The organism is Streptomyces sp. NPDC058371 (genome assembly GCF_042723265.1).
Classification (GTDB): Bacteria; Actinomycetota; Actinomycetes; order Streptomycetales; family Streptomycetaceae; genus Streptomyces.
Map to the genome: position 1 here is coordinate 242,313 of NZ_JBHXJC010000013.1, position 45,621 is coordinate 287,933.

General features: G+C 71.6%; 44 protein-coding genes, 1 tRNA gene and 1 pseudogene. 22 read left to right on the top strand and 24 right to left on the bottom strand.

What is annotated here, in order from left to right:
• Window positions 1-127 precede the first annotated feature (127 nt).
• Both chpH and ACFWM2_RS31230 read right to left on the bottom strand, forming a co-directional pair.
• Window positions 128-361 carry a chaplin ChpH gene (gene chpH / locus ACFWM2_RS31225; protein ID WP_383286898.1) on the bottom strand — a complete coding sequence of 78 codons (234 nt, stop codon included), beginning with the start codon at window positions 359-361 and terminating at the stop codon, window positions 128-130.
• A gap of 180 nt (window positions 362-541) precedes the next feature.
• On the bottom strand, window positions 542-1,867 hold the full coding sequence (locus ACFWM2_RS31230; RefSeq protein ID WP_383286900.1) for a M20/M25/M40 family metallo-hydrolase: 1,326 nt from the start codon (window positions 1,865-1,867) through the stop codon (window positions 542-544).
• Between the two features lie 187 nt (window positions 1,868-2,054).
• Here ACFWM2_RS31230 and ACFWM2_RS31235 point away from each other — a divergent pair.
• Both ACFWM2_RS31235 and ACFWM2_RS31240 read left to right on the top strand, forming a co-directional pair.
• Window positions 2,055-2,139, top strand: a tRNA-Leu gene (locus ACFWM2_RS31235).
• Between the two features lie 94 nt (window positions 2,140-2,233).
• Window positions 2,234-2,650 (top strand): YchJ family protein, encoded by a 417-nt coding sequence (locus tag ACFWM2_RS31240; RefSeq protein WP_383286902.1) that lies wholly within the window; start codon window positions 2,234-2,236, stop codon window positions 2,648-2,650.
• A gap of 49 nt (window positions 2,651-2,699) precedes the next feature.
• On the opposite strand, the gene ACFWM2_RS31245 is transcribed toward ACFWM2_RS31240, so the two are convergent.
• Window positions 2,700-3,401, bottom strand: a complete 702-nt coding sequence (locus ACFWM2_RS31245) for a FadR/GntR family transcriptional regulator (protein ID WP_383286904.1) — start codon at window positions 3,399-3,401, stop codon at window positions 2,700-2,702.
• A gap of 130 nt (window positions 3,402-3,531) precedes the next feature.
• Here ACFWM2_RS31245 and ACFWM2_RS31250 point away from each other — a divergent pair, with 130 nt between their 5' ends.
• From ACFWM2_RS31250 to ACFWM2_RS31265, 4 genes are all read left to right on the top strand, one after another.
• Entirely contained in the window at window positions 3,532-4,059 is a 528-nt protein-coding gene (locus ACFWM2_RS31250) for a gluconokinase (protein ID WP_383286906.1), read from the top strand.
• A 133-nt stretch (window positions 4,060-4,192) separates the two neighbouring features.
• Window positions 4,193-5,590 (top strand): gluconate:H+ symporter, encoded by a 1,398-nt coding sequence (locus tag ACFWM2_RS31255; RefSeq protein ID WP_383286908.1) that lies wholly within the window; start codon window positions 4,193-4,195, stop codon window positions 5,588-5,590.
• Between the two features lie 97 nt (window positions 5,591-5,687).
• Window positions 5,688-6,449: an SDR family oxidoreductase gene (locus ACFWM2_RS31260; protein ID WP_383286910.1), complete on the top strand. Its 762-nt coding sequence runs from the start codon at window positions 5,688-5,690 to the stop codon at window positions 6,447-6,449.
• Window positions 6,450-6,477: 28 nt separating this feature from the next.
• Window positions 6,478-7,515: an L-idonate 5-dehydrogenase gene (locus ACFWM2_RS31265; RefSeq protein ID WP_383286912.1), complete on the top strand. Its 1,038-nt coding sequence runs from the start codon at window positions 6,478-6,480 to the stop codon at window positions 7,513-7,515.
• A gap of 25 nt (window positions 7,516-7,540) precedes the next feature.
• Here the strand turns inward: ACFWM2_RS31265 and ACFWM2_RS31270 are convergent.
• The 5 genes and pseudogenes from ACFWM2_RS31270 to ACFWM2_RS31290 all read right to left on the bottom strand — a co-directional run.
• Window positions 7,541-8,161 (bottom strand): annotated as a pseudogene (locus ACFWM2_RS31270) (cytochrome b/b6 domain-containing protein); the annotation flags it as partial.
• Complete coding sequence (locus ACFWM2_RS31275) at window positions 8,145-8,912, bottom strand: molybdopterin-dependent oxidoreductase (protein ID WP_383286914.1); 768 nt, start codon at window positions 8,910-8,912, stop codon at window positions 8,145-8,147. The gene ACFWM2_RS31275 and the pseudogene ACFWM2_RS31270, both read right to left, overlap by 17 nt.
• Window positions 8,913-9,005: 93 nt before the next feature.
• Window positions 9,006-10,556 (bottom strand): APC family permease, encoded by a 1,551-nt coding sequence (locus ACFWM2_RS31280; RefSeq protein WP_383286999.1) that lies wholly within the window; start codon window positions 10,554-10,556, stop codon window positions 9,006-9,008.
• A gap of 34 nt (window positions 10,557-10,590) precedes the next feature.
• Entirely contained in the window at window positions 10,591-11,541 is a 951-nt protein-coding gene (locus ACFWM2_RS31285) for a hypothetical protein (RefSeq protein WP_383286916.1), read from the bottom strand.
• A gap of 276 nt (window positions 11,542-11,817) precedes the next feature.
• The gene (locus ACFWM2_RS31290) at window positions 11,818-13,473 is read right to left on the bottom strand and encodes an FAD-binding dehydrogenase (protein WP_383286918.1); all 1,656 of its coding nucleotides are present in this window, start codon (window positions 13,471-13,473) and stop codon (window positions 11,818-11,820) included.
• Window positions 13,474-13,732: 259 nt separating this feature from the next.
• On the opposite strand from ACFWM2_RS31290, the gene ACFWM2_RS31295 reads away from it, so the two are divergent.
• The 4 genes from ACFWM2_RS31295 (at window position 13,733) to ACFWM2_RS31310 (ending at window position 16,008) form a co-directional block, all read left to right on the top strand.
• A complete protein-coding gene (locus tag ACFWM2_RS31295) occupies window positions 13,733-14,626 on the top strand; it encodes a DMT family transporter (RefSeq protein ID WP_383286920.1) in 894 nt (297 codons plus the stop codon).
• A 96-nt stretch (window positions 14,627-14,722) separates the two neighbouring features.
• On the top strand, window positions 14,723-15,238 hold the full coding sequence (locus ACFWM2_RS31300; protein ID WP_383286922.1) for an NUDIX hydrolase: 516 nt from the start codon (window positions 14,723-14,725) through the stop codon (window positions 15,236-15,238).
• A gap of 57 nt (window positions 15,239-15,295) precedes the next feature.
• The gene (locus ACFWM2_RS31305; RefSeq protein ID WP_383286924.1) at window positions 15,296-15,688 is read left to right on the top strand and encodes a YidH family protein; all 393 of its coding nucleotides are present in this window, start codon (window positions 15,296-15,298) and stop codon (window positions 15,686-15,688) included.
• The gene (locus ACFWM2_RS31310) at window positions 15,685-16,008 is read left to right on the top strand and encodes a DUF202 domain-containing protein (protein WP_383286926.1); all 324 of its coding nucleotides are present in this window, start codon (window positions 15,685-15,687) and stop codon (window positions 16,006-16,008) included. The genes ACFWM2_RS31305 and ACFWM2_RS31310 overlap by 4 nt, the downstream gene beginning before the upstream one ends.
• 23 nt (window positions 16,009-16,031) lie before the next feature.
• Here ACFWM2_RS31310 and ACFWM2_RS31315 read toward each other — a convergent pair whose 3' ends face one another.
• Entirely contained in the window at window positions 16,032-16,979 is a 948-nt protein-coding gene (locus tag ACFWM2_RS31315; RefSeq protein WP_383286928.1) for an NADP-dependent oxidoreductase, read from the bottom strand.
• 121 nt (window positions 16,980-17,100) lie between these two features.
• On the opposite strand from ACFWM2_RS31315, the gene ACFWM2_RS31320 reads away from it, so the two are divergent.
• The 4 genes from ACFWM2_RS31320 (at window position 17,101) to ACFWM2_RS31335 (ending at window position 20,773) form a co-directional block, all read left to right on the top strand.
• Entirely contained in the window at window positions 17,101-17,397 is a 297-nt protein-coding gene (locus ACFWM2_RS31320; protein ID WP_383286930.1) for a hypothetical protein, read from the top strand.
• A gap of 91 nt (window positions 17,398-17,488) precedes the next feature.
• Window positions 17,489-18,400 carry an MBL fold metallo-hydrolase gene (locus ACFWM2_RS31325; protein ID WP_383286932.1) on the top strand — a complete coding sequence of 304 codons (912 nt, stop codon included), beginning with the start codon at window positions 17,489-17,491 and terminating at the stop codon, window positions 18,398-18,400.
• A gap of 129 nt (window positions 18,401-18,529) precedes the next feature.
• The gene (locus ACFWM2_RS31330; protein ID WP_383286934.1) at window positions 18,530-19,552 is read left to right on the top strand and encodes a phosphotransferase family protein; all 1,023 of its coding nucleotides are present in this window, start codon (window positions 18,530-18,532) and stop codon (window positions 19,550-19,552) included.
• Between the two features lie 6 nt (window positions 19,553-19,558).
• Complete coding sequence (locus ACFWM2_RS31335; protein ID WP_383286936.1) at window positions 19,559-20,773, top strand: acyl-CoA dehydrogenase family protein; 1,215 nt, start codon at window positions 19,559-19,561, stop codon at window positions 20,771-20,773.
• 123 nt (window positions 20,774-20,896) lie between these two features.
• Here the strand turns inward: ACFWM2_RS31335 and ACFWM2_RS31340 are convergent, their stop codons facing one another.
• The 3 genes from ACFWM2_RS31340 to ACFWM2_RS31350 form a co-directional block, all read right to left on the bottom strand.
• Entirely contained in the window at window positions 20,897-21,490 is a 594-nt protein-coding gene (locus ACFWM2_RS31340) for a TetR/AcrR family transcriptional regulator (protein WP_383286938.1), read from the bottom strand.
• Window positions 21,491-21,569: 79 nt separating this feature from the next.
• The gene (locus ACFWM2_RS31345) at window positions 21,570-23,234 is read right to left on the bottom strand and encodes a class I adenylate-forming enzyme family protein (RefSeq protein WP_383286940.1); all 1,665 of its coding nucleotides are present in this window, start codon (window positions 23,232-23,234) and stop codon (window positions 21,570-21,572) included.
• Window positions 23,231-23,995 carry an SDR family oxidoreductase gene (locus ACFWM2_RS31350; RefSeq protein WP_383286942.1) on the bottom strand — a complete coding sequence of 255 codons (765 nt, stop codon included), beginning with the start codon at window positions 23,993-23,995 and terminating at the stop codon, window positions 23,231-23,233. Before ACFWM2_RS31350 ends, ACFWM2_RS31345 begins: the two co-directional genes overlap by 4 nt.
• Window positions 23,996-24,243: 248 nt before the next feature.
• On the opposite strand from ACFWM2_RS31350, the gene ACFWM2_RS31355 reads away from it, so the two are divergent.
• Entirely contained in the window at window positions 24,244-25,482 is a 1,239-nt protein-coding gene (locus ACFWM2_RS31355; protein WP_383286944.1) for an exo-beta-N-acetylmuramidase NamZ domain-containing protein, read from the top strand.
• Between the two features lie 80 nt (window positions 25,483-25,562).
• On the top strand, window positions 25,563-26,933 hold the full coding sequence (locus tag ACFWM2_RS31360) for a serine-threonine protein kinase (RefSeq protein ID WP_383286946.1): 1,371 nt from the start codon (window positions 25,563-25,565) through the stop codon (window positions 26,931-26,933).
• 136 nt (window positions 26,934-27,069) lie between these two features.
• Here the strand turns inward: ACFWM2_RS31360 and ACFWM2_RS31365 are convergent, their stop codons facing one another.
• Complete coding sequence (locus ACFWM2_RS31365) at window positions 27,070-29,859, bottom strand: penicillin acylase family protein (RefSeq protein WP_383286948.1); 2,790 nt, start codon at window positions 29,857-29,859, stop codon at window positions 27,070-27,072.
• A 318-nt stretch (window positions 29,860-30,177) separates the two neighbouring features.
• On the opposite strand from ACFWM2_RS31365, the gene ACFWM2_RS31370 reads away from it, so the two are divergent.
• Complete coding sequence (locus ACFWM2_RS31370) at window positions 30,178-30,780, top strand: hypothetical protein (RefSeq protein WP_383286950.1); 603 nt, start codon at window positions 30,178-30,180, stop codon at window positions 30,778-30,780.
• Window positions 30,781-30,825: 45 nt separating this feature from the next.
• Here the strand turns inward: ACFWM2_RS31370 and ACFWM2_RS31375 are convergent, their stop codons facing one another.
• The gene (locus tag ACFWM2_RS31375; RefSeq protein ID WP_383286952.1) at window positions 30,826-31,344 is read right to left on the bottom strand and encodes a hypothetical protein; all 519 of its coding nucleotides are present in this window, start codon (window positions 31,342-31,344) and stop codon (window positions 30,826-30,828) included.
• Window positions 31,345-31,421: 77 nt separating this feature from the next.
• Between ACFWM2_RS31375 and ACFWM2_RS31380 the strand changes: the two genes are divergently transcribed.
• Window positions 31,422-32,147, top strand: a complete 726-nt coding sequence (locus ACFWM2_RS31380; protein WP_383286954.1) for a 3-keto-5-aminohexanoate cleavage protein — start codon at window positions 31,422-31,424, stop codon at window positions 32,145-32,147.
• Between the two features lie 117 nt (window positions 32,148-32,264).
• On the opposite strand, the gene soxR is transcribed toward ACFWM2_RS31380, so the two are convergent.
• Entirely contained in the window at window positions 32,265-32,777 is a 513-nt protein-coding gene (soxR, locus tag ACFWM2_RS31385; protein WP_383286956.1) for a redox-sensitive transcriptional activator SoxR, read from the bottom strand.
• A gap of 123 nt (window positions 32,778-32,900) precedes the next feature.
• On the opposite strand from soxR, the gene ACFWM2_RS31390 reads away from it, so the two are divergent.
• On the top strand, window positions 32,901-33,362 hold the full coding sequence (locus ACFWM2_RS31390) for a MaoC family dehydratase (protein ID WP_383286958.1): 462 nt from the start codon (window positions 32,901-32,903) through the stop codon (window positions 33,360-33,362).
• A gap of 51 nt (window positions 33,363-33,413) precedes the next feature.
• Here ACFWM2_RS31390 and ACFWM2_RS31395 read toward each other — a convergent pair whose 3' ends face one another.
• The 3 genes from ACFWM2_RS31395 to ACFWM2_RS31405 form a co-directional block, all read right to left on the bottom strand.
• Window positions 33,414-34,037: a TetR/AcrR family transcriptional regulator gene (locus tag ACFWM2_RS31395; protein WP_383286960.1), complete on the bottom strand. Its 624-nt coding sequence runs from the start codon at window positions 34,035-34,037 to the stop codon at window positions 33,414-33,416.
• A gap of 91 nt (window positions 34,038-34,128) precedes the next feature.
• Window positions 34,129-34,416, bottom strand: coding sequence for a YiaA/YiaB family inner membrane protein (locus ACFWM2_RS31400; RefSeq protein ID WP_383286962.1), 288 nt, complete (start codon window positions 34,414-34,416; stop codon window positions 34,129-34,131).
• A 72-nt stretch (window positions 34,417-34,488) separates the two neighbouring features.
• Complete coding sequence (locus tag ACFWM2_RS31405) at window positions 34,489-35,640, bottom strand: acyl-CoA dehydrogenase family protein (protein ID WP_383286964.1); 1,152 nt, start codon at window positions 35,638-35,640, stop codon at window positions 34,489-34,491.
• 114 nt (window positions 35,641-35,754) lie between these two features.
• Here ACFWM2_RS31405 and ACFWM2_RS31410 point away from each other — a divergent pair, with 114 nt between their 5' ends.
• The 3 genes from ACFWM2_RS31410 (at window position 35,755) to ACFWM2_RS31420 (ending at window position 38,696) form a co-directional block, all read left to right on the top strand.
• Entirely contained in the window at window positions 35,755-36,396 is a 642-nt protein-coding gene (locus ACFWM2_RS31410) for a TetR/AcrR family transcriptional regulator (RefSeq protein WP_383286966.1), read from the top strand.
• A 99-nt stretch (window positions 36,397-36,495) separates the two neighbouring features.
• On the top strand, window positions 36,496-37,218 hold the full coding sequence (locus tag ACFWM2_RS31415; protein ID WP_383286968.1) for an ArsR/SmtB family transcription factor: 723 nt from the start codon (window positions 36,496-36,498) through the stop codon (window positions 37,216-37,218).
• 473 nt (window positions 37,219-37,691) lie between these two features.
• On the top strand, window positions 37,692-38,696 hold the full coding sequence (locus tag ACFWM2_RS31420; protein ID WP_383286970.1) for a DMT family transporter: 1,005 nt from the start codon (window positions 37,692-37,694) through the stop codon (window positions 38,694-38,696).
• A gap of 9 nt (window positions 38,697-38,705) precedes the next feature.
• Here the strand turns inward: ACFWM2_RS31420 and ACFWM2_RS31425 are convergent, their stop codons facing one another.
• From ACFWM2_RS31425 to ACFWM2_RS31450, 6 genes are all read right to left on the bottom strand, one after another.
• Complete coding sequence (locus ACFWM2_RS31425) at window positions 38,706-40,055, bottom strand: MFS transporter (RefSeq protein ID WP_383286972.1); 1,350 nt, start codon at window positions 40,053-40,055, stop codon at window positions 38,706-38,708.
• A gap of 298 nt (window positions 40,056-40,353) precedes the next feature.
• Entirely contained in the window at window positions 40,354-41,439 is a 1,086-nt protein-coding gene (locus ACFWM2_RS31430; protein ID WP_383286974.1) for a Zn-dependent alcohol dehydrogenase, read from the bottom strand.
• An 11-nt stretch (window positions 41,440-41,450) separates the two neighbouring features.
• Window positions 41,451-42,839 carry an aldehyde dehydrogenase family protein gene (locus ACFWM2_RS31435; RefSeq protein ID WP_383286976.1) on the bottom strand — a complete coding sequence of 463 codons (1,389 nt, stop codon included), beginning with the start codon at window positions 42,837-42,839 and terminating at the stop codon, window positions 41,451-41,453.
• A 125-nt stretch (window positions 42,840-42,964) separates the two neighbouring features.
• A complete protein-coding gene (locus tag ACFWM2_RS31440) occupies window positions 42,965-43,417 on the bottom strand; it encodes a DUF3574 domain-containing protein (RefSeq protein WP_383286978.1) in 453 nt (150 codons plus the stop codon).
• A gap of 20 nt (window positions 43,418-43,437) precedes the next feature.
• The gene (locus ACFWM2_RS31445; protein WP_383286980.1) at window positions 43,438-44,781 is read right to left on the bottom strand and encodes an ABC transporter ATP-binding protein; all 1,344 of its coding nucleotides are present in this window, start codon (window positions 44,779-44,781) and stop codon (window positions 43,438-43,440) included.
• 145 nt (window positions 44,782-44,926) lie between these two features.
• A complete protein-coding gene (locus tag ACFWM2_RS31450; protein ID WP_383286982.1) occupies window positions 44,927-45,370 on the bottom strand; it encodes a class F sortase in 444 nt (147 codons plus the stop codon).
• Between the last annotated feature and the right edge of the window lie 251 nt (window positions 45,371-45,621).

A 45,621-nucleotide genomic window follows, 5' to 3' on the forward strand; every position in this document is an offset into this window, starting at 1 on the left:
TTGGGCCCTTCCGAAACGCACCCGCACGGCAGGTGTGGGGACGCAGAAACCCCGGTCGCCCCCGGAGCGCATGGCACGCGCTCCGGGGCCGACGGGGACTCAGAGCCTCATGAAGTGAGGCACAACGTCACTTGTTGATGCAGGTGTTGCCGAAGGCGGGGTTCAGCAGCCCGATCACGGAGACCGTGTTGCCGCAGACGTTCACCGGGACGTGAACAGGCACCTGAACGACGTTGCCGGACAGGACGCCCGGGGAGTGCACGGCGGCACCCTGGGCGCCCGAGTCGGCGATTGCCAGGCCCGCACCCGCGAGAACCAGGCCACCAGTGGCAGCCGCAGCGGCGACGACCTTCTTGATCATTATTCCTCCTTGTTGGCAAAGCGATCCAAGCCTCGGACCGCACCACCTGTAACGAGGAAGGAGTAATGGAGCTACGAGCTTATGGTCGCATTCACTCTTCTCAGTCGACTCCGCACGCGCTGGCGATTATTGGAGTGTCGTTTTACCGGTTCAATTCAGGACGCACTTGCGGCCGTGCCGTCAGGACGCCTCGATGAATCGGTCGAGCACCCGGACGCCGAACTTCAGGGCATCCACCGGCACCCGCTCGTCGACCCCGTGGAACATGCCCGCGAAGTCCAGCTCCGGCGGCAGCTTCAGCGGCGCGAAGCCGAAGCAGCGGATGCCGAGGTCGGCGAATGACTTGGCGTCGGTGCCGGCCGAGAGCATGTACGGCACGGCACGGGCGATCGGGTCCTCGGCGGACAGCGCGGTCTGCATGGCGTCGACCAGCGCCCCGTCGAAGGTGGTCTCCAGCGCCTTGTCGGCGTGCACGTCCTCGCGCTTCACCCGCGGGCCGAGGATCCGGTCCAGATCGGCGAGGAACTCCTCCTCGTAGCCCGGCAGATAGCGGGCGTCGACATGCGCGGTGGCCTGCCCCGGAATCACGTTGACCTTGTAACCGGCGCCCAGCTGCGTCGGGTTGGCGGTGTTCTGCAGGGAGGCGCCGATCAGCTTGGCGATGCCGCCGAGCTTGGCGAGCGTCTCGTCCATGTCCTCCGGGTCGAGCTCGGTGCCGAGGGCGTCGCCGAGTTCGTCCAGGAAGTGCCGCAGCGTCTTGGTCACCCGGACCGGGAACTTGTGCCGGCCGAGGCGTCCGACGGCCTCCGACAGCTCGGTGATGGCGTTGTCGCGGTGGATCATCGAACCGTGCCCGGCGGTGCCGTCCACCGTCAGCTTCATCCAGTGCATGCCCTTCTGGGCGGTCTCGATGAGATACAGCCGCAGCTTCTCGTTGACCGTGAAGGAGAACCCCCCGACCTCGCCGATGGCCTCCGTGACGCCCTCGAAGAGGTCCGGGTGCTTGTCGACCAGGTGTCGCGCACCCCACGTACCGCCCGCCTCCTCGTCCGCGAGGAAGGCCAGGACGATGTCGCGCGGGGGCTTGCGCCCGGTGCGCAGCCGGTCACGGACGACCGCGAGGGTCATCGCGTCCATGTCCTTCATGTCGACCGCGCCCCGGCCCCACACGCAGCCGTCCGCGATCTCGCCGGAGAACGGGTGGTGGGTCCAGTCCTGCGCGTTGGCCGGTACGACATCGGTGTGGCCGTGGATGAGCAGCGCGGGCCGGGAGCGGTCCTCGCCCTCGATGCGCGCGACCGTGGAGGCGCGGCCCTGGTGCGACTCGAAGATCTGCGGCTCCAGGCCCACCTCGGCGAGCTTCTCGGCGACGTACTCGGCGGCCTTGCGCTCGCCCGGCCCCGAGTGGTCTCCGTAGTTGCTGGTGTCGATCCGGATCAGCTCGCGACAGAGGTCGACGACCTCGTCCTCGCCAGAGACGCCCCTGGCCGTGTTCGACTCGCTCACGCTGCTTCCTCCCACTGTCACTGCTGGTGGTCCCCTTCATCCTCTCTCCGACACCCCGCACACCCCAAGGCCGGTCCCGGCCCGTCACACGCCGTTCACGCGGGCACGGGGGGTGATCAGGCGCCCTCCCGAGCCTGGTAATGTTTTCTCTGTCGCCGCGAGGGAAACCCCGCGCGACAGACACCTTGTCCGGGTGGCGGAATGGCAGACGCGCTAGCTTGAGGTGCTAGTGCCCTTTATCGGGCGTGGGGGTTCAAGTCCCCCCTCGGACACAGATCGAATGGCCCCTCGCTCGCGAGGGGCCATTCGTCGTTCCGGGCCCGGCCGCGCGCGGGGCGTCCGAGCCGCTCGCGCACAATGGTGGTCATGTCCCGACGCACCTCACGCCCCCCGCGGCCGACCGCCGGCGGCCCGCCCGCCGGCTGCCCCTGCGGTTCGGCGGAGACCTACGCCGCGTGCTGCGGCCGCTTCCACCGCGGTGAGGCCCCGGCGCCCACTGCCGAGGCTCTGATGCGCTCCCGCTACAGCGCCTTCGTGCAGCGGGACGAGGCCTATCTGCTGCGGACGTGGCATCCGCGGACGCGGCCGCCCCGGGTGGAGTTCGAGGCGGGGACGCGGTGGACGGGACTGGAGATCGTCGCGACGGGCGAGGGCTCCGCCTTTCACTCCACGGGGACCGTGACCTTCCGGGCCTCGTACCGCGGCGGCTCGCTGCACGAACGGAGCCGGTTCGAGCGGGTCGACGGGGCGTGGGTGTACGTCGACGGGGAATTCCTCGACTAGCGGGTCCGTGTACGCGGTCTCGACCGACGGATCCGCCGTACGCGGCCGGTCACGGGGCCAGTACGTCCAGCTCCTGGAGCGCGCCGACCGTGATCTCGCGGGTGAGTTCCTCGGCGCGGACCGCGTCACCCGCGCGGACCGCCTCGGCGACCCGGACGTGGAGCGTGACGGCGGCGGGGTCGGGGTCCTCGAACATGACCTCGTGGTGGGTGCGGCCCGCCAGGACCTCGGCGACGACGTCACCGAGCCGGGCGAACATCTCGTTGCCCGAGGCGTTGAGGATCACCCGGTGGAAGGCCACGTCGTGGACGAGATAGCCCTCCAGCTGATGGCCGCGTGACGTGGAGACCATGCCGAGGGCGCACTCCGTGAGCGCGGCGCACTGCTCGGCCGTGGCGTGCCGGGCGGCCAGGCCCGCGGCGATCGGCTCGACGGCCGAGCGCAGCACGGTGAGCGAGCGCAGCTGGTGGGGGCGGTCGGCGCCGGCCAGTCGCCACCGGATGACCTGCGGGTCGTAGACGTTCCACTCGGCCTTGGGGCGGACGGTCACGCCGACGCGGCGACGGGACTCGACGAGGTGCATCGACTCGAGCACCCGGACCGCCTCGCGCATCACGGAGCGTGACACCTCGAAGCGCTGCGCGAGCTCGTCCGTGCGCAGCACACTCCCCGGCGGGTACGCGCCCGCGGTGATCGCCGGACCGAGGGTTTCCAGTACCTGTCCGTGCAGCCCCCGGCCCCGTGTGGTCATGGAGTCAGCGTACGAGGCTTCGAACGAGAAGAAAAAGTCAGACTTATATGTCACAGCCTCTTGAATTCGTCGTACCTAATGGGTTTCAGTGTCGTCGACATCAGATGTCGACGAAGACAGCGAGAGCACGATGCAGCACAGGCGCACCCCTCATGTGGTCGTGGTCATGGGCGTGGCGGGTACCGGCAAGACCACCGTCGGTCCCCTGCTCGCGGCCCGGCTCGGCGTTCCGTACGCCGAGGGCGACGACTTTCACCCGCAGGCCAACATCGCCAAGATGACGGCCGGGACGCCGCTGACCGACGAGGACCGCCTGCCGTGGCTGGACGCGATCGGCGCCTGGGCGCACGACCGGGCCGGACTCGGCGGTGTGGTCAGCAGCTCGGCGCTGAAGCGCAGCTACCGCGACCGGCTGCGGGCTGCCGCGCCCGGGGCCGTCTTCCTCCACCTCACCGGCGATCGCCGGCTCATCGAGGACCGGATGTCGCACCGGCAGGGGCACTTCATGCCGACCGCGCTGCTGGACTCCCAGTTCGCCACTCTCCAGCCTCTTGAGGCGGACGAGGCGGGGGTCGGCGTGGACGTCTCCGGCAGCCCGGCCGAGATCACCGAACGGGCCGTGGCAGCTCTCGACGACCTGCCCGAGCCCGTGCGGTAGCAGCGTGCCCTCGCAGTAGCCGGCACGGGGCGCCGGGCAGCAGACCCGCCCGCCCGCTCGGCCGGCACCTCCCCCGGGCCTCCGCAGTGGCTCCGGGGCATCCCCGAACATCCCGTACACGCAAGGGAAAACCGTGACCAGACTCAGCGTCGAGATGCTGGCAGCGGACACCGTCGAGCCGATCACCTCGGCGGGCCATGCTCAGCTGGGCATCGCCGTCCTGGCGGGCATCGCCGTCATCGTCCTGCTCATCACCAAGTTCAAGCTGCACGCCTTCCTGGCCCTGACCATCGGCTCGCTCGCCCTCGGCGCGTTCGCCGGGGCGCCGTTGGACAAGACCATCGCCAGCTTCACCAGCGGGCTCGGCTCCACTGTCGCGGGCGTCGGCGTCCTGATCGCCCTCGGTGCGATCCTCGGCAAGCTGCTCGCCGACTCCGGCGGTGCCGACCAGATCGTCGACACGATCCTCGCGAAGGCCGGCGGGCGCGCCATGCCGTGGGCGATGGTGCTGATCGCCTCCGTGATCGGACTGCCCCTGTTCTTCGAGGTCGGCATCGTCCTGCTGATCCCCGTGGTGCTGATGGTCGCCAAGCGCGGCAACTACTCGCTGATGCGCATCGGCATCCCGGCGCTGGCCGGTCTGTCCGTGATGCACGGCCTGATCCCGCCGCACCCCGGGCCGCTGGTCGCGATCGACGCGGTCGGGGCCAACCTCGGCATCACGCTCGCGCTCGGTGTACTGGTCGCCATCCCGACGGTGATCATCGCGGGTCCGGTCTTCTCGAAGTACGCGGCCCGCTGGGTGGACGTGCCGGCCCCCGACCGGATGATCCCGGCCCGCGCCTCCGAGGAGCTGGAGAAGCGTCCGGGCTTCGGCGCCACCCTCGCCACGATGCTCCTGCCGGTCGTGCTGATGCTGGCCAAGGCGCTGGTGGACATCGTCGTGGACGATCCGAAGCACATGGTGCAGCGGGTCTTCGACATCATCGGTTCGCCGCTGGTCGCGCTGCTCGCGGCGGTGATCGTCGGGATGTTCACGCTGGGCCGGGCGGCGGGCTTCACCAGGGAGCGGCTGTCGACGACCGTCGAGAAGTCGCTGGCCCCGATCGCCGGCATCCTGCTCATCGTGGGCGCGGGCGGCGGCTTCAAGCAGACGCTGATCGACTCCGGTGTGGGCCAGATGATCCTGGACATCTCCAAGGACTGGTCGATCCCGGCGCTGCTGCTGGCCTGGCTGATCGCGGTGGCGATCCGGCTCGCGACGGGCTCGGCGACCGTCGCCACCATCTCCGCGGCCGGTCTCGTCGCACCGCTCGCGGCCGACATGTCGACCACGCACACCGCCCTCCTGGTGCTGGCGATCGGCGCGGGTTCGCTCTTCTTCAGCCATGTCAACGACGCCGGATTCTGGCTGGTCAAGGAGTACTTCGGGCTGAGCGTCGGACAGACCCTGAAGACCTGGTCGGTCATGGAGACGATCATCTCGGTGGTGGCCGGCGGGCTGGTCCTGCTGCTGTCCCTCGTGATCTAGGGCCGGTCCGGCGGATCATGCGGTAGGTCGCGCCCTGTTTCCGGGCATCGTGAGGACGGAGTCGCAAGATCCACCGGACAGACCCCAGGAGTACGACGTGCCGGCTCATCCGCTCTTCGACATCAGTGGCCGCACCGCCCTGGTCACCGGCTCCAGCCGCGGTATCGGGCTCGCGCTCGCCCGTGGGCTCGTGGAGGCGGGCTGCACGGTCGTGCTGAACGGGCGCGACGGCGAACGTCTCGCCCGGGCCGCCGCGGAGCTGCCCGGTGACGTCCGCACCGCGGTGTTCGACGTCACCGACGGCCCCTCGGTGGCCGCCGGGGTGGCCGGGGTCGAGGAGCGGGTGGGCCCGCTCGACATCCTCGTCAACAACGCCGGCATGCAACTGCGCGCCCCGCTCCTGGAGTTCGCGGACTCCGACTGGCACCGGATCCTCGACACCAATCTGACGAGCGCGTTCCTGGTGGGCCGCGAGGCCGCACGGGGGATGACCGCGCGCGGCCACGGAAAGATCATCAACATCTGCTCGCTCCAGAGCGAGGTCGTGCGACCCGGCATCGCTCCGTACGCCGCCACCAAGGGCGCGCTGAAAATGCTCACCAAGGGCATGTGCGCGGACTGGGGCCCGTACGGAGTGCAGGTCAACGGGCTCGGGCCGGGGTACATCGAGACCGAGCTGACCCGGCCCCTGGTCGAGGACGAGGAGTTCAGCAGCTGGGTGCGGGGGCGCACCCCGGCCGGGCGCTGGGGCCGCACGGAGGACCTGGTCGGCGGGGTTCTCTTCCTCGCCTCGCCCGCCGCGGACTTCGTCAGCGGGCAGATTCTGTACGTCGACGGCGGCATGACGAGCGTGCTGTAGGACGACCGTTCGCGAGGAGGCAGGGACGATGCTCGGTTGTGTGATCCACGGACAGGGTGATCTGCGGGTCGACGAACTGCCTCCGCCGCCGGTCGGGCCCGGGCAGGCGCTGGTCGCCGTGCGCTACGGCGGTGTGTGCGGCTCGGATCTGCACTACTGGCGGCACGGCGGGGTCGGCGACTTCCGGTTGCGCGAGCCGCTGGTGCTCGGGCACGAGGTCGTGGGCACGGTGCTGTCGTACGGCGGAGCTTCAGGCCCAGGGCCCGGCGGTCCCCCGCCGGGTGCCGCGGTCGCCGTGCACCCCGCGACTCCGTGCGGGGTCTGCCCCGAGTGCGTCGACGGGCGCCGCAATGTCTGCCGGGACACGCGGTATCTGGGCAGCGCGGCCCGTCTGCCGCACGTCCAGGGCGGGTTCGCCGCCGACATCGCCGTACCCGCCGAGCAGTTGCGGGCGTTGCCCCCGGGGCTCGGACCGCGGCGGGCGGCGCTCGCCGAACCGCTGTCCGTCGCGCTGCACGCGGTGCGGCGGGCCGGATCCGTCGCCGGCCGGCACGTTCTGGTGACCGGTGCCGGGCCGATCGGTTGCCTCGTGGTCGCCGCCGCGAAGGCCGCGGGGGCCGCTCGGGTGACGGTCACGGATCTGTTGCCGCGGGCGCTTGAGTACGCGGCCGCGGCGGGCGCCGATGTGCTCGTACGCGCCGACGACCCCGCCGATGCCGGGTGGCCGCCGGAGGTGGACACCGCCGTCGAGGCGTCCGGTGTCGCAGCGGGACTCGACACCTGTCTGCGCCTCGTGCGGCGCGGCGGGGTCGTCGTCCAGCTCGGCATGCTGCCGCCGGGGCGGAGTCCCTTCGCGGGCAACCTCGTGGTCAGCCGGGAGATCGAGCTTCGTGGGGCGTTCCGCTTCGACACGGAGTTCGACGACGCGCTCGCGCTGCTCGCGGCGGAGCCCCGCTTCGACGCGCTGATCAGCGCGGTGGTGCCTCTTCGGGAGGCGGAGTCGGCGTTCGCGCTGGCGGCGGACCGGAGTCGCTCGTGCAAGGTGCTGCTGGACCTCGAGGCCTAGCCTCCGCCTCGGACGGGTCGGGGTGCGGCCGCCAGAGCGAGTGCTCGCGCTCCGCCCAGTCGCGGCTCACGGATCCGGTGCGCAGACCGCGGCGGGACTCCGGATCGGCGAGGGCCATGCCGATGTGTCCGGCCAGGACGACACCGACGGTCAGCGCGAGCCAGTCGTGGACGAAGGTGGCCGAGGTGCGCCACATCAGGGGTGTGAGGTGGGTGAACCACATCAGGAGGCCGGTGCCGAGCATGACCAGGGTGGCGCCGGCGATCCAGGCCGCGTAGGTCTTCTGGCCCGCGTTGAACTTGCCCGCGGGGCGGGAGGAGGGGCGGGCGTCCCGGCGCAGCGCCGCCCGCAGCCACGTACGGTCGTGCGGGCCCCAGCGGTTGAGGCGGCCGAGGTCGGCGCGGAAGGCGCGGGAGACCAGGCCCGCCAGGACCGGTACCGGCAGCAGTAGGCCCGACCACTCGTGCACCCGCACCACGAGCTCACGGCGGCCGACGAGCTCCGCGAAGGTCGGGAGGTAGAGGCAGGCCGCGGTCGCCACACAGACGCCCATCAGCGCGGCCGTGCTGCGGTGCACCCAGCGCTCGGCGGGGGTGAAGCGCCGGACGCGCGCGGCGAGGGCCGGGGCGTCAACTCGTAGGTGCATCGTCGCGTCCGTTCGAGCGGCCGACCCACGCGTCGACGTCGTAGCCCCGGTCCTCCCAGTATCCGGGACGGACGTCCCCGGTGACGGTGATGCCGGAGAGCCACTTGGCGGACTTGTAGAAGTACATGGGGGCGACGTACAGGCGGACCGGGCCGCCGTGGTTGTGGCCGAGGTTCTTGTCCTGCATGCGCAGGGCCACCAGGACGTCCCGGCGGCGGGCCTGGTCGAGCGTGAGGCTCTCGGTGTAGGCCCCGTCGAAGCAGGTGAAGCGGATCGCGCCGGCCGACGGGCGTACTCCCGCGAGATCCAGGAGTCGGGAGAGCCGGACGCCTTCGAAGGGGGTGCCGGGCACCCGCCAGCCCGTCACGCACTGGACGTCGTGCACCAGCCGGGTCTGCGGCAGGGCGCGCAGGTCGGCGAGGGTGAAACTCTTCGGGTGGTCGACCAGACCGTCGATCGTGAGGCGGTAGTCCGTCGCGTTCTTGTGCGGGACGGACGAGGTCACCGAGTAGTAGCGGAAGCCGCCCCCGTTGGGGAGCAGGCCGGTCAGGCCGGTGGGGTCCTTGTCGGCGGCGCCGCCGAGGAAGCCCTCCATGCCGCGCTGGAGCACGGGTGCGGTGACCACGCCGAGCGCGCCGAGACCGAGCGTGCCGAGCAGGACCCGCCGTCCGATGGGGGTTCCCCGCTCTTCCGGTGGCGTTTCCCGGTCTTCCGGTGGAGCTTCCCGGTCTTCGGGTCGTTCAGAGTTCACCTACTGATTCGAACACCCGTGACCCCCATCCGGCCAGGGCTCACGGGTGCCCGTCAGAATTCCGTAACCACTCGTCCGCGGCGACGCGCTTCCTCAGGAGGCCGTCTCCGCCGCCTTCTCCAGCTGGAAGGCCTCGTTGCCCAGCCCGATCCGGGCGTGCGCCTCGGGCTTGCGCGAGCGCAGGACCAGGCCCTGGACCAGGCCGAGGACCAGGGCGGCCCCGATGACGCCGGGCAGCCCCCAGCTCAGTGCGGAGTCCGGCCCCGCGCCGACGAGGAGGTCGAAGTCCTTGACGGTGTAGCCGGCGATCACGAGGAGCGAGACGCCCGCGATCACGGAGGTGACGAGCCGCCAGGCCTGGGCCCGGGCGGCGCCGCGCCGGACGAAGAAGACGATCACGGAGAGCGAGGCGGCCGCCATCAGCAGAATGACGCCGAGCGCGCCGACGTTGCCGCCCCAGGTGAACAGGTGCAGCACGGGTGCGGTCGGGTCACCGGTCGGCTTGTCGTCGGCCACCGCGAAGGCGCCCACGACGAGCACCGACACGATCGTCTGGAGCAGGGAGCCCGTGCCCGGGGCCCCGCTCGTCCCGGTGGTACGGCCGAAGGCAGCCGGCAGCAGGCCCTCACGGCCCATGGCGAAGGCGTAGCGCGCGACGACGTTGTGGAAGCTGAGCATCGCCGCGAACATGCCGGTCACGAACAGGACGTGCAGGACGTCCGTGAAGGTACCGCCGAGCCGGGCTTCGGTGAGGTTGAACAGCAGGCCCGCGCTCTGCTTCTGCGAGGCACCGACGATCCCCGAGGGTCCCGCCGCAACGGTGAGGGCCCAGCAGCTGAGCGCGAGGAAGACGGCGACGCCGGCGACCGCGTAGAACATCACGCGCGGTACCAGGATGTGCGGCCTGCTGGTCTCCTCGGCGTACACGGGAGCCTGCTCGAAGCCGAGGAAGGCCGCGATGCAGAAGCAGAGCGCGGTGCCGACGCCCGCGCCGGTCAGCGTGTCCGGGTTGAAGGCGTGCAGCGACAGGCCCTCCTTGGCGGGGTCCGCGACGGCCGCGATGTCGAAGATGATGACGAGCGCCACCTCGACGACCAGCAGCACGCCGAGCACCCGCGCGTTGACGTCGATCTTCAGCCAGGCGAGCGCACCGACGATCAGCGCGGCCAGCAACGCGGGTATCCACCAGGCGATCTCGAGGTCGAGGTAGGTGGCGCAGAGCCCCGAGACCTCGAAGCCGAAGATGCCGTAGATGCCGACCTGGAGTGCGCTGTAGGCGACCAGCGCGACCAGTGCGGCGCCCGCCCCCGCGGTGCCGCCGAGGCCGCGGGAGATGTACGCGTAGAACGCGCCCGCGTTGTGGACGTGGCGGCTCATCTCGGCGTATCCGACCGAGAAGAGGGCCAGCACCACACCGAGGATGACGAAGAGCAGCGGCTGCCCGACGATCCCCATCACCCCGAATGTGGTGGGCATGACACCCGCAACGACCATGAGGGGCGCGGTCGCGGCCAGCACGGACAGCAGGAGGCCCGCCGTGCCGAGCCGGCCGGCACGCAGCGCGCGGTCCTGCCCCTTGAAGGTGCTGATGCCCGATTCCGCGGTGGGCCTGCTGCGGCTCGTGCTCGAACTGCCCGTCGTCATGGCGGGGTTGTCCTCTCCGGTGATGGTGGTCGGTTCAGGCCGTGCCCAGCGCGCTCTCGCGTGCGGCACGGAAGGCTTTGTACGGGTCCCGGTCCGGATACGACCACGGCGCCGGAGTGGCATGCGGGCCGATGCGGTGGAAGAGGGCTGCCGCCTCGGCGCCCCGGCCCTCGCAGAACTTGGCGTGGGCGAGGAAGTTCAGGTCGACCTGGCGGCGCGGGTGGTCGTCGTGCTCCCACTCCAGCCACCAGTCGAAGGCGGTCTTCATCACCTGGCGAGCGCGGCGCCCCACCCAGTGCCCGGAGGCGACCGGGTCGGCGGGCTCCACGCCGGCGGCGGCCAGCACGCGGTAGCGCTCGGCGTGCGCGACCACCGGGAGGATCGCCAACGGCGAGTCGGCGGGCGCCTGTTCCGCGGCCCAGTTGGCGAAGTCGTAGACCTCGTGCAGCGGGTCCCGGCCCACGTCGGCCCGGCGCTCGGCGAGCCGGGCCACCATCAGATGGTGGGCGTGATGGTGGTCGGGGTAGCGGTGGCGGACCTCGTCGAAGAGCTGGACGACGTCCTCCTCGCTGCCGATCGAGCGCTCCAGCATCAGCAGAGCGAGCCACGGGGTGGGGTCGGCCGGAGCGAGCGCGGCCGCGTGCCGGCCGGCCTCGCGGGCCCGGTCGGGACGCTCCTTGCCGTCCAGCGCGCGCTGGACGGTGGCACAGGCCAGCAGCACGGAGGCGCAGGTCGAATCGGGTTCGGCGAGCAGCCAGTCGCGGGACCAGGCCAGCGCGGTGGACTCCCGGGCGAGCACGGTGACGCGGTGCCCGCGACGGTCCCAGTCCTCGCCCGTCTCGGCGAGCAGCGAGCGGACCGCCGTCCACCGGCCCTGTGCCAATGCGCTGCGGGCGGCGACGAGTTCGGCGTCGTCGAGCGCTGCGTCGAAGGCCTGTGCCGCGCGCTTGCGGCCACGGCCCAGGGGTGGCGGGGGTGGGGCCACGCGGGTGGTCCTTATGTGGATTGGTCCGTAAGAAGCGGCCCGTCAGAGCCTGATCACGCACAGCAAACCCGCAGCCAATGCTTGGCGTCAAGGGCCGCTTGAAATGCGACACGTGTCAACCGCCGGTGGACGCCCCGGGGTTGACCCCTGGGCTCCGCTTGGCTCCGCCGCGTCCCTGCCGCGGACCCGGCGAACGGACGCCTCGCAAGCTGTGGTCCGCGCTCGGCCTGCGCACCCGGCCCACGCAGGCGGCCGGCGGTCTTCGCGCCGGCGGACTCAGCCCACGGCCTTCGCCGCCGCCCGCCCCGCCGTACGTCCCGAGAACAGGCAGCCGCCGAGGAACGTGCCTTCGAGGGAGCGGTAGCCGTGGACACCACCGCCGCCGAAACCGGCTGCCTCCCCCGCCGCGTACACACCCGCCAGCGGGTCGCCGCCCTCCGTCAGCACCCGCGAGGAGAGGTCGGTCTCCAGGCCGCCGAGGGTCTTGCGGGTCAGGATGTTCAGCCGCACCGCGATCAGCGGACCGGCCTTGGGGTCGAGGATGCGGTGCGGGCTCGCCGTACGGATCAGCTTGTCGCCCAGGTAGTTGCGGGCTCCCCGGATCGCCGTGACCTGGAGGTCCTTGGTGAACGGGTTGGCGATCTCCCGGTCGCGCGCGACGATCTCGCGGCGCAGGGCGGCCTCGTCGATGAGCGGCTCCTTGGTGAGCGCGTTCATGCCCCGGACGAGGGCGCTCAGCTCCTTCTCGACGACGAAGTCCACGCCGTTGTCCATGAACGCCTTCACCGGACCGGGGACGTCGGCGCGCGCCCGCTCGAAGACACCCCGCACGGATTTGCCGGTCAGATCGGGGTTCTGCTCCGAGCCCGAGAGCGCGAACTCCTTGCCGATGATCTTCTGGTTCAGCACGAACCAGGTGTACTCGTACCCGGTCCGCATGATGTGTTCGAGCGTGCCCAGGGTGTCGAAGCCGGGGAAGAGCGGCACCGGCAGCCGGTTGCCGCGGGCGTCCAGCCAGAGGGACGAGGGGCCGGGCAGGATGCGGATGCCGTGGTTGGCCCAGATCGGGTTCCAGTTCTGGATGCCCTCGGTGTAGTGCCACATACGGTCGCGGTTGATGAGGTGCGCGCCCGTCTCCTCGGCGATCGCGAGCATCTTTCCGTCGACGTGCGCGGGCACACCGGCGACCATCCGCTCGGGCGGGGTGCCCAGGCGCTCCGGCCAGTTGGCCCGCACGAGGTCGTGGTCGCCGCCGATGCCGCCCGAGGTGACGATCACGGCCTGGGCCTTCAACTCGAAGGCGCCGGTGACCGTACGGCTGCTGGCGTGGCCGCGCTCGACGGCCGACGGCTCCAGCACCTCGCCGGTGACGGTGTCGACGGCGCCCGCGCTGCGGGACAGCCCGGTGACGCGGTGGCGGAACTTCAGCTGTACGAGGCCGCGGTCGACGCCGGCCCGCACGCGCCGCTCGAAGGGCGCGACCAGACCGGGCCCGGTCCCCCAGGTGATGTGGAAGCGCGGCACGGAGTTGCCGTGCCCGTTGGCGTCGTAGCCGCCGCGCTCCGCCCAGCCGACCACGGGAAAGAAGCGGACACCCTGCCGGTGCAGCCAGGGGCGCTTCTCGCCGGCGGCGAAGTCCACGTACGCCTCGGCCCAGCGCCGGGGCCAGTGGTCCTCGGGCCGGTCGAACCCGGCCGTGCCCATCCAGTCCTGAAGGGCGAGGGCATGGTTGTCCTTGATCCGCATACGACGCTGCTCGGGGGAGTTCACGAAGAACAGGCCGCCGAAGGACCAGTGGGCCTGGCCGCCGATCGACTGCTCCGGCTCCTGGTCGAGAAGGATCACCGTGCGACCCGCGTCCACGAGCTCCGCGGTCGCCGCGAGCCCCGCCAGGCCCGCTCCAATGACGATCACATCCGCGTCGTAGGCCATGGGCCCGTCCTCTCGGCGTACCGGCCGGCCGGATCGGCTCGTCACGGGCCGGAGGCAGCGGCGCTGGTTGGTGAGACAGTGGTAACAGTCGGCCAGCACTCGTCAGACGTTGTTACTGGTCGGTCAGATCCTTCGGCAGAAGAGTGACCGAGTCAACTGCCCGGTTCCGGGTACTCCCATGGGCGGGTCACAGCAGGGGACGCTACAGTCGGCGGGATACGCAGCCCGTGACCCCGTCCGAGTTATCGAGGTACGCAGCGTGTCGGTTCTGGTTCTGGTTCTAGCCGTGAGTGCGGCCTGCTGTCTGGGCTTTGGCTTCGTACTCCAGCAGAACGCTGCCTCCCACGCTCCCCTCAGCGACTTCCTCTCCCCCCGGCTGCTGCTCGACCTCATCCGCGTGCCCGTCTGGCTGGGCGGTATCGGGCTCATGGTGGTCGGCATGGTGCTCGGCGCGGTCGCCCTCGGCCGCGGCGAGGTGTCCCTGGTGGAGCCGCTGCTCGCCACGAACCTCCTCTTCGCGCTCGCACTCTCACGACGGCAGAGCAAACAGCCGTTGGGACGACAGGGCTGGGCGGGGCTCGCACTGCTCGCGGGCGGTGTCACCGCGTTCATCGTGGCCGGTCAGCCCAAGGGCGGCGACGCGGTCACGGACCCGACGCGGCACTGGCTGATCATCGGGATCATGGTGGGGCTCGCGCTCCTGCTCACCACGTACGCGAAGCGCTCCCGGCTGAGCGCCGGGCCGGTGCTGCTGGCGCTGGCCGCGGGACTGCTGTACGGCGTACAGGACGCGCTGACCCGGGTCACCGGGCAGCGGTTCGCCGAAGGCGGCTGGACCGAGGTGGTCACCGGCTGGCAGCCGTACGGCGTGCTGGTGCTCGGGGTGACCGGCCTGGTGCTGGTGCAGAGCGCCTTCGAGACGGCCCCGCTGCGGATGTCCCTGCCCGCGCTCACCGCGGCTCAGCCGCTGGCCGGGATCGTCTGCGGGGTGGGTTTCCTCGGGGACCGGCTGCGCACGGACGTGGGGGCGCTGGCGTGGGAGGCGGCCGGGCTCGCGGCGATCGTGACCGGCATCGTGCTGCTGGGCCTGCATCCGGCAATGCCGCGGGGCTCCGCGGACGTGGCACGCACCCGGGACCTTCAGCCGCACTGAGGCGGGGCCAGGGGGCGCGTCGACGCGAGAACTCCAGGGCCTCCGGCGGGCCGACCGCGCCGGTCGCCCACTCCGGCGGGCTGATTGGATGGAGCCATGAGCGCCGCCGACGAGATCCTCGACATCGTGGACGAGAACGACCGGGTCATCGGGCAGTCCCCCCGCGGGGAGGCCTATGCGCGGGGGCTGCGCCACCGCTGCGTGTTCATCCGGGCCCGCGACGCCGAGGGCCGGGTCTTCGTCCACCGCCGCACCCCCACCAAGCTGGTCTTCCCGTCCCTGTACGACATGTTCGTGGGCGGGGTCGTCGGCGCCGGTGAGACGTACGACGACGCGGCCCTGCGCGAGGCCGAGGAGGAACTCGGCGTCTCCGGCCTCCCCCGGCCCCGGCCGCTCTTCAAGTTCCTGTACGACGACGGGGCCGGGCAGACCTGGTGGTCGAGCGTGTACGAGGTGCGCTGCGACCTCCCGGTGAACCCCCAGGTCGAGGAGGTCGCCTGGCACGCCTTCCTCCCCGAGGCCGAGGTCGAGCGGCACCTGACCGACTGGACGTGGGTCCCCGACGGCGTGGCGGCGTACGAACGTCTGAAGGCGCACCGCGCGCAGGGCTGAGCCCCGGCCCACTACGAGTACCCGGGACCGGCCCCGCCCCCGGGTAGGGTCCCTGGCGTGATCGAATTCGTACGGAACGTCCGGCTGTGGTTCGCGCCCGGGGAGATCCGGGAGGAGGGCCGGACGCCCGACTACCGGTTCTCGCTGGCCAACGAGCGGACCTTCCTGGCGTGGCTGCGCACGGCGCTCGCGCTGGTCGGCGGCGGGTTCGCCGTCGACCAGTTCCTGCCGGACCTGCGGTGGGGGTGGCGGGTCGGGCTCGCGCTCGCGCTGCTGGCCGCCGGGGTGCTGTGCTCGCTGCGTGCGGTCAACCACTGGGTGCGCTGCGAGCGGGCGATGCGGCGCGGCGACGATCTGCCGGTGTCCCGCTTCCCGGCCCTGCTCGGCATCGCAGTGGCGGTCGTCGCCGTCGCGATGGTCGTCGTCGTGCTCGCCGGCTGGGAAGGGTGAGCGCGCCCGCCCGGGACCGGGACCCGGGCCTGCAGCCGGAGCGCACGCGGCTGGCCTGGCGGCGTACGACGCTGTCGAGCACCGCGGCGGCCGTGCTCGCGGTGCGCGCGGCCCTGCACGGTGGTGTGTCGGCCCTCGGGGTGGTGGTCTGCGCGCTGTGCTGCGCGCTCTGGCTGGGCTTCCTGGCCGTCGCCCACCTGCGCATTCGCACGCTCGCGTCGGGCGCGGACCGGGCGCCGGTGCTGACGCCCCTGCATGCGACGGCGGCGGCCCTGTGCACCATGGCACTCGCCGTGTGCGCGGTGGCCCTGCTGCTGTGACCGGCGGGATCACTCCGGCGGGCTCAGGCCCCGCCCTCGTCGTCCCAGTCCACCGTGACCACGATCTTTCCGCGCGTACGGCCCTCCTGGTTCAGCCGGTGCGCCTCGGCCGCCCGCTCCAGGGGGAAGGTGTCGGAGACGTGCACCGAGATCACCTCCTGTTCGGCGAGCTCGGAGAGGTGCCGCAGGTCGTCGGCGTCGGGGCGGACGAAGTAGTAGCGGCCGCCGTGACCGACGACCTCCGGGTCGGCGATGGACGCCAGCCGGCCCTCGGGGGCCAGCAGCTCCGCCGAGGTCCGCAGCGTGTCGCCGCCGATGGTGTCGAAGGCCGCGTCGACACCCTGCGGGGCCAGCGCCCGTACCCGCTCGGCCAGGCCCTCCCCGTAGCTGACGGGCTCACCGCCCAGTGAGCGGACGTAGTCGTGGTTCGCCTCGCTCGCGGTGCCGATGACACGGGCGCCGCGATGGCGGGCGAGCTGGACGGCGATCGAGCCGACACCGCCCGCGGCCGCGTTGACCAGGACGACGTCGCCCTCGCGCACGTCGAGGACCTTGGTGAGCACCTGGTACGCGGTCAGCCCGACCAGCGGCAGTCCGGCCGCCGCCTCGTAGGTGAGGTTGCGGGGTTTGCGGGCCAGCGTGCGCACGGGGGCCGCCACGTACTCGGCGAAGGTGCCACGCGAGAGGAAGTCCTCGCGCACGTATCCGATGACCTCGTCGCCGACCGCGAACTCCGTGACGGAGGCGCCCGGCTGGACCACGACACCGGACACGTCCCAGCCGGGGACGACCGGAAACACGGATTCCAGGAGCCCGTCGAGGTACCCCTCGCGGCACTTCCAGTCGACGGGGTTCACGGACGCCGCCCGCACCTTCACCAGGACCGAGTCGGGCCCGACCTTGGGGTCGCGCACATCCCCGTACTCCAGGACCTCGGGCCCGCCGTACCGGCTGTAGCTGATCGCCTTCATGCCCTCGACCCTCCGGGGTAGCCGTGCGCCACGCAAGCCGGAAGGGCTGGATTAGTCGAGAATGGGATGGTTTGTACCGCTAGCCTGAGCCGTCACTCCACGCACTTCGAAGGTGAGCGCCATGACCACCCTCCACCAGGAGCACACCACCCACGAGCACGCCCACGGCCCCGCCTGCGGCCATGCCGAGGTGCCCCACGGGGACCACATCGACTACGCCCACGACGGCCATCTGCACCGCGAGCACAGCGGCCACTGGGACGAGTGCGAGCCGGGCGAGCACACCGCGCACCAGGAGCACGAGCACCGGCACGGCGACGACTGCGGGCACCAGCGGGTCCAGCACGGCGACCACGTCGACTATCTGCACGACGGCCACCGGCACGCCGAGCACGACGGCCACTGGGACGACCACTGACGGCAGCGGAGCCTGCCGACCCCCCGGCCCCCTGAGCGCACGTCAACTGGCAAGCTGACACACGTCAGTTGACGACTACTCAGGGGGCCGCATGACCGCGGGAGATCCGTACACCGTCCAGCTCGCCGACGACGTGTACGCCTATGTACAGCCGGACGGCGGCTGGTGTCTCAACAACGCCGGGTTCGTCAGCGACGGAACCTCGACCCTGCTCGTCGACACCGCGGCGACCGAGCGGCGGACGCGGGCCCTGAGCGCCGCGGTCGCGGCCACCGGGACCCCGGCACCGCGCTTCGTCGTCAACACCCACCACCACGGCGACCACACGTACGGCAACGCGCTCTTCGCGCCGACGGCCACCATCGTCTCGCACGCCGACTGCCGCAAGGAGGCCCTCGCGGTCGGGCGGCAGCTGCATCTGATCTGGCCGCAGACGGACTTCGGGGACATCAGCATCACCGCGGCGCACCTGACGTACACGGACCGCGCCACGCTCCATGTCGGCGACATCGAGGCGGAGGTCATCCACCCGGGGGTCGCGCACACACTCGGGGACTCCGTCGTGTGGCTGCCGCACCGGCGGGTGCTGTTCACCGGCGACCTGGTCTTCGAGGGCGGTACGCCGTTCGTCCTGATGGGCTCGCTCAGTGGCTCACTGCGGGCGCTGGACCGGCTGCGCGCCCTGGGGGCCGAAACGGTGGTGCCGGGGCACGGTCCCGTCACCGACCCCTCGGCCTTCGACCGGACCGAACGCTACCTTCGCTTCGTCGGCGAGATCGCGGAGAAGTTCCACGGCGCCGGGCGCTCCCCGCTGGAGGCGGCCCGCGCGACGGATCTCGGCGAGTTCGCCGCACTGCCCGAGAGCGAACGGCTCGTGGCGAACCTGCACCGCGCCTACGCCGAACTGGACGGACTGCCCGAGGGCGGCGCCCTGGACGTGGGTGCCGCCATAGCGGACATGGCGGCGATGAACGGCGGGAGGATGATGGCCTGCCACGCCTAGGCTCCCGGTAGGGCGCCGCGGCGAGACCGGTCATCGTGGCGCCCGTCACGTTTTGCCTGCACACTGGACGACATACCGACCGGTCGGCATCATATGACTGGGCCTGTTTCCGAGTGCGTAGGAGCAATGATGAGCCAAGACCATCCGCCAGGTCTCGATCTCGACCGGCTGCGCGGCCTGCTCGACAGCGAGCGGCCCGGTCTGGTGAACGGCCCGCTGACCGGCCGGCTGATCGAGGGCGGACGGTCCAACCTCACGTACGTGGTCACCGAGGGCACCACGAAGTGGGTCGTGCGACGGCCCCCGCTGGGGCACGTCCTGGCCACCGCGCACGACATGAAGCGCGAACACCGGGTGATCAGCGCGCTGCATCCGACGGCCGTACCGGTGCCGCGTCCGGTGCTGCTGTGCGAGGACGACTCGGTGCTCGGCGCCCCCTTCTACGTCATGGAGTTCGTGGAGGGCACCCCGTTCCGCACCGCCGAGCAGCTCGCCCCGCTCGGCCCGGAGCGCACCCGGGACGCGGTGCTCGGCCTCGTCGACACGCTGGTCGAGCTGCACGCCGTGGATCCCGCCGAGGTCGGCCTCGCGGACTTCGGCCGGCCCGAGGGCTTCCTGGACCGGCAACTGCGCCGCTGGGGAAAGCAGTTGGCCGCCTCCAACAACCGTGAGCTGGCCGGCATCGACGAGCTGCAGGCCGCGCTCGCCCGCGCGCTGCCCGAGTCCCCCGCACCGGCTGTCGTCCACGGCGACTACCGGCTGGACAACGTGCTGATCGGACCGGACGACCGGATCAACGCGATCCTGGACTGGGAGATGTCCACGCTCGGCGATCCGCTCACCGACCTCGGGCTGCTGGTGATGTACAGCGCACCGCTGGAGCTGCCCGACTCCCCCATCAGTACGACCGCGTCGGCCGCCGGGCACCCGGAGCCGGCCGAGATCATCGAGCGGTACGCCGCGCGCTCGGGGCGCGACGTGTCCGCCGTCTCCTGGTACACGGCGTTCGCCTGGTTCAAGCTCGCCGTGATCCTCGAAGGCATCCACTACCGCTACACGCTCGGCCAGACGGTCGGCGCCGGCTTCGACCGCATCGGTGAACTGGTCCCCGTCTTCATCGAACACGGCCTGACCACTCTTCAGGAAGGCTGATCCGCAATGGACTTCGCATTCGACGCCCGCACCGAGGAGCTGCGCCAGAAGCTGCTCGCCTTCATGGACGAGTACGTCTACCCGGCGGAGACCGTGGCGGAGGAGCAGCGCGCGCTCCTCGACTCGCCGTGGGACACCCCGGCCGTGGTCGGCGAGCTGAAGGCCGAGGCCCGCCGCCAGGGGCTGTGGAACCTCTTCCTGCCGGACGCGGAGTACGGAGCCGGGCTCACCAACCTCCAGTACGCCCCGCTCGCCGAGATCACCGGCCGCAGCCCGCACCTGGCGCCCACCGCGCTGAACTGCGCGGCCCCGGACACCGGCAACATGGAGGTGCTCACGCAGTTCGGCGACGACCAGCAGAAGAAGCAGTGGCTGGAGCCGCTGCTCGCCGGTGAGATCCGCTCGGCGTTCGCGATGACCGAGCCCGAGGTGGCCTCCTCCGACGCCACGAACATCACCACGCTGATCGAGCGGGACGGCGACGACTACGTCATCACCGGCCGCAAGTGGTACATCTCCGGGGCGATGAACCCGGACTGCAAGATCTTCATCGTGATGGGCAAGACGGACCCCGAGGGCGCCGATCCGCGCCGCCAGCAGTCGATGGTCCTGGTCCCGCGCGACACCCCGGGCGTGAACGTCCGGCGCGCCATGCAGGTGTACGGCTACGAGGACCACTCCCACGGCGGGCACGCCGAGATCGTCTTCGACCGGGTCCGGGTTCCCGTGAGCAATCTGATCGGCGAGGAGGGCGGCGGGTTCGCCATCGCCCAGGCGCGGCTCGGTCCGGGCCGGATCCATCACTGCATGCGGCTGATCGGCATGGCCGAGCGGGCGATCGAGCTGATGTGCCGCCGGTCGGTGTCCCGTACCGCCTTCGGCAAGCCGCTGGCCCAGCAGGGCGTGGTCCAGAACTGGATCGCCGACGCCCGGGTGGCCGTCGAGCAGCTGCGGCTGCTGGTCCTGAAGACGGCCTGGATGATGGACACCGTCGGCAACAAGGGCGCGCACACGGAGATCCAGGCCATCAAGATCGCCACTCCGCGCACGGTCGTCGACATCCTCGACAAGGCCGTGCAGCTGCACGGGGCCGGGGGCGTCAGCCAGGACTTCCCGCTCGCCGAACTGTGGGCCGCCGCGCGCACCCTGAAGCTCGCCGACGGCCCCGACGAGGTGCACCAGCGGTCGCTGGCGCGTCGGGAGATCAAGAAGTACGTGTGACCTGCGGGCGGAGCGGTCGGTGGGTGGGGCGCGGCGGATTTTCCTCGCCCCCACCGCCCGTGCCCGCCGCTGCCCGTCCCCGGGGCTCCGCCCCGGGCCTCGTTCGCGCGGTGCCCCGCGCCCCTATGGGCGCAGGGCGCGCAGCAGCAGGTCCGCCAGCTGGTCGGCGACCTGCTGCGGGGTGAGCGGGCCGTCGGGGCGGTACCACGTCGACAGGTGGTGCACGGACCCGAAGTGATAGTCGACGACGAGGTCGGCCGGCGTGGCCGTGGAGAAGACGCCCTTCTTCTGGCCCTCCTCGACCAGCGCCCGGAACCGCTCGTGATAGCGACGCCGTTCGGCCCGCACCTGCTTGTGCTTCTCGGGGCTGAGGTGATGCATCGAGCGGAAGAAGATCGACGCGTCGTCGAGGTTGTCGATCGTCGTGACGACCACGTCGGCCGCGGCGCCCCTCAACCGCTCCTCGACCGGCCCGTCGGCGTCCGCGAAGGCGTCCAGCCGCTCCTGCTGGATCCGCAGCACGCGCGCGTACACCTCGTGCAGCAGGTCGTCCTTGGAGCCGAAGTAGTGGTAGAGCGCGCCTTTGGTGACGCCCGCCGCCTCGACGATCTCCTGCACGGACGTGCGGTCGTAGCCCTGCTCGGCGAAGAGCCGGGTGGCGGCGGCGAGGAGCCGCTGCGGGACGGGCGTGCCGTCTCCGTCCGTAGTCCTGGGCACTGCCGCCACCTGCCTTCCGATTCGCGGTACCTGCCGCTGTGCGTCGCCCTGCTGCCGCTCCGCCCGGCTGTACCTGTTGTTACGCGTCGTCCTGGCGAGAACGCAACTCCCGCCGGAGGATCTTCCCACTTGCCGTCTTGGGCAGATCCGGCAGGATCTCGACCTGCCGCGGATACTTGTAGGCGGCCAGTCTCTCCTTGCAGTACTCGGCGAGCGCGCCGGGGTCCGTCTCGCTGCCCGGACGCAGGCTGATGTAGGCCTTGACGGTCTCTCCGCGATAGCCGTCGGGTATCCCCACGACCGCCGCCTCGCGGACCGCGGGGTGGGTGTAGAGGACGTCCTCGACCTCGCGCGGCCACACCTTGAACCCGGACGCGTTGATCATGTCCTTCTTGCGGTCGACGACGTAGAGCCAGCCCTCGGGGTCCATGAAACCGATGTCGCCGGTGCGCAGCTCGCCGTCCGGGAACGTCTCGGCGGTGGCCTCGGGGCGGCGCCAGTAGCCGGGCACGACCTGCGGGCCGCGGACGAGGATCTCGCCCTGCTCCCCGAAGGGCACCTCCTGGCCGAGGTCGTCGACGATCCGCACCACCGTGTCGGGGCCCGGCACGCCCACGGCCAGCGTCCCGGAGGCCGGGTCGACAGGTGCCTCGCGGCCCGGCGGTACGGAGGCGCAGGGGGCGCTGCACTCGGTGAGCCCGTAGCCGTTGTGGATGTACGGCCCGAAGCCGGCCCGGAACTTCTCCACCAGGGCGGGCGGCAGCGGCGCCCCGCCGGAGGAGATCATCAGGAACGACGAGAAGTGGCCGGGGGTGACGGAGGGGTGCGCGGCCAGCGCCATGAAGGCGGTCGAGGGACCCACCGTGTACACGGGACGGTGTTCCGCGAACGCGTCGAGGACCACGCCCGCCTCGAACCGGTAGGCGAGCACGAGGGTGCCCGCACTGTTGAGGCACCCGGCGAGCTGGGCCACCATGCCGGTGATGTGGAAGAGCGGCGCCATGGCGAAGTACACCGGCGCCTCGGGCAGGAGCAGACCGCAGCGCTGCCGTTCGGCGTTGTACATCAGGTTGGCGTGCGTGTTGGTGGCTCCCTTGGGGGTGCCGCTGGTGCCCGAGGTGTAGCTGATCAGCGCGATGTCGGACGGGTTCGCGTCACGGTCCCCGGGGGCCTTGTGGCCCTGCCGGGCGACGGTCACCAGGTCGTCGGCGTCCTCGGCGACGGGCAGTCGTTCGAAGCCGAGCACGCGCGCGTCGTTGCGGGTTTGGAGATCCAACTCACAGGCGGTGAGGGCGATCCGCACCGGCGAGTCGGCGGCGCTCTCGCGCAGATACGACTCCCACGCGCGGTCGGAGCAGACGAGGGCGCTCACCTCCGCGTCGTGGAGGACGTGACGGACCTCGCCCGACTTGTACATCGGGTTGACCGGGACGACGACCGCGCCCGCCTTCCACGCGCCGAACAGGGCGAGCACGAAGTGCGGGGAGTTCTGCAGCAGGATCGCGACCCGGTCGCCGCGCTCCAGGCCGCGGGCGGCGAGGTGGCCGGCGACGGAGTCGCTCAGCTCATCCAGCTCGCGGTAGCTCAGCCGCCCGTCGAAGTAGGCGAGGGCGGCGCGGTCCGGGCTGGTCGCCGCGGCCCGGCGCAGGGCGTGCACCAGTGAGTCGACGGGGCTGACCGGAGCGCGCTGGGCGTCGCTCAGCAGGGCCAGCCAGGGCCGGTCCGCGTAGCGGGGTGCGGTCACTCGGACGCCTCCCACTTCTGCTGGATGTGGTTCATGTTCGTCAGCCAGCGGTCGGGGTCCGTGGCGCGCGCCTGGTAGTACCCGCCCACCTCGGGGTGCGGCAGGATCAGGAAGCGGTCCTCGGCCATCCCGGCGAAGAGGGCGGACGCGACGTCCTCGGGCTCGATGGCGGTCGGCCGGAGCACCAGCTCGCCGGCGCTTCCGGTGGCGGCGAGCATGTCCGTGCGGACGCCCTGCGGACAGATCGCGTGGACCTTCAGTCCGCGGTGGCGGTACGTGAGGGAGAGCCACTCGGCGAAGGCGTACGCGCCGTGCTTGGTGACGCTGTACGGGGCGGCGCCCACCATGGTGAGCAGCCCGGCGGCCGAGACGGTGGAGACGAAACGGCCGCTGCCGCGCTCGAGCCAGGCGGGGAGCAGTTCCTGGGCCGCCCGGACGTGCGCCATCACATTGACGTCCCAGGCCTGCGCCCAGACCGTCTCGCCGGCCGCCTCGGTGCCGCCGGAGCCGAGGCCCGCGTTGGCGCAGTAGACGTCGACCGTGCCGTCCAGGGCGTCCCTGGCCGCGGCGACGATCGTGGACGCGTCCCCCGGGACGGCGATCCCGCCGATCTCGTCGGCCACCGCCTTCGCCTTGGCCGCGTCGAGGTCATTGACGACCACCCGGGCCCCTCCGGCGGCGAAACGGCGGGCCAGCGCGGCCCCGATGCCGCCCCCCGCTCCGGTGACGACCACTCCGGCATCCTGCACGGCTTCCACCATCGGTCTCCTTCGACGCGACGAGAATCGGCTCTGCTGCGACATCAGACTAACCGGTCGGTATGTAGCGACGGAAGGGCGGCCCCGCCGGTGCCGCACCCGTCGGACACGGCCGCCCCGCGGCAGAAGAGTACGTCCGCCCGGCGGGAGGGAAGCGGGTGCGACGAGGCCGGTCCGGTTCGTTCCGCGGTGCGCGCGCGAGCGCTAGCGTGCGTGACCATGACAGTTCCGTCGATCACGGGGGTCACCACATGAAGCTGTCCAGACGCGGCCTGCTCGCCGCCACCACGGCCACGCTTGCCACCTCCGCGACACCGGCGGCCGCCGGTGTCGAGGGGGGCGGACGGCTGCGTACCGGCTTCGAGCGGCTGGCCGCGGACGGCTACGCCCTGCTCGCCGGCCGGAGGGTCGGCATCGTGACGAACCCGACGGGGGTCACCCGGGACGTCCGCCACATCGTGGACGTGATGCACGCCGACGACCGCGTGAACCTGACCGCCGTCTTCGGACCCGAGCACGGCTTCCGCGGCACCGCCCAGGCGGGCGGCTCGGAGGGCCGCTACGACGACCCGGCGACCGGACTGCCCGTCTACGACACGTACTTGAAGAGCGGCCGGCCGCTGGCGGACGTCTTCACCGCCTCCGGCGTCGACACCGTCGTCTTCGACATCCAGGACGTGGGCGCCCGCTTCTACACGTACATCTGGACCCTGTACGACTGCATGGAGGCCGCGCAGCTCGCCGGCAAGCGCTTCGTGGTGCTGGACCGGCCGAACCCGGTGACCGGGCGGGCGGCCCTGGGGCCCGTCCTGCACAAGGAGTTCGCGACCTTCGTCGGACGGCAGCCCATCGCGCAGGCGCACGGGATGACGGTGGTGGAGCTGGCGCGGCTGTTCAACGCGGAGTTCCTGACGACGCCGGTGCCCTTGGAGGCCGTCCTCATGACCGGGTGGAAGCGGTCCGAGTTCTACGACGCCTCGGGACTTCCCTGGGTGCCGCCCAGCCCGAACATGCCGACGCCCGACACCGCGCTCGTCTACTCGGGGACGTGTCTCTTCGAGGGGACGAATCTGTCCGAGGGACGCGGCACGACCCGGCCGTTCGAACTGCTCGGCGCCGAGGGCATCGACCGGCGGTGGGCGGCGGAGGCAGAGCAACTGGGGCTGCCGGGCGTGCACTTCAGGGAGGCGTACTTCGCCCCCACGTTCTCCAAGTTCCAGGGGAAGACCGTCGGCGGGGTGCAGATCCACGTCCACGACCGGGCCGCGTTCGACCCGGTACGCACCGGTGTCGCCCTGCTGGTGACCGCGAAGAAGGCCTGGAGCGGCTTCACTTGGCGCTCCGACAACTGGATCGACAAGCTGACCGGTTCCACGCTGGTCCGCACGATGATCGACGCGGGGGCGACGGCCGACGAGACCGTGGCGGCCTGGCAGGGCGAGCTGGCGGCATTCCGGCGGATGCGCAGGGAGTATCTCGTGTACCGGTGAGTCGTGGCGTATGGCCAACTCTCGCCCCCCGCAGGACGATGCGCCCAACGCTGCGTCCTGGGGGCCGAAGGGGGCTCGTCATGGCACGGGTGGACATGAGCGTGACGCCCTACTGGGAACTGACCTTCGACGCGCAGGGCGACGTGGACGGCCGGGAACGGGACGAGCTGCTCCGCGAGGTGGTGCGGCGCAAGGTCCACGACGTGGTGGTCTTCGCCCACGGGTGGAACAACGACCGCTCGGGCGCGACCCGCCTCTACAGCCGTTTCTTCGAGCCGGTCCCGGAGCTCGCGCCTCATGCGCGCCTCGGGTACGTCGGGGTGATCTGGCCGTCGATGCGGTTCTCGGACGAGCCCATTCCCGACCTCCCGGCGCCCCTGGCCGCAGCGGCCCCGGCGAACCCCGCCGCCGAGGTGCCGGCCGCCGCACGCCCCGTTCTCGACAAGGGGACCCGGCACGCGCTCGTGGAGAGGTTCCCCGGCCGTGCGAGCGTGGTCGAGCAGCTCGCCCGGCTGCTGGAGCAGCAGCCCGACGAGGGGGCCTCGCTGGAGGAGTTCGGGCGGCTGGTCCGGCTCCTTGTGGAGGAGCGACCGCAGAGGCCACCGGGCACGTTCGCGGCCGACGCGGTGACCGACGGGGTGCCGGGGGGCGACCCGGAGATGCTTCTCGGGGACACAGTCCGGGTGTGCGCCGAGTTCGCCGGGGCGCTGGCGGAGATCGGGGCACCCGCCACGGCCGACCACTCGTTCGCCGTGCCCGGCCTGTGGGACGGAGCGCACGAACTGCTGCGGCAGGCCACCTACTACGCGATGAAGCGGCGGGCCGGAACCGTCGGCGAGCACGGTCTCGGCCCGGCGATCGGACAACTGGCCGCGGCGGCGCCGGACGTGCGGGTGCATCTCGTCGGCCACAGCTTCGGCGCGCGGCTGGTCTCCTTCGCGCTGCGCGGACTGCCCGAGAGCGTGCACGCGGTGAAGTCCGTGACCCTGCTCCAGGCGGCCTTCTCGCACTACGCGTTCGCCGCCCGGCTGCCGTACGACGCCCGGGCGAGCGGCGTACTGTACGGTCGGCAGCACCGCATCGACGGCCCCCTGGTGTGCTGCTACTCCCGTTTCGACTCGGCGCTCGGCACGATCTACCCGCTGGCTTCGCGGATAGCCGGCGACGCGCGTTCGGCCGTGGGCGAGGGCGCCGCGGGCATCGGCATCGGCATCGACCGGGTACTCGGCGCGCGGTGGGGTGCGCTGGGCCACGACGGCGTGCAGGCGGTCGAGGGCACGCGCTCGCTCGGCCTCGCCGACGTGGTGCGCGCGAAACTGCCCACCACGGGGTGCGTGAACATCGACGCGGCCCCGGTGGTCCGGCGCGGCGGCCCGCCGACCGGCGCGCACAACGACATCTGCCACCGCGAACTGGCCCAGGTGGTCCTCGCGGCGGGCCGCATCCGCTGAACCGCCGCGCGGTTCCGCTGAACCACTCCCGGTGGTCCGGCGGCGGACCGCGTGGACCGGGCCCGCCGCCGGATGGTGCCGGCGGCGGACCGTGGTCATCGGCCCGCCGCCGCTCAGGAGTTACGTGCGCCGGCGGTCACCGGTGCGACGTGTACTCCACCACCTGCTGGAAGGTCGGCCGGTTCTGCCAGCTGATCTTGCCGTGCTTGATGCCGCCGAGCGCCCGCTGGACGATCGAGTCGGCGCACCACTGGTCACCCGCCGAGCACTGGTCGTCGCCGGGGTAGACCTGGGCCGCGGTCTTGCCCGCGGCCTCCTTGAGCGTGCTGATCAGGGCGTCCCGGCAGGCGGTCAGGCTGCCGTTCCCGCAGTACTTCTGGGACAGGCCGCCCTGCACGGACTCACCCAGGACCGCCCGGATGTCCTTGTCCACGTAGCTCCACCAGCCGTACTGGTAGGAACTTCCCGCGTGCGAGCCGGTCGGACCGTGGCCGGCCGAGGGCGCCTCGTCGACGGGAAGGTTGTTGGTGAAGGCGGTGTAGAGATCACTGCCGAGTCCCGGTGCGAACTCGGCCTTCACCAGCAGCGGCCACCAGGCGTCCAGGATGCGGACCGCGTCGGCGTTGGCGTAGGTGTGCGAACCGGCCGAGGTCTCCTTGCGCTTGGACCCGGCCGTCACCCACTCGGACAGCTTCGTCACGGCCGCGGCGGCGGCCGTGTCCGTGACGGGCTGGCTGTTGACGACCTTCAGCAGGCCGGGCAGCACGTCCTCGGCCCGCAGATCGGCCAGGGCGGCGTCGGCCATCGCCTTGACGAGCGAGGACCTGGTCACCCCGCCCGCTGTCACGAGCTTCTTGACACGGTCCTCCAACAGGTCGCCCCGGTGGACCGAGCCGTCGCCCCAGGAGGCCGTGGTGTAGTCCTTGGCCTGCTTGTTGTTCCAGGAGATGTAGTAGTCCTGGTCGATGGAGTTGGGGTGGGCGGACGCCGGTGTGTAACTGGCGGTGTTCGTGCTCGCGTCCCAGCCCTTCCACTCGTACGCGGCCTGCGCCCACACCGGGAACTCGGCGTCGACGCCGGTGGCCCGCACCGGGTTGTTGCCGCTGTTGTAGTACGCCGTGTGCGCGGAGTCGGCGTAGAACCAGTTGAAGGTGTAGTTGATGTGCTGCGCCGCGCTCTGGAACGTCTGCGGACTCTTCACGTAGTCCGGGTCGTTGAGCATCTGGAAACCGATGATCGAGTCGGCCTCGTGCATGTAGGAGGAGCGCAGGGTGGTGTACGCGACCTTCTTGCCGCCCACCGTCGCGCGGTACTCCACCGGGCCGTACTTCGTCCGGTAGACCTGCATGCGGTAGGAGCCGGCCGCGGTCGAGTCGGCGACGGTCGGCGTCCAGGCGTTGGTCTGCTCGATCTTGTCCATGGCGGTGCAGGTGCCGTGGTAGAGGTAGTGGTAGTCGTCCTGGCACAGCTCGACGGCGTAGCTGTCGATGATGTCCTGGCCGGACGTCGTGGCACTCCAGGAGTAGTCCTGGCCGCGGCCCAGTTCGACGTACATGCTCAGGCCCGCGAACGAGGCGCCGCGGGCGCTGATGCCCGGGCCCTGGATCTCCTGGAGCATGAGCAGCTGGGGCGCGAAGTAGCCGGTCTGGGGGCCGAAGACGGCGATCGGGTGGCCGCTCGCGGTGGCCTTGCCGCTCACCACCAGGGCGTTGGACATTCCGCGCTTGGCGGAGGTGACGGCGTTGGCGGACGCCGCGGCCGAGGCGCTGGTGGCACCGGCGGTGGCAGCGCTGCCGGTGCGGTCGTAGACGAGCGGCTCGCGGGTCACCGAGCCGGCGTCGGGCAGGGCCTCACCCTGGGCGTCGGCGGGCTTCGGGGCGTACGGGAAGCTCTCGCCGTTGTGGACGGTGAGCGCCGCCTCGGGGTCGTTGCGCTCGCGGAAGGACTCCCAGACCTTGGTGCCCTCGGCCGCGCCGTACTTCGACTGGGCGGCGAGCAGCGAGAGGGCGTTGTTGACCTCGCCGCCGCCTCCGGAGCCGAAGAGCGAGCCGATGACGGAGGCCAGCGCGACCAGGTCGGTGAGCTTGAAGTGCTCGATGGTCCCGGCGTTGGTGACGGAGTCCTTGTGGCCGGTCAGGACGTACTCGCCCGGGAAGTAGCGGCCGCTGTCGGAGGCGTCGATGTAGGCGTTGACGCCGTCGACGTAGGCCTTGGCGTCGGCGAGGGCCTGCTGGCCGCGCGCGCCGTTGTTGTTGGCGACGGAGTCGACCTGTGCCTGCAGTTCGGCCTCGCTGTACGGCGCGGTGCGCCAGAACTCCTGTTCCAGGCCCTGGTTGGACGGGGCGCCGCCCGCGAAGGGGGTCACCTGGCCGCGTCCGACGTGCCGGAAGACGTCCATCAGCCACAGCCGGTCCTGGCCGGCGGCGTATCCGGCGCCGTACTCGGTGCCGTAGCGGGTCGTACCGGTGATGTGCGGCACTCCGGTCTTCTTGTCGCGGACGATCGTCACGTCGGTGCGACCGGAGGGCTTCGTGGTCGAGGCGACCTGGTCGGCGGGGACGCCGAAGGACGCGTCGTTGAAGAAGTCGTTGATCTTGGCGTCGGTGAGCGCGGGGTAGCCCGAGGCCAGGTTGGAGTAGGGGCCGAGCTGGTCCTCGGCGTGCGCCGGCTGGGTGCCGAACGCCTGGTTGAGCAGGACTTCGGCGAGGGTGGCGTTGCCGTTCTCACCGGGCGGGAGGATGTCCGAACACTGTCCGCCGCAGTAGTCGTTCGCGGCTGCGGTGGCTGTCGATTCGGCGGCCGCTTGGGTAATGGGTGACAAAAGACCGGCAATAAGGACGCATATGGATGCGGCCTTGAGGAACTTGGGGAATCGGCGGGGAGTTCTCAGTCTGTCGAGGGTGGTGCGTGACGTACGCCGTTGCATGGGGGGTCCTCCCGACGGGGTGTGCCGGACGTTACCGCCGGTATCCCCGCGTTGGAAGGTGAACATGCGTCACTTTTCAACGGACCCGGCTCACCCGGGTCCGATTGGTGTCAACGCGCCTTGCCCGCCGCCGACTTCGACAGGCGGCCGGCAGCGGCGGGAGGTAGGCCGTGAAGGGATCGGTGGATGGCTTATGGCGGTCATCGGAAATCGGATGGAGCCGAATCGCGTGTCGATACGTCTATTCGGCGACGTCCGTATGACGACGCCGCCGAAGTGACCGAAGTACAGCTGCAGGTGTGACGGAGGTGCAGGGCGATGGCCGGTTTCCGGAGTCTGGCGAGACAGGTGCGCGATCCGAGGTGCGATCTGGCACTGCGGCGGTACTCACTGCGCAAGTGCCTTGAAAGGTTCGCCCCGTACGGACACCGGGCGACCTGGGACCATCTCTGCTCCCGGGCCGGATTCGGCCCCGAGGACCGGTCCCCGGACCCGGCGCGGCTCGTGGCCGCGCTGGACGAGCTGGAGGACGCCCGCAAGGTCTGGCTCACCTACGAGGTGGCGTTCGCCCAGCGCCGCAAGAAGGAGAAGCACGACGGGCTGCGCAGGCCGGGCACGGTCGACGACTGGCACCGCCTGACCTGGGGCGGATTCGGAGTCGCCTGGTGCGACGACCCTCGGGTCCACCCCAATGAGCCGCTGGCCGAGGTGCTGCGACGCCTGATCGCCGCGCTGGAGCGCGAGCCGGGCGCGGTCTGCCCGGTGTGCACCGGCGAGCGCCTCATCTGGAAGTACGACCTGGCGCACGAACCGTCGTCGGGTCCGGTCTGCACGGGCTGCGGCATAGTGGTGCCCAGGCCCGTCCTGACACCCGAGGCGCTGGCGGAGGCCAGGCGCGGAAGGCTGCTGGTGTCGGCGTGAGCACGACGGGGGTGCGCCGAAGGGGACGCACCCCCGTGCAGGTGCCTACGGCGTCTTGACGTCCGTGTGGATGGCGAGCTTGAACTCGGCGAGCGTGACCGGGGTGGCGATCTTCGCGTCTCCCGCTCCCCGCGCCGATATCTTCAGGCCGACGGGGGTCCCCGGATGCACGAACATCTGCCACAGATACGTGCGGTACTGCCCACCCCGGGTGAGCGTGGTGTCGTTCGTGGCGGTCGAGTCGTATCCCGTCGAGGCGTCCAGCGGGTCGCGCACGAAGCGCGCCCGGTATTCGAGAGCGCGGGCGTCGGCCGCCCAGAAGACCATCGCCGACAGCACGCCCCAGCCGTCGTGGCTCGGCCAGATGAGCCCCGAGCGCGCGTCGGGGAACTTCGACGCCTTGGCTCCGCCCTTCGCCGGGTCGTGCATCCCCCAGGGGTCGTACGACTCCTCGCTGTCCTCGTACGGGAAGCGGACGAGGTGATAGCCGTCCTCGTCGTACGTGATCTTCTGCGCCCCCGAGTGTGCGGCGTCGTATTTCAGCGAGCTGATGACCACACTCATCCGTGCTCCTCCCTCTCCGCGGCGCCGGTTCCGCCGGGCCGCGGCCGACTGTCAGTGACGGCTGGCACCATCAGGGCATGGTGCAGGTGTGTGTGAACGGGGCCCGGGGGGCCGGTGACGGTGCGCTCGTGCCGATGTCTCCGGGGGCGATGGCCGACTCCGCGGCCCGTGCTGTCACGGTCGGGGCTTCGGACATCCATGTCCATCCCAAGTCCCCCTGTGGACAGGACACATTGTCCGGGAAAGCGGTTGCGGCCACAGTCGAAGCGATACGTTCACAGGTTCGCGTTCCGGTCGGCGTGACGACGGGAGCGTGGGCCGAGCCCGATCCCGCCGCGCGCGTGGAGCGCATCCGCGCCTGGACCGTCCTGCCCGATCACGCCTCGGTCAACTGGCACGAGCCGGGTGCGGAGGACGTCGTCGCGGCGCTCCTGGAGCGCGGGGTGGGGGTGGAGGCGGGCATCTGGTCCGGCACGGACGGCGCCGCACGGTTCGCCGCCTCGGCCTGGGGCCCGCGGGTGCTGCGCGTCCTGGCGGAGGTGACGGACCCGTCCGCGGAGACGGCCGAGGAGTCGGCCCGGGCGCTGCTCGCGGACCTCGGCACCGCCCACGGCCGCCCCGTGCTGCTGCACGGCGAGGAGGGAGGCGCCTGGCCGGTCCTGCGCCTCGCCGGACGACTGGGGCTCGCCACGCGGATCGGCCTGGAGGACACGTTGGTCCTGCCGGACGGGCAGCGGGCTGTCTCCAACGCCCAGTTGGTGACGGAGGGACTGCTCCAGTACGGACGGGCCGGGCGCTCGTAGCGGGCGAGGCGCGCGGCTGGGCGGGGCAGTGGGGCCGGGGCGATCGGCCCGGCGTAGCTGACCCGCAAGCGCGGCACGGAGTACGAGTAGACGGGCGGACGGGGTCCGAGCCGTCGCTCAGCGGCAGTCCTCGGACTCCGGCCGGCGCGTGCGGTGTGCCGGGCCGTCGGCGCCGGGCTGCTCCACCATGAGGCGGGAGCCGGCCCGGCGTTCACCGAAGACGTCGTCCGGGTTGGAGAGCACACAGTTCCGCAGGGACAGACAGCCGCAGCCGATGCAGTCGGTCAGATGGTCGCGAAGCCTGCTCAGCTGCATGATGCGGTCGTCGAGCTCCGACCGCCATGCCTCGGAGAGCCGCGCCCAGTCCTCCCGCGTCGGCGTGCGCTCCTCGGGCAGTTCGGCGAGGGCCTCGCGGATGGTGGCGAGCGGAATGCCGACGCGCTGCGCGGCCCGCACGAAGGCGACGCGGCGCAGCGCGTCACGGTGGTAGCGGCGTTGGTTGCCCGGTGTGCGGCGACTGCTGATCAGGCCCTTGGACTCGTAGAAGTGCAGAGCGGAGACGGCGGCGCCACTGCGGGCCGACAACTGGCCGACCGTGAGTTCGTGGATCTTCTCGGGAATCTGGGGCACCCCTCGAACCCTACCCACCCCGTCACCCGTGCGGTCCGTTGACATCGACTCCGACCCCGACCATGCTAAGCAGTCGCTTAGCATGAAAAACGCTCAGACATTGACACGCGGGAGGCCAGCGACATGGCAGAGCCGAGGATCTTCACGTCAGCCGAGGAGCTCGAGGCGGCGGTGGGCGAGCAGTTGGGCCACAGCGACTGGCTGGAGATCGACCAGAAGCGGATCGACCTGTTCGCGGACGCGACGGGCGACCACCAGTGGATCCACGTGGACCCGGAGAAGGCGGCCGCCGGCCCGTTCGGCACGACCATCGCGCACGGCTATCTCACGCTGTCGCTGCTGCCCGTGCTGGTCCCGCAGGTGCTGCTCGTCGAGGGCATGAAGATGGGCGTCAACTACGGCACCAACAAGGTGCGCTTCCCCGCGCCCGTTCCGGTGGGCTCCCGGTTGCGCGCCACGGCGGTCCTCAAGGAGGTCACCGAGGCGGGCGGCGGCGTCCAGGTCACGGCCGCGGTGACGGTCGAGCGCGAGGGCGGCGACAAGCCGGTGTGCGTGGCGGAGTCGGTGTCCCGCTACTACTTCTAGACACGGGTTCCGGACCACGGACGGGCCCGTTCCCGTCCCGGGCCCCGGAGGTTACTTCGCTCCCACCATCCGCAGTACGAGGTCGGCATAGAGGGCGCCGACCTCGTCGGGCGTCCGGGGGCCGTCGACGTTGAACCAGCGCGCCACGTCGATGCAGAGGGAGAGGACCGCGAGGGTGGTGCCGGGCACGTCCGGGACGTCGAAGTCGCCCGCCGTCACACCGTCCTGAATGATCCCGCGCACCTCGGCGTCGACCTGGCGGCGCAGGGCGATGATCTCGGCGCGGGCGTCCGGGCCGAGCGAGTCCAGTTCGTACTGCACCACCCGTGCGGTGGTGCGACCTCCGGCATGCCAGCGGACGAAGGAGCTCACGGCGTCGGCGAGCCGATCGGTGGCGCTGCCCTCGCCGCGGGCCGCCGTCCGCAGGATGTCGAGCGCCTTCTCGTGCCCGATCCGGCTGATCCGGTGGAGCAGCTCTTCCTTGGTCTTGTAGTGGATGTAGAGCGCGGCCGGGCTCATGCCCGCGCGGCCCGCGATGTCCCGGGTGGTCGTCGCGTGGTAGCCGCGCTCGGCGAAGGCCTCCACGGCGGCCACGAGCAGCCGCCGGGCCGCGTCCGGGGTGACCTCACCCCACGGCTGCGTCTCGCCGCCGGCCGTCTCCTTCGCCGTACTCATCGCTCGTGCCCCTTCCAGTGGCAGGACGCACACCATACCCCCGAAGGTGAGCGAGCGCTTAGATTGCCCGCTCAGCGGGGCGCGAAAGAGTTCAGGACTTCTCGTAGGGGTCGTACTCGGCAAGCAGTTTCTCGAGCCTGGCCTGGTCGACGCGGCTGACGATCTGGCCGGCCTCCTGCCGGTCCCGGATCACCTTGGCGAGGGTGAAGGACGAGGTCACGAGATACAGGACGGCGATGGCGAGGAAGCCGCGCACCCAGGCGTTGGCGTCCAGCCGCAAGATGCCGATGGCGGTCGCGGCGATGGCGACCGAGAAGGAGGCCACGGCCTGTCCGTAGAAAGCCGCCGTGGACTGCTGTTTGACCGGTGTCTCACTCATGCGGCCAAGCTTCGGCGGATGCGGCCGCGGCCACATCCGCCGAGATACTCAGGCCCGCGGGGGACGACGTACTCAGAACGCGGAGACGCCCGTCAACGCCCGCCCGATGAGCAGCTTCTGGATCTGGCTGGTGCCTTCGTAGAGGGTCATCACCCGGGCGTCGCGCAGCAGCTTCCCGGCCGGGTACTCGTCGATGTAGCCGTAACCCCCGAAGACCTGGAGGGCGTTGTTCGCGGCCCGGACCGCGGCCTCCGAGGCGAAGAGCTTGGCCTTGGACGACTCGGCGGCGAACGGCCGCCCCCGGTCGATGAGATCGGCGACCCGCCAGGTCAGCAGCCGCGCCGCGTCCACGTCCACGTCAATGTCGCTCAGCAGCTCCTGGACGAGCTGGTGGTGGGCGATCGTCCTGCCGAACTGCTCGCGCTCCGTGGCGTACTTCACCGCCGCGTCCAGCGCCGCCTGCGCGATGCCGACGCAGCCGGCGGCGACCGACATCCGGCCCTTGGCCAGCGCGGACATGGCGACGGAGAAGCCCTTGCCCTCCGGCGCGAGCATCGCCTCGGCGGGGACGCGCACGTCCTCCAGGACGAGTTCGGCGGTGGCCTGGCCACGCAGGCCGAGCTTGCCGTGCAGGGTGCGGCGGGTCAGGCCGGGGGTGTCGGCCGGTACGAGGAAGGCCGAGACGCCCTTGTGTCCGGGGGCGTCCGTGGAACGGGCGAAGAGAAGCACGACGTCGGCCCAGGTGCCGTTGGTGATGAACATCTTGGTGCCGTTGATGACGTAGTCGTCGCCGTCGCGCACGGCCCGCGTCGTCAGGTTGCCCGCGTCGGAGCCGGTACCGGGCTCGGTCAGACCGAAGCATCCGACGTACGCGCCGGAGGTGAGGCCCGGCAGCCAGCGCCGCTTCTGCTCCTCGCTCCCCCAGTGCGCGATGCTCTTGGCGACGAGCCCGAGGGAGACCGAGACGATGCCACGGACCGAGGAGTCGCCCCGGCCCAGCTCCTCCGTCACCAGGCAGTACGCCAGATGGTCGCCGCCCGAACCGCCGTACTCCTCGTCGATGGTGAGCCCGAGGAAGCCGACGGCGCCGAGCTTCTTGACGATCGAGCGGTCGACGTCCTCCGCCCGGTCCCAGGCGATCACGTGCGGGGCGATCTCACGGTCCACGAAGTCCTTGGCGAGCTGCCGGACCGCGGTCTGCTCCTCGCTGAGCTCCAGGTTCATGACGTCACTCCAAATGCCTGCCGAACGCGAACACCGCACACGCCTGACGAACTTGAATGCGGGACATTTAAATTAGCACTGCTAGTTTCCATGCGCAGCCCTACTATGTGCGCCATGGCCCGACCGCGCAAGCCCCTCCTGAGCACCGACCGCATCGTCGAGGCGGCGCGGGCGCTGGTGGACGCCGAGGGTCTCGCGGCCGTCTCGACCCGTCGGCTCGCCGCCGAGCTGGGGGTGAGCGGGCCCTCGCTCTACAACCACTTCCGCACGAAGGACCAGATCCTGGAGGCGGTCGCGGACTCGGTGAGCGCCCAGGTCGACCTGTCGGCGTTCGAGGACGGCAGGGACTGGCGGACCGCCCTGCACGACTGGGCCGTCTCCTACCGGGCCGCCCTGCGCGACCACCCGAACATTGTTCCGGTCCTGGCGCGCGGTCCGGGGCGCAGACCCGCGGGACTGCGGGTCGCGGACGCCGCCTTCGGCGCGATGGTGGACGCGGGCTGGCCGCCCGCGCAGGCCACGTCCATCGGTGCGCTGATGCGGTACTTCATCATGGGCTCCGCGCTCGGGTCGTTCGCCGGGGGCTTCGTGGACGACGAGACGGCGTACGACCCGGCCGACTACCCGCACCTCGGGCAGGCGCACCTCCTCGCCGACCAGCAGGAGAAGATCGACGAACGGGCCTTCGAGACCGGGCTGACCGCGCTCCTTGACGGGCTGGCGCTGCAGTACGAGCAGCTGCGGCGCACCGCGTAGCGGCTCCCGGCCGACCGGTCGCGGCGGCACGGCAGGGCTCGGTCGGCGTACGGCACAGTTCGGTGAGCGCCGAACTGTGCGTGCCGCATGCTGGAGCACATGACGAGCCGACGAAGGTCCCGGGAAGCCCAGGCGCCGCAGCTGGCCCGGCTCGCCGGGCTGATCGCCGACGAGACACGGGCCGCCTTTCTGCTGGCCCTGCTCGACGGGCGGGCGTGGACGGCCGGTGAGCTGGCCCGGCACGCGGGGGTCGCCGCGTCGACCACGAGCGAGCACCTCGGCAAGCTGATCGACGGCGCCCTGCTCACCGAGGAGCGGCAGGGGCGGCACCGGTATGTACGCCTGGCCGACCCGCGGGTCGCGCAGCTCGTCGAGGATCTCGCCGCCCAGGTGGCGCCCGGGACCGCCGAACGACCGCGCACACTGCGGGAGGCTGGCGCGGGGTCCGCGATGGCGCGCGGCCGCACCTGCTACGACCATCTCGCCGGCCGGCTCGGCATCGCCGTCACGGACGCGCTGACGGCGCGCGGACTGCTGCGCCAGGACACCGGGTTCGCGCTCACGGACGACGGGCTGGACTGGTTCACGTCCGTGGGCATCGGCCTGACTCCCGGTGGCCGGCGCCCGCTGGCCCGGGCCTGCCTCGACTGGACCGAGCGCCGGCCCCATCTCGCGGGCGTCGCCGGCGCGGCCCTGTGCCGGCATGCCCTGGAGGCCGGCTGGTGCGTACGCATCGGCTCGGAACGTGCGGTGAAGGTCACCGAGCAGGGCGAGCGGACCCTGGCCCAACTCCTCGGAATCGAGGCGGCGGCACTGCGCTGAGCGACGCGTACGCCTGGGCGGCGGGACCGAGCCGGCAGCGCACTTCGCCCAAGGCGGCGCCGGCACCGAGCAGCACGCCCCACCAGGGCAGCGCCCAACACCGAACGCCACACCCCCGCCAAGACGGCGCCCGACACCGAGCAACACACCCGGCCGCGGGACTGCACCAGGCAGCCCACCCGGCCGGGCGGCGGGACCGCGCAGCGAACCCTGCCGGGCGGCGGGATCACGCAGCCCACCCGGCCGGGGCGGCGGGACCACGCAGGACGGCACGCCCGACCGAGACCCCTTCCCCTGGAGTACGACTGCAGGACTGCGACCGCTGGAGTCCGGCCGCTGGACTACGTCGAACAGCGCACCCCGACAAGGCGGCGGCACCGCACCCCGCGGCCCGCCCGGCCGACGGCCTGCCCCTCAGCGCCGCGTCCGAAATGCGCCAGCTGTCGTCCGAACCCACCTCTAGCCTCGGGAGCATGATGAACACCTCCCCGTCCGTTCCGGCCCGTCGCGCGGAGCTGCTTGCCACCGGCGCGGCCACGGTCACTGTCGTGCTGTGGGCGTCCGCCTTCGTGTCGATCCGCAGTGCGGGTGCCGCGTACTCACCGGGTGCGCTGGCGCTCGGCCGGCTGCTCGCCGGGGCCCTCGCGCTGGGCGCGCTGTGCCTCGTGCGCGGGGAAGGGCTGCCGCCGCGGGCGGCCTGGCGCGGGATCGCGATATCCGGGCTCCTGTGGTTCGGCTTCTACATGGTGGCGCTCAACTGGGGCGAGCAGCAGGTGGACGCCGGTACGGCGGCCCTCGTGGTGAACATCGGACCGGTCCTGGTCGCGCTGCTGGGTTCGCGGCTGCTCGGTGACGCCGTGCCGCCCCGGCTCCTCGCGGGCATGGCGGTGTCGTTCGCCGGAGCCGTCACGGTGGGCCTGTCGATGTCCGGAGGGGGCGGGTCCTCGCTCCTGGGTGTGGCGCTGTGCCTGCTCGCCGCGGTCGGGTGCGCCTGCGGAGTCGTCGCCCAGAAGCCCGCGCTGAGCAGCGCGAGCCCCCTCCAGGTGACGACGTTCGGATGTCTCGTCGGCGCCGTCGCCTGTCTGCCGTTCGCCGGGCAGCTGGTCCGCGACGCGGCGGACGCGCCGGCCTCGGCCACCCTCAACATGCTCTACCTGGGCGTCTTCCCGACCGCGCTGGCGTTCACGACGTGGGCGTACGCGCTGGCCCGTACGACCGCGAGCCGGATGGGCGCGACCACCTACGCCGTGCCCGCTCTGGTCGTGCTGATGTCCTGGCTGTTCCTCGACGAGATCCCGGGGCTGTTCACCCTCGGGGGCGGCCTGCTGTGCCTGGCCGGTGTGGCGGTCTCCCGCTCCCGGCCGCGTACCCGCACGCCGGCGGTGGCGGGAACGGCCGCGGTCCCGGAACCGGCCCCCGTTCCGGAACCGGCCGCGACCGCGCAGCCCGCTCCGGAACGGCAGCCCGGCCAGGCCTGACGGCCGGCCTCAGCCCTCGGTCCGCGCCTCCGGGCCGTCGTGCGAACGCGCCCTGCCGGCAAGGACCTTGATGGAGACGAGCGATATCAGGGCCAGGCCGATGACGTAGGCGGAGACGGCCAGCGAGGTGCCCGTCGCTTCCAGCAGGAGCACCATCACGAAGGGGGCGAGGCCGCCGCCGAACACGGCGGCGATCTGGTAGCCGAGCGAGGCGCCGGTGTAACGCATCTCCGGCGTGAACAGCTCGGCGAACAGGGCGGCCTGGGGCCCGTACATGATGCTGAGGAAGCAGCTCGCGACGAAGGTGCCGACGGCCAGCCACAGCAGGGAGCCCGTGTCGATGAGCAGGAACATCGGCACCGCCCACAGCGCGATCCCGGCGGCCCCGAAGGCGTAGATCCGGATGCGCCCGATGCGGTCGGAGAGGGCGGCGGACGCCGGTATCAGGATCAGTTGGGTCAGGCTGACGCAGAGCGAGACGGTGAGCACCGCGCCGCGTTTCATGTCGAGTTCGCGGGTGGTGTAGTCGAGGACGCCCGTGATGAGGATGTAGAAGGTCGCGGTGTTCACGGCGAAGGAGCCGCCCGCGAGGAACACCGTACCCAGATGACCGCGCAGGATCCCGCGCAGCGGCGAGCTGCGCTCACCCTTCTCCTTCTCCGCCAACGCCCTTTCCGCGGCCCGGAATTCGGGGGTCTCCTCGACGCGGGTGTGGATGTACCGGGCGAGTAGCAGCACCAACAGGCCGACCAGGAAGGGCAGTCGCCAGCCCCAGGCGGTGAACGCGTTCTCGCTGGTGACCGCGCCGGCGACGAGGAACACGGTGTTGGCGGTCACCACGCCGATGGGGACGCCGAGTTGCACGAAGCTGCCGTAGATCCCGCGCTTACCCTCCGGGGCGTACTCGGTGGCGAGCAGCATCGCGCCGCCCCACTGCGCGCCGACGGCGATGCCCTGCACCACCCGCAGGAGGACGAGCAGTACCGGCGCGGCGACGCCGATGGTCTCGTAGGTGGGCAGCAGGCCGATGCCGGTGGTGGCCAGGCCCATCAGGGTGAGCGCCAGGACCAGCATGGGTTTGCGGCCGTGCCGGTCGCCGAGGTGGCCCGCGATGACTCCGCCGAGCGGACGGGCGAGGAAGCCCACGGCGAAGGTCGCGAAGGAGGCGAGGACTCCGGCGGACGAGCTGCCGGCGGGGAAGTAGAGGTCGCCGAGCACCAGGGCGGCGGCGATACCGAAGACGAAGTAGTCGTACCACTCGACGGCCGAGGCGAGTGCGGCCGCGGTGGCCACCTTGCGACGGTTGCGGGTGTCGGGCACGGGGGTGGTGTCGGGGAGAGCGGATGGTGCCGTGTCCATGCGTGCACACTCCGGTGGGTGCGGGGACGGTTCGGGGGTGCGGGGGCGGTGCAGCGATGCGGGGACGGTTCGGGGAGCGGCGCCGTGACTGCGGAACATACTGACCGGACGGTACGGGGGTCAACGGGTCGTGCAGCAGCAGTTTTTACCTGCCCGTGGCAACGAAGGGCCGTCCGGGAGGGACACCCGGAGCCCGGCCGGGGACCGGTCCAGGGAGGTCCAGGGAATTGCCGCCCCGGCGCCCGGGCACGCCTCCGACCCCGGCCGCGAGGTGCGGCCGGGGTCCTGGTGACAGGGGCTAGAAGACCACCAGCGCCCGGCCGCCCTTGCCCGCGATCATGTTGTCGAACGCCGCCGGAATCCCCTCGAGGCCGATCCTTTCGGTGACCAGGGCGCCCAGGTCCAGGCGGCCGGCCCGGACGTGCCCGGCCAGCACCGGCACGTCCCTCGCCGGGTCCGAGTTGCCGTACACACAGCCCGCGAGGGTCCTCCCCCAGTGGAAGATCTCCAGCGCGTTGAAGGTGACCTGCTGGTCCTTGCCGCCGATGCCGACGACCGTGGTGCGGCCGCCGCGGCGGGTGGAGTCCCAGGCGGTCCGGATGGTGACGGCGCGGCCGACGCATTCGACGGCGACGTCGACACCCTGCTTGCCGGTGAGGCCGCGGATCTCGCGGGCGGTGTTCTCGGAGGCTACGACGTAGTCGGTGGCTCCGGCCGCCCGGGCCAGCGACTCCTTCGCCGGGGAGACATCCACCGCGATGATCTTCGAGGCACCGGCGATACGGGCGGCCTGCAGGGTCGCGAGGCCGACTCCGCCCACGCCGAACACGGCCACGGTCTCGCCCTCGCGCACCTTCGCCGAGTGGTGGACGGCGCCGTAGCCGGTGAGCACGGCGCAGCCGAGGAGGGCCGCGTCGGTGAGCGGGACCCCGGCGGGGAGCGGGAGGACGCAGGCGGCCGGCACGACGGTCTCCTCGGCGAACGCGGCGACGTTCAGACCGGGGTGGAGATCCGTGCCGTCCGCGCGGCGGGCGTACACGTTCGCCGCGCCGGCCAGCGCGTTGGCGCAGAGCCAGACCTCGCCGAGCGAACAGGCATGACAACGCCCGCAGGACGGGGCCCAGTTGAGGACGACCTCGTCGCCGGGCGCCACCTGGGTGACGTCCTCGCCGACGGAGACGACGGTGCCCGCGCCCTCGTGGCCGAGGACGGCGGGGACCGGCACCCGCATGGTGCCGTCGGACAGCGACAGGTCGGAGTGGCAGACCCCGGCGGCGGCGAGCCGGACGCGGACCTGGCCCGGGCCGGGCTCCGGCAGGTCGATCTCGGCGATCTCCAACGGAGCGCCCACGGCGGGGAGTACTGCGGCGCGAACCACGTGCATGCTCCTAAGGCCTAGAACTGCAGGGACTTGGTCTGGAGGTACTCGGAAAGGCCGTGTGCGCCCAGCTCGCGGCCGACGCCCGACTGCTTGTAACCGCCGAAGGGCGCCAGGGGGTTGAAGCGCCCGCCGTTGATGTCGACCTGTCCGGTGTCGAGCCGGCGCGCGAACGCCACGGCCTCCGACTCGTCGCCGGCCCACACCGCGCCCGCGAGCCCGTACACCGTGCCGTTCGCGATCCGCAGGGCGTCCGCCTCGTCCTCGTACCGGATGACGGAGAGCACCGGGCCGAAGATCTCCTCCTGCGCGATGGTCATCTCCGGCGTCACCTCGGCGAAGACCGTCGGGCTCACGAAGTAGCCCTGCTCGCGCGGGGATTCGGGGCCGCCCGCGACAAGCCGGGCCCCCTCCTCGACACCCTTCTCGATGTAACCCCGCACGCGTGCCTGCTGTTTGGCGTTGACGACCGGGCCGATGCGGTCGCCGTACTTCGCGGCGGCCGCGGCGGCCAGCTCCACCGCCTCCTCGTACTGGGAGGTGTGCACCAGCATCCGGGTCCAGGCGCTGCACGTCTGCCCCGAGTTGGACATCACGTTGGCGACCCCGACGTTGACGGCCTTGGCGAGGTCGGCGCTCGGCAGGATGACGTTGGCGGACTTGCCGCCGAGTTCCAGGGCGACCCGCTTCACGGCCGCGCCGGCCGTCGCCCCGATCCGCCGGCCGACCGCCGTGGAACCGGTGAAGGAGACGAGGTCCACGTCCGGGTGCTCGGCGAGGGCCTGACCGGCGACCGGACCGAGGCCGGTCACCAGGTTGAAGGCGCCGGCCGGGACGCCCGCCTCGGCCACGGCCTCGGCGAACAGCTGGGCGGTGAGCGGGGTGTCCTCGGCGGGCTTGAGCACCACCGTGCAGCCGGCGGCGAGCGCCGGAGCGACCTTGGCGACGATCTGGTGCAGCGGGTAGTTCCAGGGCGTGATCGCACCGACGACGCCGACCGGCTCGTGGTGGACGGTCGAGTTCCCGACCTTCTCCTCGAAGGCGTACGTGGCGGCCAGCTCGGCGTACGAGCCCGCGACCAGGATCGGGACGGCCGCGTGCACCGCCTGCGAGAAGGGCAGCGGCGAGCCCAGCTCGGCCGTGACGGTCTCGGCCACCTCGTCCTTGCGGGCCACGAGCACATCGCGCAGGGCCGCCAGCCGGGCGGCGCGCTCGGCGGGCGGGGTGGCGGCCCAGCCCGGGAAGGCGGCTCGCGCGGCGCGTACGGCGGTGTCGACGTCCTCGGCGGTGCCCGCCGGGACGCGGCCGACGATCTGCTCGTCGACCGGGTTCACGACCTCGATCGTGTCCGGACCCGCGGCGGGGCGCCAGGCACCGTCGATGTACAAGCCGTCATGTGCCTTCATCGTGTTCCTCCCGGAGGGGCCGCGTCGTCCGCACCCTAAACTAGCGATGATAGTTTTCGGGCGCCAGAGGGGTCCGGCCCCAGGGCCGCCTCGGGCCCCTCGGGGCCATATGCGGATCAGAGGGCTCAGAAGTCGGCCTCCGCCCGGTCGTCCACCCTCGCCACGGCCTCCTGGGCGAAGGCCTTCACATAGGCACGGCGGACCTTCTCGATCTTCCGGTCGTTCGCCCGCGCCGCCGCCTGCGGATACAGCAGGATCAGCTCGTACGAGCGCTCGTGCTCGACCCTGCCGGACGCGTCCCGCCACTGCCCGCGCCCGTCCTGCACCGTCAGCCCGGCCGGAAAGCCGGGCGTGACCTCCCGGTCGACGAAGTCCATGAACTGGGCGTCGGTCACGGCCGGCCCGCCGTCGGGCCGCTCGGTGCCGAAGAAGAGCTGCGTCTCGATGTACGCCGTCCCCCGCACCTCCGGCCGCGCCGCCCCGTCGCCGAACGCGGCGTACGCGACCGGAGCGCCGGCGACGACAAGGGCGGTGGCGACGGTGGCACCGACCCGGGAGCGCATGCTGTGAGTGATCATGCAGGCATCCCTAGCGGAACTCACTCCTCCAGATCCGGCAGCCGCGCCGGAGCCGGGCAGATGCGTTCGCCGTGCTGGTCGAAGACGAACAGATGGGCGAGATCCACGAGGAGCGGGACCTGCATGCCGTGCTTGAGCTCGATGTCCGGGGTCGTGCGGACCACGAGGTCACCGGGGAGCCGGCCCTCGGGCGGCGCCGGGTCGACCGGATCCGGTTCCGTATCCCCGGGGTGCTCCAGGACCACCACGGGCCCGGCCCGCAGCGAACCGGCCCGCTCCCGCAGACGGCCGAGGACCCCGCCGTCCCGTCGGCGGCGCCGGGCCGGCCGCACCGGTCGCGGCGCCTCCAGATCCGGTACGACGGCGGGCCGGGAACCGGTGTTGAAGTGCACGAGGACCTCGTGGCCCTGGAACTCGACATGCTCGACAAGTCCGGTGAGCACCGCTTCACCCGGCCGCGCCGCGGACGGTTTGGCGAGCCGGATCGCCTCGGAGCGCAGCCCCACGATGACCTCCCGCCCCTGCTGCACCCGCAGCAACTGGTGGTCCAGGCACAGGGGTTCGGGCAGCCGCAGGAACTGCTTGCCGAGACTGATCGTCATGGCGCCGTCCAGCGGCGCCCGCACGAGCCCGCGCAGCAGATTGATCCGGGGAGTGCCGATGAACGCGGCAACGAAGATGTTCGCGGGCAGCCCGTAGACCGTCCGCGGTGTGCCGAGCTGCTGGAGGACCCCGCCGCGCAGCACGGCGACCCGGTCGCCGAGCGACATCGCCTCGGCCTGGTCGTGGGTGACGTACACCGTGGTGACGCCCAACTTCCGGGTGAGCCTGGATATTTCGGCGCGCAGATGGTTGCGGAGCTTGGCGTCCAGGTTGGACAGCGGCTCGTCCATCAGAAACGCGGAGGGGTGGCGGGCGATCGCGCGGCCCATGGCGACGCGCTGGCGTTCACCGCCGGAGAGCTGGTGGGGGAAGCGGTCGAGGAGGTCCTCGATGCCGAGCATCCGGGCGGTGGCGTCGACGCGGGGGCGGGGGTCGGCGCCGGGCGTCTCGATCCGCAGCGGGAAGCCGATGTTGTCGCGGGTGGACATGGTCGGATAGAGGGCGAAGTTCTGGAAGACCATCGCGATGTCGCGCCCGGACGGCGGCAGGTCGTTGGCGTACTCGCCGTCGAGGCGCACCACTCCCTCGGTGACCTCCTCCAGTCCGGCGATCATTCTCAGCACGGTCGACTTGCCGCAGCCGGAGGGCCCGAGGAGCACCAGGAACTCACCGGGCCGGATGTCGAGGGACAGCCGCTCCACCACGCGGACGCCCTTTGCGTACGACTTGCTCACATCGTGCAGGGAGATGGCGCGTGTCATGAGGCATTGCCCCCCGGGGGCTCACAGGCCGCGGGTGCTCCGCGGTCGGACGTCGCCTGCGGGCCGTACGGGACGCCTGAGTCACGGAAGCTAACGGACCGCACACACCCGGGGGAAGACACGCGGCGGGATCGGGCCCGCGGATTCAGCGCCCCGCCGGGGGCGTGCTCGGCGCGCCGGCCTCCCGGGTGCTCGTGAGGTGGGCGAAGACGACGACATTGCTGGCGTAGCCGGTCTTCCGGTTGTAGGTGCCGCCGCAGGTGATCAGACGCAGCTCGGGGCGCCCCCGGCCGCCGTACACCTCCTTGTCGGGGAAGTGCGCCTTCTCGTACGTCCGTACGGCGTCCACGGTGTAGACGGCGGTGCGTCCGTCGGCGCGCCGGGCCTCGATGAGCCGGCCGGTACGGAGCAGGCCGAGACCGGCGAAGACGGCGGGGCCGGTCCTGGTGTCCCGGTGTCCGACGACCACGGCCGTGCCGTTCTCGCCCGGGGACGGGCCGCTCTCGAACCAGCCGACCAGCTTGGGGTTGTCGACCGGCGGCGTGGCGAGCTGACGGTTGCGGTCGAGCCGGAGCTGGATGACCGGCACGTCCAGACCGAGGTACTGAATGCGGAAGCCGGTCGCCGGGGACCGCGGCAGCGGCCGGGGCGGTGGCGCGGGCCGCGGCGGCGGGGTCGGCCGGGCCGGGGGCGCGGACCTGGCCGGGCTGACGCGCGCGGCACGCCGTGGCTGCTCGACTTGCGTGGCGGCGACGCCCCGGGCAGCTAGGTCGGGGGACGCCGACGCGTCTCCTTGCCCCCCGAAATAGGATATGGCGGGTCCCCAAAGCTCGTCCTCTC

Excerpts from the sequence above, each read along its gene's own strand:
- ACFWM2_RS31365 (WP_383286948.1), bottom strand. The coding sequence starts at position 29,859 with ATGCAACGGCGTACGTCACGCACCACCCTCGACAGACTGAGAACTCCC.
- ACFWM2_RS31370 (WP_383286950.1), top strand. The coding sequence starts at position 30,178 with ATGGCCGGTTTCCGGAGTCTGGCGAGACAGGTGCGCGATCCGAGGTGC.
- ACFWM2_RS31245 (WP_383286904.1), bottom strand. The coding sequence starts at position 3,401 with ATGACCACACGGGGCCGGGGGCTGCACGGACAGGTACTGGAAACCCTC.
- ACFWM2_RS31280 (WP_383286999.1), bottom strand. The coding sequence starts at position 10,556 with ATGACGACGGGCAGTTCGAGCACGAGCCGCAGCAGGCCCACCGCGGAA.
- ACFWM2_RS31330 (WP_383286934.1), top strand. The coding sequence starts at position 18,530 with ATGAGCCAAGACCATCCGCCAGGTCTCGATCTCGACCGGCTGCGCGGC.
- ACFWM2_RS31375 (WP_383286952.1), bottom strand. The coding sequence starts at position 31,344 with ATGAGTGTGGTCATCAGCTCGCTGAAATACGACGCCGCACACTCGGGG.
- ACFWM2_RS31425 (WP_383286972.1), bottom strand. The coding sequence starts at position 40,055 with ATGGACACGGCACCATCCGCTCTCCCCGACACCACCCCCGTGCCCGAC.
- ACFWM2_RS31395 (WP_383286960.1), bottom strand. The coding sequence starts at position 34,037 with ATGAGTACGGCGAAGGAGACGGCCGGCGGCGAGACGCAGCCGTGGGGT.
- ACFWM2_RS31440 (WP_383286978.1), bottom strand. The coding sequence starts at position 43,417 with ATGATCACTCACAGCATGCGCTCCCGGGTCGGTGCCACCGTCGCCACC.
- ACFWM2_RS31405 (WP_383286964.1), bottom strand. The coding sequence starts at position 35,640 with ATGAACCTGGAGCTCAGCGAGGAGCAGACCGCGGTCCGGCAGCTCGCC.
- ACFWM2_RS31350 (WP_383286942.1), bottom strand. The coding sequence starts at position 23,995 with ATGGTGGAAGCCGTGCAGGATGCCGGAGTGGTCGTCACCGGAGCGGGG.
- ACFWM2_RS31325 (WP_383286932.1), top strand. The coding sequence starts at position 17,489 with ATGACCGCGGGAGATCCGTACACCGTCCAGCTCGCCGACGACGTGTAC.
- ACFWM2_RS31410 (WP_383286966.1), top strand. The coding sequence starts at position 35,755 with ATGGCCCGACCGCGCAAGCCCCTCCTGAGCACCGACCGCATCGTCGAG.
- ACFWM2_RS31380 (WP_383286954.1), top strand. The coding sequence starts at position 31,422 with ATGGTGCAGGTGTGTGTGAACGGGGCCCGGGGGGCCGGTGACGGTGCG.
- ACFWM2_RS31250 (WP_383286906.1), top strand. The coding sequence starts at position 3,532 with ATGCAGCACAGGCGCACCCCTCATGTGGTCGTGGTCATGGGCGTGGCG.
- ACFWM2_RS31400 (WP_383286962.1), bottom strand. The coding sequence starts at position 34,416 with ATGAGTGAGACACCGGTCAAACAGCAGTCCACGGCGGCTTTCTACGGA.
- ACFWM2_RS31415 (WP_383286968.1), top strand. The coding sequence starts at position 36,496 with ATGACGAGCCGACGAAGGTCCCGGGAAGCCCAGGCGCCGCAGCTGGCC.
- ACFWM2_RS31420 (WP_383286970.1), top strand. The coding sequence starts at position 37,692 with ATGATGAACACCTCCCCGTCCGTTCCGGCCCGTCGCGCGGAGCTGCTT.
- ACFWM2_RS31390 (WP_383286958.1), top strand. The coding sequence starts at position 32,901 with ATGGCAGAGCCGAGGATCTTCACGTCAGCCGAGGAGCTCGAGGCGGCG.
- ACFWM2_RS31315 (WP_383286928.1), bottom strand. The coding sequence starts at position 16,979 with ATGAAGGCGATCAGCTACAGCCGGTACGGCGGGCCCGAGGTCCTGGAG.
- ACFWM2_RS31335 (WP_383286936.1), top strand. The coding sequence starts at position 19,559 with ATGGACTTCGCATTCGACGCCCGCACCGAGGAGCTGCGCCAGAAGCTG.
- ACFWM2_RS31435 (WP_383286976.1), bottom strand. The coding sequence starts at position 42,839 with ATGAAGGCACATGACGGCTTGTACATCGACGGTGCCTGGCGCCCCGCC.
- ACFWM2_RS31320 (WP_383286930.1), top strand. The coding sequence starts at position 17,101 with ATGACCACCCTCCACCAGGAGCACACCACCCACGAGCACGCCCACGGC.
- chpH (WP_383286898.1), bottom strand. The coding sequence starts at position 361 with ATGATCAAGAAGGTCGTCGCCGCTGCGGCTGCCACTGGTGGCCTGGTT.
- ACFWM2_RS31240 (WP_383286902.1), top strand. The coding sequence starts at position 2,234 with ATGTCCCGACGCACCTCACGCCCCCCGCGGCCGACCGCCGGCGGCCCG.
- ACFWM2_RS31265 (WP_383286912.1), top strand. The coding sequence starts at position 6,478 with ATGCTCGGTTGTGTGATCCACGGACAGGGTGATCTGCGGGTCGACGAA.
- ACFWM2_RS31430 (WP_383286974.1), bottom strand. The coding sequence starts at position 41,439 with ATGCACGTGGTTCGCGCCGCAGTACTCCCCGCCGTGGGCGCTCCGTTG.
- ACFWM2_RS31445 (WP_383286980.1), bottom strand. The coding sequence starts at position 44,781 with ATGACACGCGCCATCTCCCTGCACGATGTGAGCAAGTCGTACGCAAAG.
- ACFWM2_RS31290 (WP_383286918.1), bottom strand. The coding sequence starts at position 13,473 with ATGGCCTACGACGCGGATGTGATCGTCATTGGAGCGGGCCTGGCGGGG.
- ACFWM2_RS31300 (WP_383286922.1), top strand. The coding sequence starts at position 14,723 with ATGAGCGCCGCCGACGAGATCCTCGACATCGTGGACGAGAACGACCGG.
- ACFWM2_RS31355 (WP_383286944.1), top strand. The coding sequence starts at position 24,244 with ATGAAGCTGTCCAGACGCGGCCTGCTCGCCGCCACCACGGCCACGCTT.
- ACFWM2_RS31360 (WP_383286946.1), top strand. The coding sequence starts at position 25,563 with ATGGCACGGGTGGACATGAGCGTGACGCCCTACTGGGAACTGACCTTC.